We start from the raw sequence: 49,050 nt of genomic DNA, 5'->3' as shown, positions 1-49,050 counted from the left end.
TATTTTACCTGTTTATCTTGCACACTTTTCTTGATCGGACGATCGCATAACCAGGCCGTGTAACCTTTCTGCACTTATCCAGCAAGCCCTAATTAACGGGAGATTTGTGCTCCTTGAGTATCGATCCCGATCGCCCTTACATCAGCCTTCACCCCAAATTCCATCCAAGCAGCCGCCATTTCCCTCACAACCGCACCAGCATTAGTAGCATCCGTTAAAGCCAAAAGCGTCGGCCCCGCACCGCTAATTACCATTCCACAGGCCCCTGCATTCAGGGCTGCTTGTTGCACCGCTTCATATCCCTTAATCAGAGATTGCCGGTAAGGCTGGTGAATTTTGTCTTGCAGGGCGCACCGCAGCCAGTTTTCATTGCCTGTTTCCAAAGCCCGCAACAGCAAACCGAGGTGTGCGGCATTGAAAATCGCGTCAGCCCTGCTGTAATCTGCGGGCAAAACTCGGCGCGCTTCGGCTGTAGAAAGTTCAAAATCGGGGATGGCTACCACCGGGACAATATTCGGATGCCAGGGAATATCGCAAATTTCCCAGGAACCCCCCCCCTGCCCCCCCTTGCTAAGGGGGGGTGATGGTAGAATTTCCGCATCTAAATCTAAGGGTGATTGTTCTGTTAGCCCCGCTTCACGGAGGGGGAATCCTTCTCTTAGCCCCCCTTTAGTAAGGGGGGGTTGGGGGGGTGGATTGCTAGCAGCGAGGCGACATCCTCCGAGTAAAGCGGGGACAACGTTGTCGGGATGGCCTTCAAGTTCGATCGCCAACTGCATCACTTCCACCTGACTCAAAGGCGCACCGGCTAATTGATTTGCACCGACTAACCCGCCGACAATAGCTGTAGCCGAGCTCCCCAAGCCTCTAGCCAGCGGCACTTGCATATCTATATGTATCGCTACAGGCGGCGGCGATTGTTGGAGGCGATCGTATAACTTGAGAAAAGCTTGATAAGCGAGATTGCTGTCGTCTGTCTTGACTTTGGCGGCTTCTTGGCCTGTAACGGTAATTTTTAGTTTCTCGGTTGCTGAGGGTTCGAGTCGGGAGAATTGGAAGCGGTTGTAGAGGCTTAAAGCGGCACCGATGCAGTCGAATCCTGGGCCTAGGTTGGCGGTTGTGGCGGGTACGGTAACGGTGACGGTGGAGATTACGGACATTTTTTGAATAGTTAATTTGGAGTGTTTAACCGCAGATGGACGCGGATGAAGGCAGATCGAAGGTATTATACTATGTTTTCAAAAGCACTCTATTCTTGCAGACTTTCAAGATGCTGTATGGCATCTTGATAATCGTTGGTATTGCCATCTTTTTGATAGAGTTCGGCGGATTTTTGATAATCGGCGATCGCCCCCGGTTTGTCTTCTAAGAATTCGCGGACTCTGGCGCGGTTGTAGTAGGCGTCGCCGTAGTTGGGGTTAATTTCAATGGCGCGATCGAAATCTGCTTTAGCCGTTGGGTAGTCTTTGAGGTTGCGGCCGTGGATGATGCCGCGTTTATTGTAAGCTTTGGCGTAGTTGGGGTTGAGGCGGATGGCTTCGGTGTAATCGGCAATCGCCCCTTGAATGTCTCCTGCCTCTGATTTGGCTAAAGCACTATTGAATAAATCTTCAGCAGGATTTTGAACAATCGTTTTTTGAGCTATTAATATTGCTGAGGATTTAGCAGATACAGCAGAAAATATATTACCAAAGATAGTAAAAATTACTAGAGTAGCAATTAAATTGTAAAATGATGATTTCATAATTTAGGCAAAAATTAGAGCGACAGAACAACTAAAACCGGGCAACAAAGGCGAAGTTAGTTCATCATTGCTCAACAGCGTAGCAATCAGCCTTAAACTTGCTTGTTCCCTGCGATAAACTTCTATTTGCTGCAACCGCCAATTCACAATCCAGTATTCCTGTACTCCTCGTACCGAATAGAGTCTGAGTTTCAAATCTCTATCCCGTCTTTCATTGTCTGCACCGGGGGACAATACTTCAACAACTAACTCAGGTGCGGCGGTTAAATGGCCGGCTTCGTCTAGCAAGATAGCCAAGCGTTCATTGCTGGCCCAAACTAGATCCGGAATGACGTTATCAGCGTCCGTGAAAATGATACCTGGATTGATTCCTGCTCGTCCTAAATTAGTCTCTCGCGACCAAGTATTAAGTTCTTGGTAGAGGTTGCCTATAGCTTGTTGATGACCCCAATGCGGTGCTCTAGTCACAAATAACTCTCCATCAATAATTTCGTAACGATCGCCGTTATCGGGCAATAGTTCTAAATCGGCGGTAGTCCAGCGTACTTTATCAGATATTGTCTGGTTCATACAAGCACTCTTGATAGGTGATACAAACATTCTAAACGATCGAGCTTCTACACGATCCACGGCTTGAAACAATCGGGCTACACTGACTCTCGCTTTTTGCAGGCGAGACTCATAATATTGAAACCCGCCTGGGTGCGGGTTTCGTTTTTGTAGACGCGATTTAGCATCGCCAAATTGTCCGATCGCCCAATTTAAAATTATTTAAAATTTCAAATCGCGCCATTACTTCAAAATAGTTTTAGAAGCAATCCGAGTTTTCTTGCGATCGGCTTCACTCAATTGTTCGCCAGACTGCAAACGAGTAGCAGAGGTTTGCAGCACAGTTGCGGCACTTTTATCGCCCATTTGTAGAGCAGTTTTAGCAGCAGTTTGCAGCATCGTCGCCGCGCCGGCTCGATCGCCCTGTTGCAATCTAGTTTCTGCGAGTTGAGTTTGGCGGTATTTAGCCAAAGCTAAAATGTGCTGCTGCACAGTCGGGTTAAGTGCTGGCTGATAAACTTTCAGGACATTAGCAGAAATTGCAACTGGATCGGAAAGCAAACTTTGACCGACAGTCGGATCGTCGTAGCGAATTTGCAATTGCCCGATCGCCTGTGTACCTTCGGGCAACTGTCCAATATAAATATTAGCCAAAACTACTCGCTCTATATCCTTCATTAAATCTCCCAGGCGCACCATAAAACGATCGCCCTCTTGCTGTACTGGCAATTCGATCGTATCCGGGGCAACTTGGGCGATCGGTTTGAGTTCGGCTAACCGTACTTTTGGCATCAGTGAAAATAGCAAATAAGCATTAGTCAAACCTACACCTTGGATGCGAGTAAATAGTTTGCTAAACTCGTCAACCGCATCTTCGGGACGCTGAATGTGAGCCAGAGCACCGCCGCCGGCGTCAGCAATCTTTTCCAAAATATCCTGGTTCCAGTTATCGCCAAATCCCAGAGAATTTAAAGTCATGTTGTAGTCGGCAGCCAATTTAGCCAACTTCAAACAGCGGCTGTCGTCGCCGTGTTCGTTTTCGCCGTCAGTCAGCAGAAACGCCTGAGATATAGCTTCTTTTTTGCCTTTGCCCAACTCTTCAATACCTAACTTAATCCCCTCATCAATTGCTGTGCCGCCGGCCGAGCGCAATTGCTCAATTTGCCGTTTAATGCTAGCGGGATCTCCCACAATTTGATTGGGCACGAGGACTTTGGCTTTATGGTCGAAAGCCACCGCGCAAAAGCGATCCCCGGGCTTCAACCTGTCGAGCAACCGTCCGGCAGCTTGTTTGACGGTTTCCAAGGGGCGTCCGCCCATCGAACCGCTGTGGTCGAGAATCAGGCACAGGTTTAAGGGTACGCTGGAGTCGATCGAGCTTACCGTCGCAGACACCGAAATCGCTAGCTGGCGCTGCGTTGAGGGCGCGGCAGCGTCAAGGTTAGGGTCGTTTAAAACCGGGAGCAAACTAACTTTCATGCGGGATACCTAAAGATTGCGTTACTATTTCTTTAAGAATAGCTCCATCAGTTCAGGCAACATTTCGGTTATATGAACACACCAATTAAAGCTGTGCAATCGCCATACTACGGGGAAGGGAACTCTCGGACGCCACCTCCCGATTTGCCATCCCTGTTGCTGAAGGAGCGGATCGTTTATCTGGGTATGCCTCTAGTGCCTGCGGTAACAGAACTGATTATCGCTGAACTGTTGTTCTTGCAGTACGAAGACCCTGAGAAGCCGATCAAAATCTACATCAACTCAACCGGCACTTCTGGTTACAGTGGCGAACCCGTCGGCTTTGAAACAGAAGCCTTCGCTATCTGCGATACGATCAGGTACATTAAGCCGCCCGTACACACTATTTGCCTCGGTTCGGCAATGGGGATGTCTGCGATGCTGTTAGCGGCTGGTACAAAAGGCTTTCGAGCGAGTTTGCCCCACGCTTCTATTGTGTTGCACCAACCCAAGGCTTACACGCGGGGTCAAGCAAGCGACATTCAAATTCGGGCTAAGGAAGTGCTGGCAAATAAAGCAACGATGCTTGATATTTTTGCAACCTGTACTGGCCAACCGATCGAAAAGATTACTAAAGATATGGATCGGTTGCTGTACATGACGCCTTATGAAGCTAAAGAATACGGTTTGATCGATCGCGTTCTTGAAAGTTCGGAAGAATTGCCGAAACCGCTGCCGGCTGGAGTCATCTAACTGGGAATGGGGAATGGGGAATGGGGAATGGGGAATGAGTAAGAATTAAGGGTTAATGGCTAGTAGTTTCTACCCTGATTAGTTATTCAATAGTCTTTTTATGACTAAACAATTCCCAATTACCGATTCCCAATTACCGATACCCGATGCCCGATGCCCGATGCCCAATTGCCCGATCACCAATTATCAACTAAACGGAGTTCCGAATTATGCCTATAGGTGTGCCAAAAGTTCCCTACAAAATGCCGGGTGGTTATGATACTCAGTGGATTAATATCTACGATCGCCTCTACCGGGAACGGATTATTTTCTTGGGCAGGGACATTGACGATGAAATTGCCAATCAAATCATCGCTGTGATGCTCTATCTCGATTCGGAAGATTCAGGTAAGGATATTATTTTGTACATCAATTCCCCAGGCGGAATGGTGTCGGCAGGCATGGCTATTTTTGATACCATGCAGCACATTAAATCGGACGTGGTGACGATTTGTGTGGGCTTGGCTGCTTCGATGGGTTCTTTCCTGTTAGCTGCCGGTGCGAAGGGGAAACGGTTAGCTTTGCCTCACTCGCGAATCATGATTCACCAGCCTTCTGGGGGCACGCGGGGACAAGCAACGGATATTCAGATTGAGGCGAAAGAGATTCTGCGGCTGCGCCACGAACTCAATAATATCTATGCTAAGAATACTGGCAAGCCGATCGAGAAAATCGAGAAGGACATGGATCGCGACTATTTCATGTCCGCTGAGGAAGCCAAGGAATACGGCTTGATTGACAGAGTGATCGAAGATCGTCCCTAAGTTATTTTTTCGCGACCGTAGTGCGGGCAACCCTCGCACTACCACCTAGTTCGCAGTAAATTTTGGCAGAATCTTTACATTTAAGGATTCTGCCATATTTAATGGTATTATCAACGCTCATTCATGCTAAATGGATATTGCAGATTATTACCGACAGTTAGGACTGAGGTCTGGTGCCAGTTTATCGCAAGTTAAGGCCTCTTATCGGCAGTTAGCGAGACAGTATCACCCCGATGTGAATCCGGGGAACGAACAGGCTAAGAATAAGTTTATTGCTATTACTGAGGCTTATAAGTTCTTGGTGAATATTGCCCCCCACCATGTTGCGGAGTCGAAAGTTGCCAATTCAACTGTGCCGCCTATTTGGACACCGCCGGAACGGGAGGTGAAAGCTCAACCGCAGGCAGTTAAAGTGACTCGAAAAGAGGCTGCGGTTCAATCTGATGCGGATCTGTCGGCGGTAGAACAAAAGTTAAAGCAAGATGCTTATTTTGAGTTGCAGCAGTTGCTGAAATATCAGAGGTTCCCGCGGGCGATCGCCTTGATTGAGGGTTTGGCCCAGCGGGTTCCCGAAGATTTGGAGGTGCGTCAGTGGCAGGCGATCGCCTATCAGCGCTGGGGACGGCATTTGATCGGAGAAAAGCAGGTTGATAAGGCTAGAATTTATTTGAAAAAGGCTGTGAAAACTGACCCTCACAATCGGGCTTTGTGGGCGGAAGTTGAGCGGGATTTTCGCAAGTTGGAACAGATTTATTGAAGCGATGTTGCGTCCCCCTTTTTCAGGGGGTCTGCGTCGTGAATTTTTAATTTTTCTAAAATAACTTTGGTATTTTCAGGTCGGTTTTCCGGTAGCGGTTCGATTAATTCGTCGATCGAGTCTAGGAGTAACGGGTCAATATCTACAGCTTGGTTCCTCCAATTAATTTTACCAGTTTTTCCATTAACGGGAAAATCGATCGGCTGTATGCCTGTTAATAAATGTACAAAAGTACGCCCCAGGGCAAAAAAGTCCGATCGCACGCCTGCTTTACCTAGAAGTTGTTCCGGTGCGGCGTATCCAGCAGAACCTATGGGTGCGGTATCTCTCTCTGCTTCTGTGGCGGCGCCGAAGTCAATTAATCTCAATTTCCCATTGGCTTCAAGCATCAGGTTGGATGGCTTAATATCCCGATGTACTAAATGATATTTGTGGATTTCCTGCAAAATATGAAGCATTTGTTGCAGCCAATCAAGAGCGAGCTTTTGAGAAACGTACTGGTTTCTAGTTAAGAATTCTGCCAAGTTTTCTCCGCTAATTTTTTCCATTACCAAACAAGACAATTTCTGGGAGTTATTGGGCAGTGGTATCTGGAAATAACCGTCAGGTTCGACTTGGGGAACACGGCCTTTTCCGGCCAGCCAAATCAAGGCTCGCGCTTCTTGCTGGAACAAGCGAAGTAAATCGGGATTGTGGGTGTGTTTCAAGACTTTTAAAACTTTTACAGTCCCCCATTCGTTTTCCCCTGTTCCCAAATCTTCAACTTCAAAGATGTCAGTGGGGCGTGCGGGATTGGGCGATCGCACTGATTTAATGATTCGGTAGCGATCGGCAATTAACAAATCCGTGCCGCAAGCCTGACAATTTTGAGCAGCAGCAGGATTTTCGCGTTGTTCGCATTGAGGGTTGATGCAGTAAATCATCGGCCTTGATATGTCCACAACTGACGGATTTAACAAATTGATTCAATTATTAGCATAAAACCCAGCAGTTCTGACCTTACTACTGGGTTTATATTTACCGCCCATTTGCGCACGCTATCACATTTAAGTCAAGGATTTAAGATTAATAGCATCGCGCTCTACCGATTGAGCTACCCCCCTGCGTTTGGTAGAGGGGGCTGGAGTTGAACCAGCAACATCGATGATGTGATTTTCCTGACATTCGTTTTAGCGATCGGCGGAGAATGCTGAGTTTAGAGTAATAACTTGCTGTTGAATTTGTACGAAATGGTGCCTCTGCCAATTGGGCTACCCCCCTATTTTGGGTAGAAGGGACAGGAGTCGAACCTGTACTGTCACATTTGTACGGTTTAAGTTGAAGGTTGAGATTGAACTTGTACTCTGTTTATATCTTAAACCATAACTATTAAAAAAGCAAGCAATTAGCGGAAAATAAACTGAAAAATTCGATCCCCCACTCTCTGTTCCTCCACTTCTGAATTGTTAGCTTCTTCGCGAGCGAACATAACAGCTTGCTGCAAGATTTCCACCCTTTGCAGCAACTCATTGATCCGCCGCGCTGGCAAAGCTCCAGAAAACTTGACAGTCCGCCAATAGCCGATCGTAATATCTTCGTAATAAACATCGACTTGCGCCGGATGGTGTTCGGTAGCTTCAGCTTTAACGTGATTGCGCGGAGTTTTAAAAGTCTTGAGAGTTTGCACCGGTTCTGTTGCCCAGCAGTCGGCCGAAGCATCGAAGTTCCAAGTCTCCGAAGCATCTAAAACTGGAAGTTTTTTGATGAATGCTTGCAAATCTGCTAACTGCTTTTCAATGAATAGCAAATAGCTGACGGGAACTTGGCTCAAAAGCACGTTTCCGTCTACAGTTACGTCAGCGCGAGCGCTACAATTTGTCCAATCTTTGGTTGCGGTTACGTCGAAGAGTTTGGTCAAAACTTCAGTTGTTTTGCGGATAATCTCTTCGGCTTTGACTTCAACTTTTTTGGACTCGGGCGGCAGTTGTTCGCCTTCTTCGTCTTTGGGACGGTAAGTGCGGGAGATTCCAGAAAGCACAGCGGGCTTCTGGAGCGCTTTTTGAGCTTCTGCTAGTTCTTGGGCGGAGCGGCTTTTGATGCCTTTTTCGATCGCAATAATCTGATTTAAGCGTGGCATTGTTCGATTTTATTGACGCTGAACTCACATCAAGTCCGGTTGATTTTGATAATCAAATTGTTTGTCCTGTGGCTTTTAGGTCTTTGAGGACTTCAGTCCTCAGTACAAACCTCAGGATCGTTCTTTAACCAGACTTGCTCAAGTTGTAGTATTACATAATTCAATATAAATTACAAGCTTTTTTTTGTAGGCGCGGTGCCAAGAGATCCCGCCGCTACCCGTGCCCAGCAATTTATCTCGCAAAAAATCGGCAAAATCTCTAGCGTCGCTGCCAAAGTGTAGCAAATATCACTCTCTGTTGGGGCTGCAACTACCTCTTGAGATAGATGCGGAAATACCTCCCAGGGCGCGTTGTCATATCGGGAAATATTTCTTAACATATAGATAACAAAGGGAATCCGAGGAGACACCAAAAATCCTTAAGCCCTTGGGGTGCCCCCGTTAATCAGATTCTTAGCAAACAAGGGCTAAATCAATGAACCAGCAAAACTCCGAAGTTTTAGCATTTTTGCCCATGCTCCAAAAAGGCATTTGGCTGTTTGGGATTCTCTCTTGGATATTCGGGCTGACAGATAGAAGTATTGCACTATTATCTGACGGATATTTGTCGGCGATCGATATTGTCCAGCTATTTACAGCTTCATTCTTCTTCCTTAGTTGGCTGTTTTTAAGCCCCTTTTTGGGTTTTAACTCCCAGAGGCAGCCGAAGGGTGAAGCATCTTCCTAGTTTTTAATTGGTAATGTTAGTTTCTCGATCGCTCTTTGTTTCTTCTGGGGCAAAGCGGGCCGGCCAAATGCGATCGCAGAAAAACAAAGTTCCCGCCGTCACGCACAGCGGAATCGCCAACAGATTCAACAGGGGAATGCTCACCAAACCCAAACAAACCACACCAAAACTCCCGCTGGCCGGCAAACTCGCCCAAATTATCTTCAATTTCTCCTGAAAAGGTCGTCTCCGCCTCTCCAAAGGTGCATCTAAAAAGTCCAAACAGACAATAGTCGCGCCCAAAGCTACGCCACCCAAACTGCTAAGAATAGAGCCGACGCCAGGGATAAAATGCAGCAGCAGCAGCGGTATGCCGACGCTCAACAAAATTTGTAGTTTTCGCAGTTCAAAGGCGATCGCCCTTTGAATATCCCCAAAACTACTCGCCAGATTCATTGGTTCTTCTGCGGGCAATTGACCGTTCCGCAGAAGTTCCAATTGTTCGGAAAGTTTGCCGTACCAAGGCGAACCTAAAATCACGCCAAACTGCACTAACAAAAATCCAATTATCAGCAAAAGTCCTGACACTAGGAGTACGCGCAGCAGCCAGCCGAAAGCAACTGTTAACACGCCGAGAAAGCTCAGCCAAGCTGGAAAACTCGCAATTAGAGCATTAAATCGGACGGACAAATCGGTAACTAAAACATCTATCCCTGCCAAACTGGGAAATAGCAAGCTTAAATAAAGACCGATACCAATTATAAAATTTAGCACCACGGGAACTAATACATAAGTCCACAGCTTGGGAGTTTGCAAAATCAGCGTGAAAGCTCGCAAAGGATAGGTGAAACCTGCCAGGAGTCCAATTGGTGCGGTAATGGCGGCCTGAGCGGGGTTTGAATTTAGCTGTTTTGACATATTTTCTGCTTTTGAGGACTCGACTCTATTTTCTATTATCCACTTTCCATTATTATTGCTGATGAGGATTTATCGCAGGTAGCCCAACAGTGAAGCTTTTTATTTACCATACCCCGGAACTTACGCCAGCCGACAAAATGCCGGCTTGCGCGATCGCAGTTGATGTGCTGCGGGCGACTACGACAATGGCAACGGCCCTGAATAATGGGGCGGAAGCTGTCCAAGTTTTCAGCGACTTAGATAAGCTAATGGCCGAGAGCGAAAAATGGCCCGCAGACAAGCGGATTCGCGCTGGAGAGCGCGGCGGCGGCAAAGTTGACGGATTTGACATGGGGAATTCCCCCTTCGACTGCACGCCAGAAAAGGTGGCTGGGAAGCGAATTTTTATCAGCACAACTAACGGTACTCGGGCTCTGCAGCGAGTGCAAGCTGCTGCAACTGTGTTAACGGCGGCTTTGATTAACCGCAAATCTGTGGTGCAGTTTTTGTTAAATAAACAGCCGGAAACTATTTGGATTGTGGGTTCGGGTTGGGAAGGGAGTTATTCGTTGGAAGATACGGTTTGTGCTGGTGCGATCGCCCAAAGTCTCCTGGCAGAAAGCGGTATTCCTGCGAGCGATTTTGCTGGTAACGATGAAGTATTTGCTGCTATTGCTCTTTACCTGCACTGGCAAGATAGGTTGCACGAATTGTTGGAAAGAGCCAGTCACGGCCAGCGCCTCCTCGGTTTAGGTGTTATTGAAGATTTAAAATATTGCGCGCAAACGGATACTTTAGATGTGCTGCCGGTGCAGCGAGAACCGGGAGTTTTGGTTAAGTCGGATTTTAAAATTCCTCAAGCTAATTTCTGGGTGAAATCTTCGGAAAAAACGGCGAATTAAATTTTTTCTGGGAGTGGTGTATTGGTTGCGAGTCCAGGATTAGATGCACACTCTATTTGTAGGAATGATATAGAGGACACGGCAGTGCCGTGTCCCTACCGAAAATAATATTGTAGGGACACGGCACTGCCGTGTCCTAATTTTGGCTAATAATTCCGATGCTACCGGAAACGATATTAGTTAGCGAACGAGATTTTTTTTAAAGAAAGTAGAATTAAAGATATTGGGTAGGGCCATAACTAATGTTGTGTCCCTAGTGTATTGGAGGCAATTGAGAATTGTTGGATTCACCGCCGAACCGCTGAATTAAACACTCGGCAATTCTGGCTGCTGCACCGGGTTCTCCCATGCGGCGCCAGCCATTTTCTGCGATTAGCTGTAACCTGTCGGGGTCGCGGAGCAAAGACTGGACGGCAGCGGCAACTTCGGCGGGATGTTTGACTAAAATTAATGACGGGCCTAACAGGCGACTTTGAGCTTCTGCAAAAGCGGGAGTAAATTGCGGGCCGTTTCCGGGAATGGCGATCGCGGGTTTTCCTAAACCTACAAATTGTTCTGTAGCCGTTCCGGCCATTGCTATTGCTAAATCGGCTTCGTACAAACAATCGTTAAAACTTTGTTGAGTTAAAATCATCGTGGCGTTTCTCTGCACAAATGTCAAGGGCAATAGCAAATTAGGAGATTCTTTATGAATTTCTTGAGCGCTAGAAACAGGAGGTCGCAAAATACTTCCTTCTCGCCGCTGCGTTCTAATTTCGCCGTCTTGTCGCCAGCCGAAAAATTCTAAACTCGGTCGCAAAGCTTCTAGATTTAACTCAGGGGAAATGGCTCCAAAAAATAACAATTTGCGATCGGCAAACAGCGACAAAATTCCGGCCACAGCCTCTACTATTAGCAGCCAATTAGCATAGGCTTCCGGCGCTCTAGAACCGGGGAGTAAGGTGATGACGAGCGATCGCTCCATTTCCCGAAACTCTGCGTCAGGGCCGTAAAAACCGGCTGGATTTTCCGGTTCGAGTCCGTCCATCATTGGGTTTCCGAGATTGTAAGCCGGAATTCCCAGCTTTTGTAAAGTCTCGGCGGTTAGCGCGTCCCTGGCAAAAACAGCCCGACAGCGCGATCGAGTCATCAACCAGCGCTCCCAAGGCAAATAAACCGAGCGCGGCGACCAACCCCACCCAGCAAAGGCGCGGGATTTGCGGCCCAAAGGCCCGTCCTCGTCGCGCAAATAATACTCGGACTTTGCCGTACCGACAAAGGCATAGGGCGCGCCGCTGAGCCAAGCAAACAGCAGCGGTACAATATCCCCGCAGGCTAAAATAACGCCGTCTTGATTCCCAGACTGTTGTTGCGTCCGCACCCAAGCGCGGATGGCTTTAAACTGAGCTACGGTCAACTGAATCAGACCGCCTTTGACATCGCGCAAAAATTCCCTTCCGTCCATGTAAATAAAGCCGCCCGAAGGCATCCGCTGCACCGGGCCGATGATGCGGGCGTTTTCTAGTTGAGCGAAAGCTTGCCCTTCGCCCACTAGCGGAAACACGGCTAATTCTGGGGGATGCGGGTGCTGTTGCAGTTCCCACAAGATGCGAAGGGCGATCGCGTCTTCTCCGTGGCCGTTACTGAGGCAAAGTAATTTCAATCCCAACTCTCTCAAAAACTCTATTGTCAAAAAATAGCCTGAAAACCCTGGGACTTCAGTCTAGGGATGAAAGGCAACTTTACACTTTAGTTTACCAGAAATTTGTTGTTTAAAATAGTACAAAACACGGTAATATCGAACCCGATCCGCCGCTGCTCAAAATCTCTGCTGTACCCAAATATATCTGGCATTTAACAGCAGTTGCTCGGACTCTAAGAGGGCAACTTCTGAAGCGGCAAAACAACTTGTTTAATGTTGGGACTTACGATCGCCTGCACTGACAATTAATTGCCCGATCGACAATTGCTCTATCTCCGCCTAAATAACGCAGCGGTAAGCTGCTGCGCATCTAGATCCAGCCCAGGCGCATCTAAATTTTACAGTCAAGTTTGATGACATTCTTGTGGGGTGTCCCGCCCGCCCAAAAATACAATTTAGATGCCCAACAGCTTATCTGTTAAAGGCAAGCTCTAAACCGTGATAGTCCTACTCTTTTCCCTCGATATATTGCTTTAAAATATTCCGAATTTGTTTGAGCTGAAATCCCTTAGCAAGTTGGCGCAGCTTCGAGACAAACGGCACTAATTTTGGGTCTAAACTTTCCAGCTTAGCACTCTCCTCAAAAATTTCTTCAATGTCGCCCATAGCTGCGAGTTTCAAAATTTTTGCTACCGACTCAGAAGCCGCAGGTAACAGAGAAGAATAAGCAGGCAAATCAGATGCTGGTGACAAACTGGGAGTTTTACGTTTTTTGCTTTCCGAAGATTTTTCGTAAATCCATTCTAGTCCCAAGTGCACCCGTAACTGTTCCAAAAAGTGATTTGCTTCGATCGGCTTGGGAAGAAAATCATTGCACCCTGCGAGGATGCTCTCTTGCTGTGTCGCCTCGAAAACGCTAGCTGACATAGCGATTAACACGACATCTTTTAATTCTGGCAACTGCCGCAGTCTCCTTGCAGTTTCTAACCCATCTATTACAGGCATTCCCAAGTCCATAAAAATCACATCCGGTTGAAATTCAACTAATTTACAGAGGCATTCGTGACCGTTTTCGACCTCTAAAACTTCAAATCCCAAACGCCCCAGTAGCCTGCACAATAAATTGCGATTTAGTTGATTGTCGTCCGCGATTAGCACTTTCCGCTTGTTGCCGAAAAAACCCACAACCCAGCGTTTTTCCCGTAAAGGAGACACCTCCAAGTACCGTTTAGCTGCGGGCAACTCTAAATCTATCCAAAAAGTGCTGCCTTTTCCCAAAGTGCTGTTGACGCGAATTTCGCTACCCATTAGTTTCGCTAATTTCTGGCTGATCGAGAGTCCGAGACCCGTACCTTCAACAAAGGTATTGCCTCCTACTTGGTGGAAGGGCAAAAATATTTCTTCTAACTTGCTTCGGTCTATTCCAGTACCGGTATCCTCGACTTGAAAGCGGATTTTTAAAGCGTGTTTGGCTGCGATCGCATTGTGGGCGAAGCGCATATAATTTTCTTTCAGTTCCGAACTCAAAATCGATAATTCATAATTTTCGCCTTGCCCTCGACTCCAGGCTCCTGTGCCGACATAGCCGACTTTAAAAGTCACACCGCCGCTGTTAGTAAACTTAACGGCATTGCTGAGTAAATTTATGAGGATTTGGCGCAATCTTTTTTGATCGACACGGACGGAGCTAGGCAGGGGAGATACTTGTTCGTAATTGAAGGAAATTTGTTTTTGCGATGCCCGCATCTGAAAGAGATCGGCAATGTTTTTCGTGAATTTTTGAAAATTTAACTCTTCCGGGTAGAGTTCCATTTTTCTAGCTTCGATTTTGGAAAGGTCTAAAACATCATCGATTAACATCAGCAGGTGTTGACCGCACTGTTGAATATTGCTGAGACTTTCTTGCTGATCTGAGCTTAAGTCTTTGTCGGTTTTCAAGATTTGAGCGTAACCTAAAACGCCGTTTAAAGGCGTGCGAAGTTCGTGGCTCATGTTGGCTAGAAATTCGCTTTTGGCACGGTTGGCGCTTTCTGCGGCTTCTTTGGCTTGTTGGAGGGCCGATTCTGCAAGTTTGCGATCGGCAATTTCGGTTTGTGCTTGTTCAAATAGCGTCGATTGCTGGATCGCGATCGCCAATTGCACGCACAATTGCCGGAGGGATTCTATTTCTGAGGCATCCCAGGGACGAGGGCCTCTGCAATCCTGGGCGATCAGCAGTCCCCAGAGCTGATTTTCGGCGGTAGGTTGGGCTTGGGAAATGCTTTCTCGTGCTTTTAAAATCGGCACTATTAAGTTAGCTTTTACTTCAAATCCTTCGAGAAACTTCATGTGGCATTCCGTCAAATTTTCCCGGTAAATATCTTCCATAGATCTAATACAGCCTTGCTGATAAATATCAACAAATTTCTCTTTAAAACAGCCATCAATATTGTTAAAGTTTAGCAGCGAAATTCTATCTTTTGCCACGGATTCCACAACGACAAAGCCGCTCCAGTCGGGATTAAAACGGTAAATAACTGTGCGGTCTGTTTGCAAAAATTGCCGCACTTGTTCGACAGCACTTGTCAGGACTTCTTCTAAATTGAGGGAGGAGCGAATGCGATCGAGCATGGCAACTACCAGCCGTTCTCGCCTTAATTGGTGCAGCAGCGCCATCTCAGCTTGTTTGCGATCGGTGATGTCGGTAATTACTCCCACTAGCCCGATTAAATTGCCAGTTTCATCTTTAATGCAGTCGGCACGAAATAAAGTCGTTACCACTTCGTTGCTTTTAGTTTTGATTTGGAGTTCGCCTTGCCAAGATTTGCCTTTACGGACTGTTTTAAACATTTCTACCAGCACTTGACTTCGGGGGTAAAGTGCCGTTGCTCCGCCTGCTGTGTTCAGTTCTTCTGCTGTGTAGCCGTACCGCTGAACAAAGGCTTGATTGTGGTAGATCGATCGCCCTGTCAAGTCAGCAATGCCGATCGCGTCGCTGGTACTTTCTACGGCTTGAGTAACTCGCAGCAAATCTAATTCTGCTTGTTTGCGATCGGTAATATCAGTAATAGTGCCGATATAGCCTTTAATTTCCTGCTTGTCTCCGATTTCGGCAATTGCCTGACCGATCACCCAGATTACCCGACCGTCTGGACGCTGAAAGCGGTATTCGGATTTAAAAGGAAATTTCTCAATAATTGCTCGATACCATTCATTTTTTACCCGCTCCGTATCATCGGAATATATGGCATCCATCCAGCCAGTTTCTGCTGCTAATTCTGCGTTTAATCCCGTGATTTCACTCCACCGCTGATTGACATAAAGGCAATTTCCCGAGGGGTCGGTGTGGAATATACAAACTGGCGATGCTTCTGCTAAAGTTTGGTAGCGGCGCTGGCTAGCTCGCAGTGCTGATTCTACCTGCTTTCTATTAGTGATATCGCGGACTATCGAAATTATCTCGCCGCCTGCAAGCATTGTCAGCGACAATTCTTGAGGGAACTTAGTACCGTCGCGGCGCTGGCCGCTCGCTTCTATATTGCAGTACCCTTTTTGCAGGAGCATCGGCATTATTTGTAGTTCAAAAAATATATTTTCTGCTTTGCTGTAGAGCATTTTCCATTTCTTCCCATACAGTTGGCTAGTGCTAGCCAAGCCGTACATTTTTAGATAAGCGTCGTTTGAATAAATACATTCTTTATTATTATTAAAAATGGCGATACCGTCATAAGCAGCGGCCATTGCTACTGCTTGTCGCTGGAGTTTGGACTCGGCTTGTTTGCGATAGGTAATGTCGTGACCGACTGAGTAGATTAAACCTTCTTCACTAAATGGCGATGACGTCCACAGCAGGCATTTGTAAGAACCATCTTTGCAAAGATAGCGGTTTTCAAAAGAGATACTGGAAGTACCGGCTATTAGTTTTACCCCTTCGGCTGCGGTAGCTTTTCGATCGTCTGGATGCACAAATTCGATCATCGGCTTGGCAAAAAGTTCAGCACTACTGTAGCCTAAAACCGTTGACCAAGCAGGGTTTAATCGTTTAAAATATCCGTCGAAACCGATAATGCAAAGCAAGTCTAAGGAAATGGTAAAAAAGCGATCGCGCTCTGTTTGTGCCTGCTTTAATTCAGTGATATCCATCACTAAACCGTCCCAGAGAATATCGCCTTCGCTCCCAGATTTTGCCTCATTATTGAGCTTTTCCGGTCTCGCCGCTCCTTGCAGCCACTTAACTTTTCCCGATTGCAGGGTATGTCGCCACTGCTGCTGCCAAGGTTCCAGGGTAGCGGCTGAAACTTCGATCGATGCTTCTAAATCTAAGATATCGTCTGCATGAATTCCGCTGAAAATTATTTCTGCATTTTGCTCTATTACTTCTGGCTCTAATCCGTACATTTCGCGACTACTTGAAGATACGTAGGGAAAAGACCTTTCTCCAGTTGCTGAGATTCGGAATTGATAAATTATTCCTGGCATATTAGCTACCAATTTTTGAAATCGAGCTTCGCTTTGTTTCAGGGCTCTTTGCTGCCGTCTCTCTTCGGTAATATCTCTAATTGTCCCTACTATTACTTTACTGCCGTCTGCTATTTTAAAAACGCTTTTTTTGGTAGAGATGATGTGTTCTTTCCCGGCGGTGTCTGTGAATTTTTCTTCAGTTTCCAAGCAGACCCCCGTTCTCAATACTTCTTCATCTTTTGTCCAAAAAACATCAGCTTCTGATTTTGGGAAAAAGTCATAATCTGATTTGCCGATCAGTTCTTGCCGCGATTTACCGATCAACTGACAAAAAGCATCATTTAATATCATCCAGCGGTGTTGCTCGTCTTTGACAAAAATTGGGTCTGGCGTAGCATTTATGGTGTGGTTTAAAAATTCTTCTGACGCTTTCATTTTGGCTTCGTAGCGGTAGCGATCGCTCACGTCCAACACTACTTCGATCATCCGGTCTATCGACCCGTCCTGGCGGCGGATGCAGCGCAGGGAAACTCGCGTGTGAACTATTTCGCCGTCTTTTTTGAGCCACCTTTTGTCTAAGATGTAACCGTCGATCGTACCTGCTAACATCTGAGAAATTTTTTCCAAATTGGCATCTAAATCCTCTGGATGAGTCAACTCCAGCCAATTCTTTTGCACGAGTTCGTCGCGCTCGTAGCCCAGCAAATTGCACAGCGCATCGTTAACTTCTATCCAGTTGCAATTTTGAGAGATTTCGCGGTCAATAATTGGAGCGATGATGGCAATTCCGATCAGGGAATTTTCCACCACCGATCGATATTTTTCTTCGCTCTTTCGCAAAGCATCTTGACTGTTCTGGCGTTCTATGGCGTAACGGATCGATCGAATTAACAGTTCGCTGTCAATTTTTCTTTTGACTAAATAATCCTGTACCCCGACCGAAATCAACCGCAGGGCAAGCTCTTCGTCGTTTTGGGCGGTCAGAACTACGATCGGCACATTTAGCCCGTACTCTTGTACCCGAGCCACCGTCTCGATTCCGATACTGTCTGGCAGTGAAAGGTCTAATAAAATTATGTCAAAAGTTTCTTGATTCAATCGCTGCTGCGCTTCGCTGAGGCGCTCTACTTTCGTCAGTAGTATACGCTGCACGCCACCAATTTCCGACAGCAAATCTTCAATAAGCTCAGCTTCCTGAGGGTGGTCTTCTACTAACAGAACTTTTAAGCAGACAGGAGCCACAGCTAAGTTAAAAACTGCTTTCATAATAGTTATTAATCAATAAAAATGTAAAACTAACTTGGGTTTTATCTTTTATTTCCGGGGCAATGATTTAATTGCACCTACATATACATCTGCGGTCATTTAGCGGTGTGAGCGCTAGCAAGAAAAATTGTGTTTAATACTTATAATTATATCACGCACTAACTCGACTGTCAACGCGAAACATTTTTTATTTTAACTTGCCATTTATACCACTTAAACAAAAAAAGAATGCACCTGTAGGTAACATCCCAACACAGATAGTCACAATCATTCCCAATTATTTAATTCTTTAATCTCAAATATAAAATAGTATTAAATTTTACCTTTTACTTTCTAGCTTCTGCCTTTAAATATAGGATTTAATTCAGCTTCCGCTGCCTTCTAGCTTCTACCTCTTGCAGAAAGGATGTCTCGATTAAGCGAGAGTAAAGTGAAAAGTTGAACCTCTATCCGGTTCCGAATCCACCCAAATACATCCGCCGTGACGTTCCACAATCTTTTGACAAATTGCTAAACCAATACCTGTTCCAGAATATTCTCTTTGAGTGTGCAAGCGCTGGAAAATTTGAAAGATGCGTTCTTGATGCTGCGTCGCAATCCCAATTCCATTATCCGAGACAGAAAATAACCAGTCTTTCTCCTGTTTGCAAGCCGTAATATGAACCACAGGCGGTGCATCGTGGCGATATTTAATCGCATTGCTGACTAAATTTTGAAAAAGCTGTACGAGCTGAGAAATATCCCCCATTACCGCTGGTAATTCATTGTAGGTTACAACTGCTTGAGTCTGGCGGATCGCCCCTTGCAGGTTTGCGAGTGCTTGCTCGACTGCGTGATTGCAATTTGTCAGTTGAAAAGGTTTCTGACTCCGGCCAACTCGCGAATATTCGAGCAAATCGTCAATTAAAGTTTGCATTCTCGTGCAGCCTTGAACGATATTGCCGATAAACTTACTAGCTTGGCTGTCGAGTTGGTTTTTGTAGCGTTTTTCTAAAAGTTGAGCGTAACTGGCAATGGTTGCTAAAGGCGCTTGCAAGTCGTGAGAAGCCACATAAGCAAATTGTTCTAGTTCGGCATTTGAACGCGCCAATTCTTGGTTAGATTTTAAGAGAGCCGATTCGGCGTGCTGGCGGTTCGATATCTCTTGTTGGAGGAGCAAATTTTGCTCTTGCAGGGTTTGTTCAACGGCGCGACGGGTGCTGATTTCTTGTTGCAGGATTTGGTTTTTTTCGTGAATAGTTTTTTCAACAGCTAAGCGGCTAATGATTTCTTCTTGAAGCAGCACATTTTGTTCTTTTAGCTGCTTTTGTAAATTCCGCAGGCTGAGGTGACTTTCGATGCGGGCGAGCACTTCTTCAAACTGAAATGGCTTGCTGATATAGTCAACAGCTCCCACAGCAAATGCGTTTACTTTGTCAAATACTTCATCTTTAGCGCTGATAAAAATTACCGGAATTTCGCGAGTTTTCGGTTCTAATTTCAAGTGCTGACAGACTTCGTAGCCGTTCATTTCCGGCATCATTATGTCGAGCAAAATCAAATCTGGTGGATTAGAATTGCAGGCTCTCAGAGCCATTTTTCCGTTAATCACGCAGCGGGGGGTGTATCCTCTCTGATTCAACATCGTAGACAACAGACGCAGGTTTTCTGCTGTATCGTCTACTACTAAAATGTTTCCTAACGGCGTCCTTGGTTGCTGATTCTTCATTGATTATTTCCCTGATCCTGTTTTATTCACAAAATATGTTTGCAGCTATGTTATTTAGGACTTACGGAAAACACCCGGTTGATAGTAAGAATATTGGGGAAACAAAACGAGTAATCGGCTCATAAATCGGGTGTTTAACCGTTTGTGTACAAGCAAGTCTTGTTATTGTTTGTTTACCAATCCTCAAATCCCCAGCAGCAGAGTCAGAGCATTATTGTTCCAAGTCCATCCTTTATCTAAAACTTTAAATCCCGCGACTTTGCACATAGATTCTAAAGCAGAAGCTGTAGGCAGCCACCACCACGGGCCAAAGTCGTTGATCTCAAAAACTGCTTTCTGAATTAATCCTAAAATGGGTGCACCGTCGGTGTGCTGCTGCCAGTAAGCTGTTAAGATAGCTCGTTCTGCTTCGCCTACAGCGGGAATGAATATTACTCCAGAAGCTGGAATTTCGTAGCGTCCCCGCTCGTTTTCTATAATTTCTTGAGTAATAGCTGAAGTTAAGATTAAATACTCCCCTGTTATTTGATGCAAACTCGTTAAAAGTTGCAAAGGATGAGGGTGATGGTACAAAACTCCTGCACAGTGAACTACATCGTAAGGCTCGCCAATTTCTGCAAGTTGAATCTGAGTTATATCTCGATTGATACAATTATAATTAACAATATTTAAACTTGTCATCCGATCGTGAAAATCTTGCCACCAGTGGATGGATGCCGGCATGGCATCAATCATTGTCAGAGAAACTGCACCGTATTTGCTAGCTACAGATACTTTTTCGTTGACAGTTCCCCACAAGCCGCCGACTTCTGCAAAAGTCTTGCCTTTGGCGACTCGGGCAATGTAGCGATCGCGAATATCATTAGCCTCTAACTCTAATAATAGACTGCGATCGCCACTTTGATGCTTTATCTCTAAAAGTTCCGCTAATTTACCAGATATTGCGGGATCTTTTGGCCGAATTTCTAAGGCCATCAAGTACAAAACTGTCGCTGCGTCAAGCCGATCGCTCTCGGCAAACTTTTGAGCTATTTTGCAGTAAAATTCAGGAGCGTGCAGCGGTTGCAATTCGTGGTGATAGTAGCTGCTTGCTGCGTCTAAATCTGCCGGAGTTCTTTTGATGAGAGCATCGCCTAACTTGGTGTAAATTTTGGGGAACTCAGGCTCAATTTGTAGCGCACAAAGGTAAGCGGAGACAGCCTCGTTCCACTCGTGCAGCTCAGTCAAAGCCTCGCCTAAATTGTAATAAGACCAAGAAAGATTGGGGTTTAGTTCAATCGCGCGCTTGTAGGCGACAGACGCTGCTTTCCACTGCTGGGTTTTTAACAGCGCTTCTCCTAAATTGTGGTAAGTCCAAGAAAAGTTTGGATTGAGTTCGATCGCCCGCTGGTAGGCGCTGATTGCTGGCAACCAATCCTGAAGTTTAACTAAAGTTAAAGCTAAATTATAATGAGACCAAAAAAAATCTGAATCAATTGCGATCGCCCTTTGGTATGCCACCGCAGCTTCCGACCATTTTTGTAATTGAAAAAAAGCATCTCCCAACTTATGGAATGCTCCCGAAGAATTAGGGTCTAAGTCAATTGCTTGCTGGTAAGCAGCGGCGGATTCCGACCATTTTTTTAATTGACCGCAAGCTTCCCCGATGCTGTAGTAAGACCAAGAAAAATCCGGGTTAATTTCAACAGCCGTGCGGTACGCAACGATGGCTTCTTGCCATTGGGCTAGCTTGAGCAGCACACTACCTAAATTGTAGTAAGACCAAAAAGAATTGGGATTTAACTCAATACTTTCCCGGTAGGCAGCCTCCGCTTCGCGCCAGAGTTCCTTGGCTTGCAAAACATTGCCTAATTTGTAATGAAACTCCGAAATATCCGGCTGGAGTTGAATAGCTTTGCGGTAATGAATAATCGCTTCGTCCCACTCTTTTAGCTCGCTAGCAGCTTCGGCTAATTGGCAGTAAGCTTCGCAAAAACTAGGGTTTAAATAAATCGTGCGGTGGTAACAAGTCCGCGCTTTTTCTGGCTTATTTTGCGCCAATAAAGTATTGCCTAAATCGAGGTATTCTTCGGCTATTTCTATCGGTTCCACCATGAGTGCTTGATACCAACAGTCTGCTGCTTCTTCAGCTTGACCGACTTTGGTAAATATCCGGCTCAAATTTCGGTAAAATCCTGCAAAGTCCGGTTGGAGGGAGATGGCTTTTTGGTAACAGACGATCGCCTCTTGCCACTGTTCCAATGTAGCGCAGAGAGTGCCGAGGTTAGCAAAAACTTCGGCAAAATCTGGTTGCAGGGCGATCGCAACTTTATACCAATACCTTGCGTCTTCTAGTTTACCCTGAGCTTGCAGCGCCTTCCCCAAGGTCTTGCAAGTCTCGGCGGAATTGGGGTGAGATGCCAAAACTTGCTGGCAAAGTGCGATCGCCTCATCCAACTTCCCTAAAGCTAAATATATTTCTGCCTGTTGTTGATAATCAACCGCTGCTGTTTCTGAATTCACTTCTTACGTTCCTGTTGAGTAATAATTCCATGTATGATTGTATGGTACAACTTGTCAAAGTTCAAATTCAAGTAAATACATCTGCCGAACGGCAAATAGTGCTAAATGTCAGCGACATTAATATAAACTAGACAGTAAGGTTAACAGCGAGCTCAATAATGTCAACATTCAATCGAACACCGCTAATCAGCGTAATTATACCTGCATATAATAGCGATCGCTACATCGTGCAAGCGGTGGAAAGCGCGCTGGGTCAAACTTTTACTAATTTGGAAATTATCGTTGTAAACGACGGTTCTCAAGATGAGACGCATCAAGTATTGCAGCCTTATATTGACAGAATTCGCTACATTTATCAGGAAAATCAAGGAGCAGCAATAGCTCGCAATCGAGCTTGCCAGCTAGCCAAAGGCGAGTTTTTAGCTTTTTTAGATGCTGATGACTATTTCCTACCAGAAAAACTAGAGAAACAGATAGCTTGCTTTGAGGCCGATCCGGCATTAGATATGGTGCAAACAGGTTGGTTCATGGTCGATGAAACCGGGCGAGAGATTTCTGCTGTCAAGCCTTGGCAGCAATCACAAAAATTAGATTTAAAAAGCTTTATTATATATAAATGCGTGCGACCGAGTGCGATGATGCTGCGCCGAAAGTGGTGGGAAAAATTGGGTGGTTTCGATTCTCAGCTTCCGCCGACCGAAGATTTAGACTTTGCCTTGCGTTTAGCTTTAAAGGGGTGCAAAGCAGTTTGGTTAGAAGAGATACTTACCTGTTATCGCCAGCACGATACCAATCTCATGTCAAGCGGTTTTCCGCTAATGAAGAATACAGAAATTCTGATGGAAAAATTCTTTGCTAGACCTGATGTGCCTCACTCAATCCGCCAGTTAAAAAACCAGGAACGCTATCAATGCTTGGTGTGGATGGCATGGCGGATGTATCGCGGCGGTCATCTAGCAGAGATGGCGGAATGTTTGGAAAAGTCATTGCAATATACCCCTTTTTCGCCCACGGAAACTGTGTTAAATTGGCTGCAAACTTTTCAGAGCGTTTCTGAAGAATACGGTGACAATTTTGATGCTTATTCACTGAGTCAGTTAGGGGAATGGCAAGATATAATTTTGGGGGTTATGACGCATCAGCCCCAATCCCAAGAGAGTGCTGTTTTCACACCTCCCAAAGCACGTGAAGCGAAGCTATCCCGTAGGAAATCGCACATTTTACTCTACAACGCCGACGATCCGGGCGTGGGAGGATTAGCGCAGTACAACCATGCCATTCTCTGTCAGTTAGCCTTGTTGGGCTATCAAGTCACTTGCGTGCAAACTAAACATTCTAGCCCGTTGGTTGAACGAGAACGAGAGTTAGGTATAGAGCACTTGTGGCTGGATTTTAGCAGCCATAGAGATTTAGCGCGGGTGTTAAGAAATACTGAGGATGCACAAGAGATTTTTTCTACTAATAAACCCGATCTGATTATTTTTAGCGATGGCTGGCCCTATTCCAATTTTGCAGCTAAACAGGTAGTTATTCAGATGGGAATACCATACATGATGGTAATCGGGTTAGTTATGCCAGCTCACGCAAATTTTGCCTACGGGGATGTAGTGCCTTATCGAGAGGGAGTGCTGTATCAGTGCCTGCAAGCTAGAGCGGTGATTGTTGGCGCACAAGAACATTTGAATTTATTGTGCGATGACTTTGATTTACCCAAAGATAAGGGGCAAGTGATTTACTTGGGGCGCTCTCCTGAATATTTTGCACCTCCTAATGCTTCGGCTCGCCAACGCCTGCGGCAAGAGTTAGAAATTCCTGAAGATGCCATTGTCTGTTTCACATCTGCTCGATTGGCACCGGTTAAAGGGCATCAATATCAGATCGAAGCAATCAAGCAGTTGAAACAATCTCCGGTGTGGTCTAAACTGTATTTTGTATGGGCAGGGAATGGTGAGGGAAGCTATTGCGATGTAGAAAGAGAATTGAGGGAAGCTATTAGAGAGTTAGGAGTGAGCGATCGCGTGAAATTGATCGGACAGCGCTGGGATATCTTAGATTTACTGGATGCTAGCGACATATTCATTTTGACATCTCTCGGCGATGCAGCACCTTCTTTTTCAGTCATGGAAGCGATGGCTAAAGGATTGCCCGTAGTTGCTTCGGCAGCGGGCGGCATTCCAGAAGGGCTCGGCGATACTGGGAAGTTGTTGCCCGATCCGAATACCGATCCGGAGGGAACAGCGAGGGAATTGGCGGAAACTGTAGAAGCTTGGGCGATAAATCCAGAATTGCGCAGCCAAATTGGCAAAGCTTGCAAGCAGCGAGCCGAGAAAATGTTCAAAGAGGAGCGGATGCTCGCACAGTCTGTTGAGGCGATCGAAAAAGCTTTACTTTCCGACGATCTCGAAACAGATCAATTTGTTACTCAACAACAGGTGCAGGGGTGGATGGCGAAGGTAGAAAGCCGGGTGCGCTACAACTTTTTAGTGTGGAAGGCGTGGCACGCTTACTGCCAAGAAGATCTCATCGGGATGCAGCAGTGGCTTCAAGAATCTTTAAAGTGTACGCCTTTTTTGAGTACAGAAACGCTGCTTAACTGGGTAGAATGTTTTGGAAATTTTTCGTCATTAAAAGGGCATCGATTGGATACATATTCTCTGACTAACTCAGCAGAATGGAAACACTTAGTCGAGGGCATACAGGGTTTTGAACCTGTATTTTGTCTATCCTAAAAACACCAGATTGAAATTTTCAATTGAGGTTGATGTCAGCAGTAGATCTGCAAATATCAGTACAATTGTATTTTGCTAGCCCAACAGCGATTAAAAATCTGTGTATCCGCGTTTAAATCCGTGTTAGGTTCCCCAACCCTTCGTTATCATCTAGCAAACTCATGTCAATGGCAAATTCGATACCGCAAGTCAGCGTAATTATACCTGCATATAATGGCGATCGCTACATCGCACAAGCTGTAGAAAGCGTTTTGAGTCAAACCTATACAAACTGGGAAATTATCGTTGTAGACGACGGTTCTAGCGATCGCACCCATCAAGTATTGCAGCCTTATACGGACAGAATTCGCTACTTTTATCAAGAAAATCAAGGAGTAGCAGCCGCTCGCAACCGAGGAATTCAGGAATCCCAAGGTGAATTAATTGCTTTTTTAGATCAAGATGACTTCTTTTTGCCAGATAAGTTGGCAGCACAAGTAGCGCTGTTTCGCTCCTCAGATTCATTAGGAATTGTCAATAGCGGCTGGCGTTTAGTTAACGAGCAAGGAAAGACAATTTCTGATATCAAATGTTGGGAATATTTACCCAAATTAGACTTGGAAGCATGGATAGTACAGATGCCCGTACTTCCCAGCGCTATGATGTTTTCACGAAAGTGGCTAGAACTTGTAGGGGGATTTAACTCTGAGTTTGATTCTGTAGATGATGCGGATTTAATATTACGTTTAGCTCTCTTAGGCTGCGAAGCTGCTTGGCTACCACAAATCACAGTCTGTTATCGCCAGCATGACAAAAATGTGTCAATTCAAAAATCTCTCAAACAAGCAAATCTGTTTATTAAATTAAAACAGAATTTATTCAGCCAACCCGATTTGCCACAGCACATCCGCGAGTTAGAAAATCCTGCTTTCTACGAAGCACTGACATGGATGGCATGGCACTTGTACTATACTGGCTATCCGGTGGCAGCGGTTGAGTATTACCAAAAATCTTTCCCTTATACTCCTTACTCTGCTATAAAAACCGTAATAGATTGGATAAATCGTCTGGGTGCTATTGCTAAAGCTTACGGATTTCCCCTAACTATGCAATCTTTAAGAAACTTACCAGAATGGCAACAGTTAATGTCTAACATACTTCCCAAAAAAGCATTACGAGTCAGCGTAATTATCCCGACATACAACTGCGAACGCTACATTGTTAGAGCCGTAGAAAGTGCGATCGACCAAACTTACCCAGGCTGGGAAATTATTGTCGTAGATGACGGCTCTACCGACAACACTCGCCAAATTTTAGAGCCTTACTGCGATGTAATTCAGTACGTTTATCAAGAAAATCAAGGCTCAGCAATAGCTCGGAATCGCGGCTGCGAACTAGCCAAAGGCGAATTTTTAGCTTTTCTCGACAGCGCCGACTTCTTCCTAGCCGAAAAACTAGAAAAACAAATTGCTCGCTTTGACGCTGACCCCAGATTAGATTTGGTGCAGACAGGTTGGCTTATAGTTGATAAAAAGGACGAAAGCATCTATGGAGTAATGCCTTGGGAAGAAGCACCCAAGTTAGATTTAGAAACCTTAGTTTTGAACAAATCAGTGCGTCCCAGCGCCATGATGCTGCGGCGAGAGTGGTGGGAACGCTTGGGGGGTTTTGAACCTCGTTTTGCGCCACTTGAAGATTTAGATTTTGTCTTACGTTTAGCTTTAAAAGGCGGCAAGTCAGTTTGGTTAGAAGAGATATTAACCTGCTACCGCCAGCACGACAGCAATTTCATATCCGGCGGCTCCAAAGTAATGAAAAATATGGAAATTGTGATGGAGCAATTTTTCGCGCGGCTAGACTTACCTCAGCACATCCGCGACTTGAAACGCGAGGAACGTTACAAGTGTTTAGTATGGATAGCGTGGCGGATGTACCGCGATGGATGTTTGGCAGAGATGGTCGAGTGTTTGGAGAAGTCTCTTCATTACACTCCTTTTAGAGGTACGGAAACAGTTTTTAAATGGTTGGAAAATTTTAGCTATTATTCGCAAAAAAATGGAGACATCTTTGATGTTTATGCCTTAACTAATTTAAAAGAATGGCAAGACATCGTAGTATTAGCCGTTAACAATTCTTATCAATTCCAACCTGAACATAGTTCGATTAGTCAACCGCAAAAACCCCGCGTTCTCCTGTACGCAGAAGACCACGGAGTGGGAGGTTTAGCTCAGTTCAATCACTCGCTGATGTGTAAATTAGTAGCCGACGGCTACCAAGTTATTAGCGTTCAAACTAAAGCTTCAAACCCTTTAATTGTCGAACAAAAAAAGTTAGGCATAGAACATATTTGGCTGGAGTTTGACACGATCAAAGAGTTTTTGCGAGTTACTTACAATTTAGGGGATGCTGAAAAAATTTACGCGCAGGCTCAACCGAATTTAATTGTATTTAGTGACGGCTCACCGATGGCCAATTTTGCGGCAAAACAAGTTGCGATTAAGCAGAACATACCGTACATAGTTACTCTCGGTTATATTGGTCGCAATTATGAAACTTTCGATCGGGGCGATCAAATTCCCTATTTTGATGCAGTCTCCTATCAGTACGATTTAGCCAAAGCAGTAGTAGCAGTTTCACAGGAAAATTTCAACTTGTTCAAACGAATTTTTAAAGTGCCTCTAAAACGAGGGAAAGTTATTTATTATGGCAGGCCGAACAGTTATTTTGAACCCCCAAATCTTTCAACCCGCCAACGCCTGCGCCAAGAAGAAGGAATCCCCGAAGAAGCTGTCGTTTGTTTCACGGCGGCGAGACTGACTCCAATTAAAGGATATCAGTATCAATTGCAGGCGATCGCCCAACTGAAAAATCGTCCAGTTTGGCCGCAGCTATACTTTGTGTGGGCAGGTCCCGGTTCTACCACTCACGACGATATGGAGTCTGAATTGAGAGCAACTGCGAGCCAATTAGGAGTCACCGAACAGGTTAAATTCCTAGGTCAGCGATGGGATATTGCCGATTGGTTAGACGCCAGCGACATCTTTATTTTATCTTCCGAAGCAGAGGGAATGCCGCTAGCAGTGATGGAAGCAATGGCGAAAGGATTACCCGTAATTGCCACAGCAGTCAGCGGCATTCCCGAAGAGTTGGGAGATACTGGAAAGTTGATAGCCGATCCTAAAATTGACCCGCAAAAAACAGCACAAGACTTAGCTACAACAGTAGAACTATGGGCGGAAAATCCCGAATTGCGGAGGCTGGCAGGACAAGCTTGCAAACTGCGGGCTGAAGAATTATTCAAAGAAGAACGGATGCTTTTGGAATACGCAGAGGTTATCGAACAAGCCTTATCCGCTAGCAGCAATCAACAAGAAAAATCATCTATCGCCCCCAAAGTCCAAAAGCAGATCCTGCAAGTTGACAGTATGCTCAATTACTACTATTTAGTATGGAAGGCATGGGAAGCTTGCGAACGCGGGGATGTGCCCGGGATGGTAGAGAATTTGCAGTCATCTTGGAAATGTACGCCACTGTTGACAACCGAAACCATCTTGAGCTGGATCGCAAGTTTTGCTGTGTTCTCTTCACAAAAAGGGGTTAAACTCGATACTTACTCGCTAATTCATTCCGAAGCGTGGCAACAATTGATAGAATCAATACAGGGTTTTGAAGTTGCCTTGTCTGTTGGTTAGGACTTTGGATGACAGAATGCGATTTCGCATCGGAATGGCATTCTTAACATCAAAAGAATAACACCGATATATCCGATTTATGTAAGGGCGGTGCGGTTCGCCCAACTTTCACGTCGAAGCCCCCGTGTCCGCCCTTATTGGTTTCTAAATGCCCTAACAGTTTTAGTTAAAAACTCACCCCATACAATATGCAATTCACCTTCAAGTTCAAACCTATTAATAAACTGCTGCCAATTTGCTTAGCGGCGGTAACTGTCCTGTTAATAACATATTTGGGACAGCAACCAACTGTTGCCCAACTGCGATCGAACGTAACAGTAGATTTTGGAGTACCAGCCACCGGAACAATTTCCATGAGTGGTATGCTGCACGGAATAGACCCCAGCCAGCCGCCGGATAACTCAATCAAACCCTTGCAGCCGAAACTTTGGCGGGTCGGGAGACTCGATATTTACGATCGCGTCATCGCCAACGGAGCTGAGTTTCAACTGGTAGTCAGCGACTTGTGGGGCTACGGTAGCAATCCCAAAGGCTGGCCCTATCAAAATTACCCCGCGTGGGAAGCCTTCATCCGACAGTTAGCCCAGCAAAATAAAGGCAAGAAAATTATTTGGGATATCTGGAACGAACCCGATTTAAAAAATCCGTTTTGGAAGGGAAGCCAAGAACAATTCTTTGAAACTTACAAAAGGGCTTACAAAATTTTGCGGGAAGAATTGGGGCCGTCAGCTATGATTGGCGGGCCGAGTATCAGCAGTTACAACAAAGAATATCTCGCTGACTTTTTGGATTTCTGCAAAGCGAACAAACTGGAAGTAAATTTTTTAGCTTGGCACGAACTCAACGATAGCAAGATTTTATTTGTGGACGATCATGTCATTGATGCTAAACGCAATTTTCAGCAAAGTCCTTCTTACAAAGAACTGAAGTTGCAAAAAATTTACGTCAACGAGATTGTCGGGGAATTAGCGCAGTATCAGCCGGGGGAAATTTTAGGTTATTTCTATCAGTTGGAATACGCAAAAGCCGACGGTGCTTGCAGAGCTTGTTGGAATACAGCAGGAGCTAGAAAAGTTAGCAATTGCTTCAACAATACGCTGACTGGGATGGTCACGCCTAATACTTTTGAGCCGAGAGCAGCTTGGTGGACTTACAAAGCTTATGCCGACGGAGTTAATTCGCGGGTGCTGAGTCGGTCAGATAACGATCGCCTTGTCGCTTTAGCCAGCAAGTCAAATCCAGAAGGTAAAGCACAGATACTTTTAGGTTATTTCGACCGCAATTATTCCTTAGCAACAACGGTAACATTAAACCTCGGAAATTTGGAGCAGCTAGGTATTCAAAAAGGTCAGAAAATCACTCTAAAGTTAGAAAAAATTCCCAACAATCAAGAAGGGTCGGTGCAGAAGCTTGTCACGGTTAAAGAAGAAAACTTGTCGGTGGGTAGCGGCAGCTTGGCTTATGTTATCCCTAATTTCAACGTCCACGAAGGCTACTTATTGACTGTTAGCAAGTGATATAGTTTTTGGTTGCACCGGAATTATATATAGGACACGGCAGTGCCGTGTCCTTACCGCAATTAATTGTAGGGACACGGCAGTGCCGTGTCCTTACAAATATATAGCCGTGTTCATACAAATATATAGAATTTAGCTGGGATTTTTCAAAGATTCTTGCACGGCTTCCAACCATTCTCTGACGGTTTGATTTTCTGAATTAGGGTCGTAGTAACACCCTAATTCATCGAGGATGAATGTTTCTAAATCGGCTGGGGCGATCGGCATTTTTAGCAGTTTGTCGAGTTCTTGCGATGCAGCTTCAACACTTGCGCGCGATTCGCTATTGCGGTAATCTTCAACTACATCACTGGGACTGTTAGCTTCTAGCGGCCAGTCTTGGTGAAAGTAGGAACTGAAAAATTGGGTTAAATGAGGAAATTGATTTATCATTCGGGATAGGCTGTGAGAATAAAGTATCCGGGAGGTAATTTGGCGCTGCGCTGGAGGACGATTTTCAGGCGAGATGCTGAAGTTGCTTTGGATGCGCGGCGACGCAGAGTAATGCCAATTCTTCTGTTGGCGTTGTAGTCGATCGTATAACGATTACCTCGACTTTTCACCCAAGAGTCGATCGCATTTTGATTTCTGTTCATTGCTTCTCCAATGGCCGCTTCGGCGACGGAACGGTCAGTAAAGGAAGATGCGGCAGAAATTCTCGTTTCGCTTGCGAGTCGCTGTGCTAGTTGTGCTTCTGTTTTCCCAACGTGTCTCTCTAAAGTGTGCCCTCCTGCTGATTCGTGAAAGTCTAATCCACCGCCCGGTATGTTGGGAACAAAAGCTACGGTGGCTTGTGGTATGGTTGAGATTTCCGGTGCAACAACCGTGGCGTAAACACCAGGTATTGCCGATTGGAATAATATAATTATTGAGGCGATCGCACAGAGGATACCTAAAAACTTTTTTAGGCTATCGAGTTGATTTTTCATTGCTGTTGAATCTCTTTCTTAGATTTAGTATAAATGATTGCTGTTTTTTTTGTCTCTTTTAGAATCTACCATTCGTAAGTTATAAATTGGGCGCAGCATTCAAATATACGGTGCGCACCGAACACCCTACGATTATTTATAAGAGTTCGTGATTTTTGTGGTTTACAAAGCTTTACTGATTATGAGAAAATATTAATAATTCTTTGAAAAAATCACTAATGATTGATGATAAATTAATTTATCATCTTTAAAACTGTGAAAAAATGCAAGTAGTTATCCTAGCCGGCGGTCTCGGTACTCGTCTCAGAGAAGAAACAGAATTTCGTCCCAAACCCTTAGTTGATGTGGGGGGGCATCCAATTATTTGGCACATCATGAAAATCTATGCCCACTACGGTTTCCAAAACTTTATTGTGTGCTTGGGCTATCGCGGCAACATGATTAAAGAATATTTCCTCAATTATGAAGCCATGAACAATGACTTTACTATCTGCTTAGGCCGCAAAAATACCATCACTTATCACGAGGAACATCTCGAACAAGATTTTAATGTTACTCTGGCTGAAACTGGCGCGGCAAGCCTGACGGGAGGGCGGGTAAAACGGATAGAAAAATATATCGATCGCGATAATTTCATGGTGACATACGGTGATGGAGTAGCTGATGTCAATATTGACGCCTTAGTCGATTTTCACAAGTCTCACGGTAAGCTGGCAACAGTCACTACATTTCGCCCGATCTCTCGCTTTGGAATTTTGGATGTAGACAGCGATAGCCGGGTAGTACAATTTTCTGAGAAACCTCAAATCGACGGCTGGATTAGTGTTGGATATATGATATTTAACCGCCGGGTATTTGAGTATTTGGGGGGAGATGATTGTATTTTAGAACAAGAGCCGATGCAGCGTTTGGCCGCAGAGGGACAGTTGATGGCTTACCGTCATGAGGGCTTCTTCTTTGCGATGGATACTTATCGAGAATACAAGTATTTAAACGAACTTTGGGATGAAGGGAAGGCTCCTTGGAAAGTTTGGAAATGAGTTATTTTTGGGGCGGGATATTCTGCCCGCCCCACAGAAGTTTGAATAAAATCACTCTAAAATAACCTCATAAGTTTGGTGATTTGTAGATTTTTACTGAGGACTCCTACAACTCGTAAAAAATGGTTTATCTACCTATTGGTAAGCAATAAAAGTTGCCGAAATAATAGTTAAAATTAATATAAAATAATTATATAAAATGGATTGCCAAGATATTCTTAACAGCACAGAAATTTACCTACAAAAGTGTGTTGCACCCCAGGCGGAAATTATCGACAGCGACTCGGATGCGCTGAAAACAGCAGTTGCTGGATTGGAAGATCGATCGCTCTTAGCATTGCGAGTTCCCCAAAAATGGGGCGGGGCTGAAATTGCACCGGAGATTTTTTACCAATATCAGGAATTGACGGCTCGATATTCCGGCGCTTTGTCTTTCCTGCAAACTCAGCACCACAGCGCAACTGCCATGCTTGCCAACAGCGACAATGAAATGCTAAAAAGCAGATACTTGCCGGCGATCGCCCAAAAAGAGTTACGCTTGGGTGTTGGGTTTTCGCATTTGAGGCGATCGGGCCATCCTGCCGTCACCGCCACTCTCGCAAAAGATGGCTATTTACTGTCAGGAAAAGTTCCTTGGGTAACAGGTTTTGGATTGTTTCAAAAGTTTATTGTAGCTGCGGTACTTCCTGACGAGCGCGCTGTTTTCGGTTTGCTACCTTTTGTTAATATTGAACGCGAAAATAGTAAAATAACATTCAGCGACATCATGCAGTTAATCGCCATGAACTCGACTAATACTGTGACAGCAACTCTCGATCATTGGTTGCTGCACGAATCGGAAATAATTTCGGTTAAACCTGTCGGGTGGATTTCGGAAAACGACAGCAAAAATATACTAAATTCTGTTCCGGGTACTTTTGGCTGTATTCGAGCGGGATTGGATGTAATTGCAGCAGCGGCGGCTGCTAAAAATTCACCTTTTATAGCGGCGGCTTGTCAAAAACTAGAGCAAAAGCTCGATCGGCTAAAAGAGAATTTCCAACAATCTCAACATAGCTCGAAAGCAGAACAATTAGCGCTGCGAGCTCAAGCCATTGACTTAGCGGTGCGCTGCGGGCACGCTGCGGTTGCAGTTTCTAGCGGTGCTGCTAACGGTATTGTGCACCCGGCCGGGAGAGTTTATCGAGAAGCTTTGGTATATACTGTTTCCGGGCAAACAAAGGATGTGATGGCAGCAACGCTCGATCGACTAAGCGAATTTTAGATTTTAGATTTTAGATTGAGAGCGCAGAAGGTCAAGAACTCAACTGTGTTTAATAAATAATAAATATATTTAACCTGATGACAAACAACTTTAAGTCAAATAACTTAAAAACGATCGCCTACAGCAAAATTGTAGACTTAAGCCATTCAATCCACCCAAATAGTCCCATATGGCCGGGCGATCCGGCGACAGAATTTGAAACAGTATCTCAAATAGAAAAACACGGCTATTTCCTGCGAAAATTCTCAATGGGAGAACACAGCGGCACTCACATCAACGCACCCAACAGCTTTTATGCAGGAGCCGCGAGCATTGATAGTTATGCGCCGCAGTCGCTAGTTTCCCCTGCAATTGCGATCGACATCCGTGAGCAAAGTCTTGCCAATCCCGATTACACTTTAACAATTGATGATATATTGACTTGGGAACGGCAGCACAAACTTATAGAACCGGGAAATGTAGTTTTATTGTATACTGGCTGGCAAGAAAAATGGGATGACGAGCGAGCATTTTTCAACCGAGACGATCGCGGAATTTGCCACTTTCCCGGATTTGGCAAAGCAGCCACTCAATTTTTGCTAGAAGAACGCTCGATCGCCGGAGTGGGAACCGACACTCACGGAGTAGATACCGGGCGAGATGAAAGTTTTGCCGTTAATAAACTGGTATTGGAAAAGCAGCTAATAGTTCTGGAAAATCTGACTAATCTCGACTTTTTACCTAACGCTGAAATCACTTTAGTTATCGGAATATTGCGCCTTTTGGGAGGTTCGGGCTCGCCTGTGTCGGTGTTAGCTTTTGTTGCTTGATGCGGTAAAATAGGAGTGAGAAAAGTGTAGCAAAAATAATAAGATTAATGACAGAACTGCCCAAGGATCTCAACGAGGCGATCGCCCAATCCCGCATTGCAACCGCCGCCGCCCTCTCGGACGGCAAAACTCTACTGCAAGTCGAATTAGTATTTCCAGAAATCGCCCTGCAAGCACAGTCTATCACCCTACAATTCCTCCCAGAATTTGAGGAAATCTACCCCGGAGTCAAAGTCTTTTTTCCCGACACCGGTGCTGCCGCCCTCGCGCGCCGCGACTGGGGAGAAACACCGTTTAAAATCACTGATTTGGGCAGCAGCCGCACGGCTGTTGAAGAGAAAATAGCACCGGAAGACGAACTGTTCCTGCTGGTGAACCCGGCGGCTGTAGAAGTGGCCCAAGTCGAAAAACTCTACATAGCTGCGGCCGGTCGCCCAGTTATTTTACTCAATCCGCGCCTCGAAGATGTTGCCACCATAGGTATAGGCTATGCGGGCCGCCAACTGCGCGATCGATTCCTCAGCAAAATCGAATCCTGCTACTACATCAGACCCCTAGACACTGCGGCTTTATTCCGCTGCTACCCCCAATCCTGGCAAGTCTGGCTGGAAACAAACGACGAATACGAACTAATTTCTGAAACCGCCCAAAAACCTGTGGGAGACGATTTAGAGCGGATTTTAGCCGCTTATCTCCCAAGCGCCGATCCTGACTCCACCACACCTGCAAAACCTGTAAAAAAGAAAGGTTTTTTGGCAGAGCTCCAGACATTCCTCAAAGCTTTGACTCAGTGACAGCAGTTAAAGCTCGATCGTATTGTAGGGTGCGTCAGCTAGGATTATTTTCGACTTAATCGATCGGCTAATCGCTGACGCACCCTACAGCCTGCAATAACTCAAAGCTTTGGCTCAGTAACAGCAGTTGCAGAAGCACAACTAACAGCTTGCCTGTGTTTCTCTCACTAGCTACGCAAACAGATACTGGCGATCTTTACACGACATTTATACAAAGCAGTATAATGGGTGACACCCCTCCACCGTAAAAGAGGGGAGGCAAATAGCAGCAAAATCAGATGCTATAAGCTAGAGATTTGGCTTTTGATTCAGGGAAGCGGATAAACACAATGGAGCACCGGCGCATTGTTATCGGGGACGTACACGGGCATTACGACGGCTTAATGACCCTGCTAGAGGCACTTGCCCCCGGCTCGGACGATCGCGTCTATTTTTTGGGAGACTTAATCGATCGCGGCCCCAAAAGCGCTCAGGTATTAGATTTTGTCCAGCAAAGCCCCTACCAAACTCTGTTGGGCAACCACGAACAACTGATGCTGGAGGCTTTGTCGGGGGTGCCGATGGATATGCGAGCGTGGCAATCTTGGCTGTACAGCGGCGGCGATGCGACAGTAGCGAGCTACAGAGATACAGGGATGATGCCGTACAAACACTTAGAGTGGCTGCGATCGCTCCCCACCCACCTCGACTTAGGGGACATCTGGCTGGTTCACGCCGGCGTTGACCCCCATCTGCCCATTGACAAGCAGTCGATCGAACAACTCTGTTGGATTCGCAGAGAATTTCACACCATGTCGAAACCCTATTTTCCCAATAAATTAATTATCACCGGTCACACGATCACCTTTACCTTTGAGGGTGTCAGGCCAGGCGAATTAGTCAGGGGCGAAGGGTGGTTGGATATTGACACGGGTGCTTATCATCAGAAAAGTGGCTGGCTGACAGGATTTGACCTCAGCTACCGCAGAGTTTATCAAGTAAATGTCTTTAACAATCAAGTCCGAATTTTGCCGTTTGACGAAGTTGTCAGACAATTGAAGCCGAAGCAGATTGCACCCCCGGAACCTGCGATCGATCCTGTTGTTCAACAGCAGTATTAAATCAATGTGTAGTTGTAGGGTGCGTCAGTTTAAGTTCGATCGATTAAATCCAAATTGACCCGATCGCTGACGCGCCCTACGAACTATATTGATGTTTTAACGAACCGCGAAGACGCGAAGATGATCGAGTAAGATCGGTCATCCCAATCTAAAATCTCAAATCGGAAATTGTATGACCTTTTGCTACGAACCCAAAAGCCTGCGGATTTCTAACCTGTAATCCTCATTATTCAAACCTTCACCGCTAGCGAGCTCCGGGTCTATCGCCTGCGAGATAGCAGCAATGCGATCGGCAGTAGCCGGGTGAGTGCTCAAAATGCTAGGAGGAGAAGGCTTGTTGAGCAACTTTTTCATAAAATCAACCATCCCAGATTGAGCGTAGCCCGCTCGCCCCATAGTTTGCAATCCCAACTGATCGGCTTCATACTCAGCTTGGCGGCTGTGGGGGCGCCGCAAAGCCAACTCCACCCCAATCTGAACCGCCTGAGATCGATCGAGCCCAGTCGCCGAAGCTACACCAGAAGCGATCGCCATTTGACGCATTTGTTGAATTGCGTGGCGAGCACTAATGTGAGCGATTTCGTGGGCGATCACACTTGCCAATTCGGCCTCATTGTCCGCCGCCGCCATCAAACCTTTATTCACATAAACAAAACCGCCCATTGTTGCAAAAGCATTAATATTGTCGTCATCAATCACTTGAAAAGTATAAGGAATATTCGGGCGAGTGCTTTCCTCGGCGAGTCGCTGACCGATGCGGTTGATATATAGTGTAGTGGCGCGATCGCGGTCAATATTAAACTCGCTGTTCGCCAACTGCTGATTAATTTGTCGGCCAATAGTCACCTCTTGGCTATCGGACATATTCGACAATTGGATAACTTGAATGCCCCGAAAAATCAGTTCAGGCAAAGAAAATGCTTGAGTCTGTTCCGGGGAAATCACCCAGATACCCGCAGCCACAATCAGCGACAGTAACAGATAAATCCCCCGGCCGCAGGTACGCCGGCAAGTCAACCAAAAACTTTTTAACATGATTGATACGTGGCAGAAGTTACGTAAAATTTTAGGAAAAACTCGAAAAGTCACTAAATAGGCAGACGCAATTTGACGCTGCTTAGTTGCTATTCTAGCTTTTTGCAAATTTTTAACTGCGCCGCCAGCCTCCGGGCGATCGACCACTGCCCAACCAACCGCCCTCAACTGCCTTTTGCCTTCTGCTTTAAGTGCCCAAGTCATGCGGATTTTGGGCGATCGTTGTGGTAATATCTTTTAGCTTCAGGACTTACGCATCAATAACGTATGTCATTGCGAGCCATAGCCAAGCAATCACAGCATCTGTTTTTCATCGATGTCTGGGTAAGTCCTGAGCTTGTAAACATACTCCTGTCGCTATCAGTTAATTAAGCGATTTATGAAAATTTTGGATTCTCAAGGCCGACTGTTCGGCAAACTCAGCATCCTAGACGTAGGTGCCGCTCTGATCGTACTGCTCGTTGCAGTCGGAATCTTCTTCTTTCCCGGCACTTCTGGCGGTTCCGTCGCCCAAGTCGGCACCAGTGTCAAACCTGTAGAGATTGATGCAATTGCGATCGGTCTCAAAGGGACAAACGTTCAAGATTTGTTCAAAGCAGGCGATAAAATCAATGTGGTGATCCGCAATCAACCCTCCGGTCAGATTACCATCAAATCTGTCAAAACTCTCACCAGAACCCTCGCAGTTCCTCAGCCCAACGGCACTCTGAAAGCTCTCCCCGATCCCAGAGAAGAAGAAGCCTTCAGCAAAAATATGATGTTTACCTTAGAGGGAAAAGGTCAACTTACTGAAAATGGCCCGGTTTTAGGTAATACGAAAGTCAAAATTGGCACTACGCTAGAGCTTGAAGGCAACAAGTACATTTTCAACGCCAGCGTCATCGACGTGCGAGTCAAAGAATAGTCAGTCGATTTTAGATTTTAGATTTTAGATTTTAGATTTACTTCACAGATGAATCTGGGATCTCAAACTTTGGTCTAAAATTTTGGGATAAACCCTCAGTCGATTTTAGATTTTAGATTTTAGATTTTAGATTTACTTCACAGATGAATCTGGGATCTCAAACTTCGGTCTAAAATTTTGGGATAGACCCTCAGTCGATTTTAGATTTTAGATTTACTTCACAGATGAATCTGGGATCTCAAACTTTGGTCTAAAATTTTGGGATAAACCCTCAATAGCGTCGGGGGCTTGTGCCTGTTTTTGGGCGGGAGAATTGGGAATTAGGGATTGGCGATTGGGAATTGGGAATTAATCTTCCTTCTTCCCTCTGACTTCTTCCTTCTTGCCTCGAACGTCGAACCTCCATCCGTTAAATCCCGTACATTTCTCGTTGCCGAACCTGCATCCTTTAAATCCGTTACATAATCCGTTGCCGAACTTCTTCAGCCTTCCGAAAGCAATTTTAAATATTGCCGAATTAAGCCAATAGTCACAGCGGGAATTTCTAACTGCGGAGTCAAACCTACGTTTTCCAGAGATTGAAAAACTTTGATTGCTTCGGGGTTGAGGTTGGCTAACCGCTGGCCGATCTCGGGTCCGGTAAACTGCGATTTTTCTCCCCAAATAATCGCTGTCGGTGTTGTTAGCTGAGTGATGTACAGCGACAAATCAAAGCACAAATCTCCCCGCACAAAAGACAGGGCGGCATATTCTGCATTTGGTTCCAAAGCAGATTCGAGGTAAGCGTCTACAATTTCTTGGTAAACGCGACGGGAATCGGAAAATTGGCGCTGTTCTAGGAAGCTGCGGATGCCGCCGTCTGTGGCGATTCCCGTACTGTAGAGCAATTTGTCTAAAATTGGTGTGTTGACTAGCTTAGCGAAGAAACTGCTGCCGTAATCTTGTCCGAAGTCCGACAAACCGCTGGGTATCGTCAAAATTAGGGATTTGAAAAGATCCGGCCGCGCGATCGCAGCTCGAATCGCGATCGCCCCCGTCAGGGAAGAAGCGATCGCATCTGTCGGACTGTCACAAGTTTTTTCGATAAATTCGATCAAAGTTGTGATATAATCTTCAACTTGATAATTTCTCGCCGGATGTTCCGATCGCCCCCAACCGATTAAATCAGGTGCTAAAACTCGATATTCGGCCGCAAAAGCCGGATAAACTTTCGACCATTCGTAGGCACTCGACCCGCCCCCAAAACCGTGAAAAAATACTAAATTCGGTTTATTTTCCGAAGTTGAGGTCGGCAACCCGATCCAAGGCATTTTTTCAGCCGTGTAGTAAACCATTCTGCCGAGAGAAGTAACTATCGATCGCTGACCGAAGCCGAGGGGTACAAGCATAAATAAACCTCTATCACTGTTATATTTTAGATTTTTGTCCGCCGCCCCGTCTTTGTTTGAAAAAATGGCAAAGCTGGTGGCGTTTTTGTAAAGATTGAGTAATGATTTAAATCTATTTTAGTACAGGTGAAGCGTGAAACTACAGACAGCAAGTAAGTTTTGCGATTTGGGCAATTCGGCGGTGTAGTTATCCTCACCCTTGCAAACTACCGCCGATCGGAGATAATAGCAAAATGATGGGTAAGACCCCTCAAGGCAATAGAGTCTGTTCGCCAACCCGGAAAGCAGGCGCTCGGAAAGCAGGAGTATTAGAACTGGCTTTCAGGCAGGCGGAAGGTTAGCCGACGCTCGCCAATCACGAATAATTAATCACGATATTTTGCGGAGCAGTGGCTTTTGAGGTCGAAAGTCTTTGTTGGAGGGGGGCGATCGGGTTTCGATTCCTAATTGCAGGTTTAGCAATCACGGGCCTCGCCGTTATCACTTCCAAAACAGAAGAAACAACTAATCTCAGGGAGGTCTACAAAAAATGCAACTGCTCAGGAAACGGGATCGCGAGGGTTTTATGGTTGATGCGAAAAGTCTTCAATCTGACGGGTTTGCAGAATTTGATACAGCCTATCGAAGCATGGATTTAAACGGCAAAAAGTCTGTAGTCGCCACTCCAGAACGCTCAGGCGCAGGGTCAGAGGTGCGATCGCGCGCCACCACTGTACCGGCGATCGTCCGCCTAGCTTTAGAAGATTTGAAATGCTTTGAAGTAGTAGAGCACCAGTTTGCACATTGGGGGGTTACTTTTACCAATGCCGTCGCCATCCAACCTTCAAACCCAGCATTTTTCACTGGTTCTGGGACAACAGTGTTAATGGGAGCCCCAAAAAGCGGACTGATAGAAGTAACTTTTAAGCATCCAGTTCGCTGGGTGTCAGGACTTGTTACCAGTTCGCGGCGAACTGTTTTATCTGCTTGCGACATCGAAGGCAACCCAATTGTTCAGGATGAAATGCCGGCGCCCAATCTGGCCGGGTCTAATTCTCCGATCGCTCCTAGCGCTCCCCTGCGCGTAAAAGCTCCGAATATTCATCGAATTACTTTTTACGCTTTTGACGGTCAACTAGTAGTCGATGACTTGATTTTTGGATTTTAGAGCAAAGCCATAAGTAGCGTCCCAAGTCTGCAAACCTTCGAGAAGGGCATTGCGGACTAAAGCTTCTGGTTCCCGACTCAGCATCAGGCGAAAGCACTCGGCAGCGCGGGAACGGGCGATCGAACTTTTGACAGAGCTCCCAGGGCCAAACCCACCCTTATTCACCAAATCGGTCATTTGTCGCACTGCAATCAAACGCTTCACGGGGTCAGGATCGGTCAAATCTGCCAGGATGCGATCGAGCGCCACTTCATCTTTTGAGGCGCCCAGACTCAGCGCTTGCCGCAGCAACAGCCCTGCAATCGCGATCGTGCCCAAGTTCTGCAAAATCAGGCTCAAAGCCATCCAGTGGCTCTCGGAGTCCGCCCAAATCGCCAAACTCATGTAAGCGCCTAAGGTTGCAATCCCGCCGGTGCCCACGGCTAAAACAAATCGGCGGTTCGGGCCCTCCCAAAATTGCTCGGCTTTCGATCGCAGCAATTGCCAGTCCCACGCCTGCCCTCGGTAAACAACCATCATCGCTGCTATCCCCAGGCCCGTGGAAAACAGTAACTGACTGTTCCACCACCCCCAAACTGCTGCCAGGGTGACAACTGCCAGCCAACCTTTCGATCGAGTCAAACCCTCTAGCAGCCACTTGAGAAAGGTAGTAGAAACCACAGGCGAGCGATTCCGGGAAGTTTTGCCATCTACCCTCCGGCGCTTTGTTGCCGCAGTCTGGCCTGTCGCTACTGGGGTTCCCGGCGGGCGATCGTCCGAACTAAATTCCCTCAAAGCTCGGGCTTCAGTCATTTCTAAGGACAGCTCTCTCGACGGGAGCCGATCGAGTTCCAAAGTGCGATCGGACACTTTCACTGGCGATCGATTCAGCTTGGTTGTAGTTTTTTTAACTTGATCCATACTGACTTTTTTGACAAATAACTTAAACTTATATCTGTTTCAATAAACTCTGCAACTGTCAGCCTGTTTCAAACCATTCCATAATCAGTCTTTACCGATCTAAAATCTAAAATGGTACGATCCAGGCTTTTTTACCACTGATTTAGATTCTCGGAAACCAAGAGTCTTAGACTCTATAATACCAGAAATTTAAACTCGTGGTGAGTGCGGCAACTTGGTAGAATTCCGATAAATCATTACCAAAGATAGAGTAATTGCAGATTGTTGAGAAAAGCACAACAGTTCAACAACGAATAATCTTTCTGAATCACTCTTGAGGCCCAAGGGCGATCGGAGTTGGGCTGAGGGCAAAAAACCGAAAAATTTTTAATTTCAGAAAATAGGGCTATTTTGGGTGATTGAATTCGTCCGCCGAGAAATGCGCGAGGAAAATTTAGGTTTTTGCCCGCAGCCCCGAACGATCGCTGTCCCCGGCTGTCAAATGATGCTCGGTTCACAGCTTGACCCCGCCCAAAAACGGATACAAGTTTCCGACACTCGCGGTGCAGAAGCAAAAATTTTAGACTCTCGTTCAAGTTCTCAGATTCATCTGTGGAGTAAATCTCAAATCTCAAATCGTTCGACTGATCGCGACTCGACGGCTCGACTCGGCTGAGCGCTCGCCGAAGTCTAAAATTAAAAATCGACTGAGGGTTAGCTGGACGGACAGCAGTCTCCGGGCAGGCAGAGAATCCAGACAGTATTGTTTGATAATTAATAGCAGGAGCATTCCTAAACTGCTAAGATTTTGGAATTAATGGGAGTTGAGTTAATTAAATCGGCTTCTTGTTAAAAGGAGTCCCCGATCCTCATAGGTAGGGGTTCGGTGGCGGGAGCATATCAAGTCCGGTAAATTAACCGTAATTATTTTAGGGGCCGTCCCGTCACGCCCGATCGGCAATATCAGCCAGATATCGGCGTCAACCCGCCCCGGCGTCTGGATATTATGGTCGATCGACCCGATTAGATAGCAGGAAGGGCATCATCCGGGTTCAAACCCGTGAAGCAGCAGCGCCAACAATCTACCGCGCGATCCTGTTCGGCAAGTGCGGAGGCTGGAAAAACAGCGGCTTTTGACCAAACTCAGGCACAACTTCTGCCCCAAACTGTGTCTGCGGAGGTTAGGCTAGTGAAGAGAAGAAAAGAAAACTTACGATCGAGACTTGATTAGTCTACCTTGTAATTTCTTGCTCAGTTGTCAAGCCCAACAGTTTTGCATTCTCTGGCAAGCGAGACTCTTGGCACTTCCAAACAAGTGCGTTTCTCGACCGTCAAAGAGCTTGGGTTTGATGGTAAAGCCCCTACCAGTATGTAAACACCTTACCGATGGCTCGCCGGAACAATCTTGCAGGAAAACCCATATCTAGTATGCAAAATCAATTCACGGTTCACTTCTGGGGCGTTAGAGGTAGCATAGCCTCTCCTGGGGCTGAAACAGTACGTTACGGGGGTAACACGCCCTGTATAGAAATGCGAGTGGGTGAAAGTCGCCTAATTTTCGATGGCGGTACAGGATTGCGGGTTTTGGGACAAACTCTCCTGTCCCAGATGCCCGTAGAAGCTCATATGTTTTTTACTCACTCTCACTGGGATCACATTCAAGGATTCCCATTTTTTGTCCCAGCTTTTATTAAGGGCAATTGTTTTCATATCTATGGGGCAGTTGCTCCTTCTCCTAATAACGCTACTATCCAGCAGCGGCTCCACGACCAAATGCTCCACCCGAATTTTCCGGTGCCCCTGCAAATTATGGGGGCAGACCTGAAATTTAACGATATAGAAGTGGGCCAACCGCTGGAAATCGGAGATATTAAGGTGGAAACTGCTTTGTTGAACCATCCCGGGGAAGCTGTAGGCTACCGCGTAAACTGGCGGGGGTATTCGGCTGCTTACGTGACTGATACCGAACATTTGCCCGACCGTTTGGACGAAAATGTGGTGTATTTGGCCCGCGATGCTGAGGTGCTGATCTACGACGCTACTTATACCGATGAGGAGTATTATTCGGAGAAGAGCAGCAAGGTCGGCTGGGGACATTCGACTTGGCAGGAAGCGGTGAAGGTGGCAAAGGCTGCTAATGTCAAAAAGTTGGTGATTTTTCACCACGACCCGCTGCACAATGACGAGTTTTTAGACAGGGTGGGAGAACAAGTGGCTCAAAGGTTCCCCAACAGTTTGATGGCGCGGGAAGGTTTGTCGTTACAGTTGCTGCCTCCGGATCGCGATTTGTCTGAAGAGTCGGTGCAAGCGCCTAAAGTGCCTGTCTGATGGATTTGAGATTGCCAGATGGTTCTGAAATCTTGAGGTCGGAAATCTCAAATTTAAGTTATGGCTGACCTCAAAGACGCATACAAGCCTCCGACTGCTGTTGTGGAAAACCAAAAAGTTGAGACCAAAGTTCAATCTCCCAGATTGCATCTGTGGAGTCAATCTAAAATCTAAAATCTAAAATCTAAAATCGACTGGCGATCGCAATCTGGCTAAGTATGTCAAAATATTAAGCGTGTGGGTAACTTCTTCTTGTACGGCTGTTCTGACTCCAACTTCTGTTGCCTTGGGAAACTTTGACGGTTTGCACCTAGGGCATCGACAAGTCGTGCAGCCAATAATTTTAAATCGATCTGCTGGGCAAAATTCTGCGACGGTTTCTGAGACGGGGCAAAACTGGCGCTCAAACGCTGGCAGAGATAAAAATTTGGACAGCGAACCTCCGGCGACCTGCGAGAATGACTCAGCAGCACCGCTCGATCGAGCCGACAAGCACCATAATTTCGAGGGTTTGATAGGCCCCAGGGCAGAGGGCAACAGCCTCTCTGGTCGCGATGATGATGGGGTCGATCGACTTTACAGCACTGTGGTGACCTTCGATCCCCACCCGCAAGAATTTTTTACGGGTCAACCGAAAAAACTGCTGACGCCTCTGGCAGAAAAGGTAGAATTGCTCGCAGCAATGGGCGTTGAGCAACTTGTGCTGCTGCCGTTCGATCGAGAATTGGCTGCTTTGACTGCTTGTGAGTTTGTCGAGGAAATTCTGGTGCGACAACTAAAAGCGAGTCGAATTAGTGTGGGGGTTGATTTTCGGTTTGGACGGGGACGCGCTGGGACGGCTGTGGGTTTGCAGTCGATCGCCTCGGGTTACGGTATTGATGTTGCTCTTGTACCCCTGCACAATTGCGGTGAGGGCGATCGGATCAGCAGTTCTGCAATCCGCGAAGGTCTGGCATCCGGCGACCTCACAAGAGCGAATCAGTTGCTGGGGCGACCTTACAGTTTAGTCGGGACTGTGGTTGGCGGACAGCGGCTGGGCAGGACGATCGGATTTCCTACGGCTAATCTCGAACTGCCGCCGGAAAAATTTTTGCCGCGTTTTGGCGTGTACGCGGTGCGGGTCTCGCTGAAGCATGGATGGGAAAAGATGAAAGGGGAAAGTTCTTCCTATCAGCGGGAAAATCCCAAATCTCTAATTCCCGACCATGCATCAAATTTATCTTTTGTCAATGGGGTGATGAATGTTGGTTGCCGCCCGACTGTAGACGGTCTGCAACCCACTGTGGAAGTTCACCTGTTAGATTGGTCTGGGGATTTGTACGGTAAAACCTTGAGCGCGAGTTTGGTAGAGTTTTTGCGGCCCGAACAAAAATTCGCTTCTCTGGATGCTCTCAAAACTCAAATTCAGGCAGATTGCGATATTGCTAGAAGCCTCTTAACTGCTAAAGTCTAATAATTATGTGATCTAGAACGGGCGATCGGTTTTAAAAATGGTGCAAGATGAGTCAGACTAAATTCTAGTTGGACAAATCGGAAGTCCGCAAGGCAAAGACTTAAGATTTGAGCAATTTGATGTTCGATCAACAATTAGCAATTAGCAATTAGCAATCAGGGATATGAGACAACATATTGAGCGGCTCAAACAAAATCTAGGCAAGACTATTGTTGGCAAAGCTGATGCTATTCGCTTGGTGCTGGTAGCCGTGCTTTCGGGTGGGCACGCGCTGCTGGAAGATGTGCCGGGTGTGGGAAAAACTCTGCTGGCGAAGTCTTTGGCGCGATCGATCGATGGGAAATTTCAGCGGATTCAGTGCACTCCCGATTTGTTACCGACGGATATCACCGGTACTAATATTTGGAATCCGCGCAGCGGAGAGTTTGAGTTTTTGCCCGGGCCAGTTTTTGCTAATGTTTTGCTTGCCGATGAAATCAATCGGGCGACGCCGCGAACTCAGTCAGCTTTGCTGGAGGTGATGGAAGAAAAGCAGGTGACGGTAGATGGAGTTTCTCGGAATGTTCCCGCGCCGTTTTTTGTGATTGCGACTCAGAACCCGATCGAATATCAAGGCACTTTTCCGCTGCCGGAAGCGCAAATGGATCGGTTTACTTTGTCTTTGACTTTGGGCTATCCCGCTGCGTTAGAAGAGTTGCAAATGTTGGAACGGCTTTCTGATAGTTTTGCTGTTGAAGATTTGCAGCCTTGTATTTCTTTGGAAGAAGTGCAGGAATTGCGCCGTTTGTGCGCTGCTGTGAAGGTGGAAGGCTCTTTGAAACAGTATATTGTAGATTTGGTGCGATCGACCCGGGAAGATGAGGAGATTACTCTGGGGGTGAGTCCCCGGGGTGCGGTGGCTTTGCACCGGGCGTCCCAGGCTTTGGCGTTTATGGAGGGCCGGGATTATGGGACTCCTGATGATGTGAAATATTTGGCACCGCACGTACTGTCTCACCGATTGATTCCGGCGGGGGGAAGGAGGGCTAAGGCGATTGTTGACAAGTTGTTGCGGTCTGTTCCTATTCCTTAAAAAGTTTGTAAGTAGGTTGCTTTAATTAAAGGAACAGGCAAGATGCCTGTTCCACAAACAATTAATTTTCCTGTGGGGTGGGCAGAATATCCCGCCCTTGAAAGACTTATTAATAATGGTGCAAAATGTCAGTTAATCAATAGGTTTTGCACCATTCTCAAGCACTCTCAAACAGCGCCACTAATTTCTTTGCCTCTAAATCAACATTGTGTTGTTGAGCAACCCGTTGTGCTCCTGTTTTCCCCATTTGTTCTAGTTTTTCTACAGGTGCTTCCAATACCGCGCGCATCGCTACCGCTAATGCTTCTGCGGAACCGGGAGGAACTAACCAACCGCAAACACCGGGTTCTACGAGCTCCGGGATGCCAGCAACATAAGTGCTAATTACGGGCCGATTGAGAGCGAGGGCTTCCATAATTACGACGGGCAAACCTTCAGCAAAACTCGGCAATACCATTGCCCGCGAAGCTAAAATTTCTTGCTGAACTCGATCGCCACTGGCCCAGCCGGTAATTTCTATATGATTTTGCAGGCCGAGTTGCAGAATCTGCTGTTCAATATCCGATCGCAGCGGCCCGTCTCCTACGAGTACCAACTTAAACTCTAAGCCTTGAACTGCTAGCAAGTTAGCAGCTTCTAGCAATAACAAATGCCCTTTTTGTTCGCTGAGCCGGCCAATGCAAGCTAAGCGGGGTGCTGCGGGTATGGGGACGTAGGGTGCAGCTAAAAATGCAGCATCTACGCCGCAGTGTATAACGTGAATTTTTGACCAAAAAGTGCGATCGCACCACCGAAAAAGCTGACTTTTACCGAAGGAACTAACCGCTGCTACAAAGGTCGATCGTTTAATTTTTTCGTCTAAGGAAAGAAGTGTGGCTTTATCAAATTCTTCAGGGCCGTGAACGGTGAAACTGTAAGTCGGGCCGCCAAGCACGCGGCACAGCATAGCGACTGTTGTCGAATTTGTCCCGAAGTGAGCGTGAACGTGTGCTGTACCCGATTCTGCAAACCAATTTAAAAGAATGCAAGCTTCTGCTAAATAAGCTAGATGCAGCAAAATCCCCCGTTCCGAGTGCCAGCCAACTTTGAACATTAACCGCACAGCTTCGATGAATCGAATCGGTCTAGTTGCGGCAACGCGCAGCAAAGCCGACGCTAACCCCTTTACACCAACTCCTAAAATTACTTTAGTCAATTCTTGCTCTAGTTTGTCGGCCCCATCAACGAGTTCTGACTCGCAGGATCGGATCGAAAAACGTGCGACTTTCATGCCGCAATTTTCAACGGCTAGCACTTCTCTGCGGACAAAGCTGTGGCTGACTTTGGGATATTGGTTGACTAAATAAGCGATGTTCATGAACGGGGAGAAAATTTTATGGTAAAACTTAAGATAATTTTAGCCTCGAATTGATAAAAGTCAAGTCATTCGCTTTTAGATTAGAGACTGTATATTTGCTCACTCTTGATAAATCTGTACAAGAGGATTAACAGTTTAAACTGTGATATTTATTCTTTATATTACACTTTGAACACGCTCCATCTCGGCAGTTTTGTTATTCAGATAATTTTACTTTTCTGATGCTGCTATCTTCCTTAAGGTCTAAAATTTCAACCTTAACCATTTGTTTTTCAGAAAGGGATTGTGCTTTTTTCGGTTTTTTTTCAGTTAGCCTGATAGTTCCCAGAATTTCATATGTCACCTTGTTTCCTTTTACAGCAGTAACTTTGGCTTCGACAATTTGACCGATTGCAAACTCATGACTGCCGATCGCCTTAGCAATTTCAACTTGTCTCGCTGACTCTACAACTGGGGTGACAACTTCTCCAATAGGCCCCGCTTCTTTGTAGTAACGCATCAAACGAGATGCCCAACCTAAAATTTGCAGCAAAGTGCTAGCATCCCCTTGAAATCCTTTGAGACAATCGCTACAAGCTTTGTCGATGCTGCGGTAATAATCTGTGGTTTTGCTACTGTGTCCGATTTGTCTGCCATTACCGACTAGGGTTTTAAGATACTTGAAAAACCTGGAATTGGCATCAGCTTGATTTTGATTAACTGCATTGCGGAGATAGGCGATCGCCTTTCCCAATTCATTTACATCGGTTTGTTCTTTAACTAAAGTTTGAGCGATCGCGTGGGCAATTCCCCACTGGTTTTCTGTCAAAGATTCGGTCACTAATTCAGTATTAGACATCTTTAATACATTCCTGTTGGAGGTTCGCGTTCGGTCGGATATTTCAACACTTCAGCTAGTTGTTGCAATTGAGTTGCTTGCACTAAGCTAGAATGAGCAGCTTGAATATTTTTTTGCATAAATTGTTGCAATTTTGTGCCAGTCATGCTGTCAGATTCAGGAGGATTGTAGGAGGAATAGCGATCGCGCAAATCTCCCTTGTTCTGCAACACCCTTGCCGCTGTGACTTCCACAGTCATTGTTCCCATGCCGATCGGCTTCCCGCCGCCTACCTTGAGGGCGATCGGATACTTTGGATCTTGGCCCAACACAATCAAAAGCGTTCCTAACTCTGCTGCTGTTAAGTTTTTGAATTGTATCTGTGTTTTGAAAGTATACTCTTTAGCCGCTTGCTGAACGGTAATTCCTCGATCTTGACCTTTGTCGATAGCCCGAATTGTGTGATATAGCAATCCTAAATCATTATCAAGACTATGATACAATTATATGCAATACTTGATTGTGACAATAAAAAATGAATAACTTACAACTGCAA

38 protein-coding genes are annotated in these 49,050 nt (G+C 45.9%); 19 read left to right on the top strand and 19 right to left on the bottom strand.

Going from position 1 to position 49,050, the window contains the following annotated elements; translation table 11 throughout:
• Nucleotides 1-92: 92 nt before the first annotated feature.
• The 4 genes from thrB to E5S67_RS14540 all read right to left on the bottom strand — a co-directional run bounded on the left by thrB (nucleotide 93) and on the right by E5S67_RS14540 (nucleotide 3,772).
• Nucleotides 93-1,160 (bottom strand): homoserine kinase, encoded by a 1,068-nt coding sequence (gene thrB, locus E5S67_RS14555; protein ID WP_172188338.1) that lies wholly within the window; start codon nucleotides 1,158-1,160, stop codon nucleotides 93-95.
• An 89-nt stretch (nucleotides 1,161-1,249) separates the two neighbouring features.
• Nucleotides 1,250-1,744, bottom strand: coding sequence for a tetratricopeptide repeat protein (locus E5S67_RS14550; protein ID WP_172188336.1), 495 nt, complete (start codon nucleotides 1,742-1,744; stop codon nucleotides 1,250-1,252).
• Between the two features lie 3 nt (nucleotides 1,745-1,747).
• On the bottom strand, nucleotides 1,748-2,314 hold the full coding sequence (locus E5S67_RS14545) for a Uma2 family endonuclease (RefSeq protein ID WP_172188334.1): 567 nt from the start codon (nucleotides 2,312-2,314) through the stop codon (nucleotides 1,748-1,750).
• Nucleotides 2,315-2,536: 222 nt separating this feature from the next.
• The gene (locus tag E5S67_RS14540; RefSeq protein WP_172188332.1) at nucleotides 2,537-3,772 is read right to left on the bottom strand and encodes a vWA domain-containing protein; all 1,236 of its coding nucleotides are present in this window, start codon (nucleotides 3,770-3,772) and stop codon (nucleotides 2,537-2,539) included.
• 72 nt (nucleotides 3,773-3,844) lie between these two features.
• Here E5S67_RS14540 and E5S67_RS14535 point away from each other — a divergent pair, with 72 nt between their 5' ends.
• The 3 genes from E5S67_RS14535 (at nucleotide 3,845) to E5S67_RS14525 (ending at nucleotide 6,064) form a co-directional block, all read left to right on the top strand.
• Entirely contained in the window at nucleotides 3,845-4,504 is a 660-nt protein-coding gene (locus tag E5S67_RS14535; RefSeq protein ID WP_172188330.1) for an ATP-dependent Clp protease proteolytic subunit, read from the top strand.
• Between the two features lie 209 nt (nucleotides 4,505-4,713).
• Nucleotides 4,714-5,307, top strand: a complete 594-nt coding sequence (locus E5S67_RS14530; RefSeq protein WP_172188328.1) for an ATP-dependent Clp protease proteolytic subunit — start codon at nucleotides 4,714-4,716, stop codon at nucleotides 5,305-5,307.
• A gap of 130 nt (nucleotides 5,308-5,437) precedes the next feature.
• Nucleotides 5,438-6,064, top strand: coding sequence for a J domain-containing protein (locus E5S67_RS14525; protein WP_172188326.1), 627 nt, complete (start codon nucleotides 5,438-5,440; stop codon nucleotides 6,062-6,064).
• Here E5S67_RS14525 and E5S67_RS14520 read toward each other — a convergent pair.
• Nucleotides 6,058-7,005: a protein kinase domain-containing protein gene (locus E5S67_RS14520; RefSeq protein ID WP_339382871.1), complete on the bottom strand. Its 948-nt coding sequence runs from the start codon at nucleotides 7,003-7,005 to the stop codon at nucleotides 6,058-6,060. The genes E5S67_RS14525 and E5S67_RS14520 overlap by 7 nt on opposite strands.
• Nucleotides 7,006-7,448: 443 nt before the next feature.
• On the bottom strand, nucleotides 7,449-8,180 hold the full coding sequence (locus E5S67_RS14515; RefSeq protein ID WP_172188324.1) for a DUF7873 family protein: 732 nt from the start codon (nucleotides 8,178-8,180) through the stop codon (nucleotides 7,449-7,451).
• Between the two features lie 475 nt (nucleotides 8,181-8,655).
• Between E5S67_RS14515 and E5S67_RS14510 the strand changes: the two genes are divergently transcribed.
• Nucleotides 8,656-8,907 (top strand): hypothetical protein, encoded by a 252-nt coding sequence (locus tag E5S67_RS14510; protein ID WP_172188322.1) that lies wholly within the window; start codon nucleotides 8,656-8,658, stop codon nucleotides 8,905-8,907.
• 3 nt (nucleotides 8,908-8,910) lie between these two features.
• On the opposite strand, the gene E5S67_RS14505 is transcribed toward E5S67_RS14510, so the two are convergent.
• Entirely contained in the window at nucleotides 8,911-9,804 is an 894-nt protein-coding gene (locus tag E5S67_RS14505) for an EI24 domain-containing protein (protein ID WP_172188320.1), read from the bottom strand.
• An 89-nt stretch (nucleotides 9,805-9,893) separates the two neighbouring features.
• Between E5S67_RS14505 and E5S67_RS14500 the strand changes: the two genes are divergently transcribed.
• Nucleotides 9,894-10,685 carry a 2-phosphosulfolactate phosphatase family protein gene (locus tag E5S67_RS14500; RefSeq protein WP_172188318.1) on the top strand — a complete coding sequence of 264 codons (792 nt, stop codon included), beginning with the start codon at nucleotides 9,894-9,896 and terminating at the stop codon, nucleotides 10,683-10,685.
• 253 nt (nucleotides 10,686-10,938) lie between these two features.
• Here the strand turns inward: E5S67_RS14500 and E5S67_RS14495 are convergent, their stop codons facing one another.
• The 4 genes from E5S67_RS14495 to E5S67_RS14480 form a co-directional block, all read right to left on the bottom strand.
• Nucleotides 10,939-12,357: a lipid-A-disaccharide synthase-related protein gene (locus E5S67_RS14495; RefSeq protein ID WP_246276792.1), complete on the bottom strand. Its 1,419-nt coding sequence runs from the start codon at nucleotides 12,355-12,357 to the stop codon at nucleotides 10,939-10,941.
• 456 nt (nucleotides 12,358-12,813) lie between these two features.
• Nucleotides 12,814-18,012 carry a PAS domain S-box protein gene (locus E5S67_RS14490; RefSeq protein WP_172188316.1) on the bottom strand — a complete coding sequence of 1,733 codons (5,199 nt, stop codon included), beginning with the start codon at nucleotides 18,010-18,012 and terminating at the stop codon, nucleotides 12,814-12,816.
• Between the two features lie 415 nt (nucleotides 18,013-18,427).
• On the bottom strand, nucleotides 18,428-19,720 hold the full coding sequence (locus tag E5S67_RS14485; RefSeq protein WP_172188314.1) for an ATP-binding protein: 1,293 nt from the start codon (nucleotides 19,718-19,720) through the stop codon (nucleotides 18,428-18,430).
• A 183-nt stretch (nucleotides 19,721-19,903) separates the two neighbouring features.
• On the bottom strand, nucleotides 19,904-22,222 hold the full coding sequence (locus tag E5S67_RS14480; protein ID WP_172188312.1) for a tetratricopeptide repeat protein: 2,319 nt from the start codon (nucleotides 22,220-22,222) through the stop codon (nucleotides 19,904-19,906).
• Nucleotides 22,223-22,380: 158 nt separating this feature from the next.
• Here E5S67_RS14480 and E5S67_RS14475 point away from each other — a divergent pair, with 158 nt between their 5' ends.
• From E5S67_RS14475 to E5S67_RS14465, 3 genes are all read left to right on the top strand, one after another.
• Nucleotides 22,381-24,951, top strand: a complete 2,571-nt coding sequence (locus E5S67_RS14475) for a glycosyltransferase (protein WP_172188310.1) — start codon at nucleotides 22,381-22,383, stop codon at nucleotides 24,949-24,951.
• Nucleotides 24,952-25,112: 161 nt separating this feature from the next.
• Nucleotides 25,113-28,622, top strand: a complete 3,510-nt coding sequence (locus E5S67_RS14470; RefSeq protein WP_172188308.1) for a glycosyltransferase — start codon at nucleotides 25,113-25,115, stop codon at nucleotides 28,620-28,622.
• 188 nt (nucleotides 28,623-28,810) lie between these two features.
• The gene (locus E5S67_RS14465; RefSeq protein WP_172188306.1) at nucleotides 28,811-30,139 is read left to right on the top strand and encodes a GH39 family glycosyl hydrolase; all 1,329 of its coding nucleotides are present in this window, start codon (nucleotides 28,811-28,813) and stop codon (nucleotides 30,137-30,139) included.
• A gap of 132 nt (nucleotides 30,140-30,271) precedes the next feature.
• Here the strand turns inward: E5S67_RS14465 and E5S67_RS14460 are convergent, their stop codons facing one another.
• Both E5S67_RS14460 and E5S67_RS14455 read right to left on the bottom strand, forming a co-directional pair.
• Nucleotides 30,272-30,571 (bottom strand): contact-dependent growth inhibition system immunity protein, encoded by a 300-nt coding sequence (locus E5S67_RS14460; protein WP_172188304.1) that lies wholly within the window; start codon nucleotides 30,569-30,571, stop codon nucleotides 30,272-30,274.
• Nucleotides 30,568-31,107, bottom strand: a complete 540-nt coding sequence (locus E5S67_RS14455; RefSeq protein WP_172188302.1) for an RNase A-like domain-containing protein — start codon at nucleotides 31,105-31,107, stop codon at nucleotides 30,568-30,570. Before E5S67_RS14455 ends, E5S67_RS14460 begins: the two co-directional genes overlap by 4 nt.
• A gap of 263 nt (nucleotides 31,108-31,370) precedes the next feature.
• Between E5S67_RS14455 and rfbF the strand changes: the two genes are divergently transcribed.
• The 5 genes from rfbF (at nucleotide 31,371) to E5S67_RS14430 (ending at nucleotide 36,114) form a co-directional block, all read left to right on the top strand.
• Nucleotides 31,371-32,147 (top strand): glucose-1-phosphate cytidylyltransferase, encoded by a 777-nt coding sequence (rfbF, locus tag E5S67_RS14450; protein ID WP_172188300.1) that lies wholly within the window; start codon nucleotides 31,371-31,373, stop codon nucleotides 32,145-32,147.
• 199 nt (nucleotides 32,148-32,346) lie between these two features.
• Nucleotides 32,347-33,411 (top strand): acyl-CoA dehydrogenase family protein, encoded by a 1,065-nt coding sequence (locus E5S67_RS14445; RefSeq protein ID WP_172188298.1) that lies wholly within the window; start codon nucleotides 32,347-32,349, stop codon nucleotides 33,409-33,411.
• A gap of 77 nt (nucleotides 33,412-33,488) precedes the next feature.
• Entirely contained in the window at nucleotides 33,489-34,220 is a 732-nt protein-coding gene (locus tag E5S67_RS14440; protein ID WP_172188296.1) for a cyclase family protein, read from the top strand.
• 47 nt (nucleotides 34,221-34,267) lie between these two features.
• Complete coding sequence (locus E5S67_RS14435; RefSeq protein WP_172188294.1) at nucleotides 34,268-35,014, top strand: DUF1995 family protein; 747 nt, start codon at nucleotides 34,268-34,270, stop codon at nucleotides 35,012-35,014.
• Nucleotides 35,015-35,343: 329 nt separating this feature from the next.
• Nucleotides 35,344-36,114 carry a metallophosphoesterase family protein gene (locus E5S67_RS14430; RefSeq protein ID WP_172188292.1) on the top strand — a complete coding sequence of 257 codons (771 nt, stop codon included), beginning with the start codon at nucleotides 35,344-35,346 and terminating at the stop codon, nucleotides 36,112-36,114.
• 183 nt (nucleotides 36,115-36,297) lie between these two features.
• Here the strand turns inward: E5S67_RS14430 and E5S67_RS14425 are convergent, their stop codons facing one another.
• Nucleotides 36,298-37,149 (bottom strand): M48 family metallopeptidase, encoded by an 852-nt coding sequence (locus E5S67_RS14425; protein WP_172188342.1) that lies wholly within the window; start codon nucleotides 37,147-37,149, stop codon nucleotides 36,298-36,300.
• A 379-nt stretch (nucleotides 37,150-37,528) separates the two neighbouring features.
• Between E5S67_RS14425 and E5S67_RS14420 the strand changes: the two genes are divergently transcribed.
• A complete protein-coding gene (locus tag E5S67_RS14420; protein WP_172188290.1) occupies nucleotides 37,529-38,053 on the top strand; it encodes a DUF4330 domain-containing protein in 525 nt (174 codons plus the stop codon).
• 482 nt (nucleotides 38,054-38,535) lie between these two features.
• Here the strand turns inward: E5S67_RS14420 and E5S67_RS14415 are convergent, their stop codons facing one another.
• Entirely contained in the window at nucleotides 38,536-39,441 is a 906-nt protein-coding gene (locus E5S67_RS14415) for an alpha/beta fold hydrolase (RefSeq protein ID WP_172188288.1), read from the bottom strand.
• A gap of 529 nt (nucleotides 39,442-39,970) precedes the next feature.
• On the opposite strand from E5S67_RS14415, the gene E5S67_RS14410 reads away from it, so the two are divergent.
• Entirely contained in the window at nucleotides 39,971-40,588 is a 618-nt protein-coding gene (locus E5S67_RS14410; protein ID WP_172188286.1) for a hypothetical protein, read from the top strand.
• Here E5S67_RS14410 and E5S67_RS14405 read toward each other — a convergent pair.
• Complete coding sequence (locus E5S67_RS14405) at nucleotides 40,556-41,488, bottom strand: hypothetical protein (protein WP_172188284.1); 933 nt, start codon at nucleotides 41,486-41,488, stop codon at nucleotides 40,556-40,558. The two genes, E5S67_RS14410 and E5S67_RS14405, sit on opposite strands and share 33 nt — an antisense overlap.
• A 394-nt stretch (nucleotides 41,489-41,882) precedes the next feature.
• On the opposite strand from E5S67_RS14405, the gene E5S67_RS14400 reads away from it, so the two are divergent.
• The 4 genes from E5S67_RS14400 to E5S67_RS14385 all read left to right on the top strand — a co-directional run bounded on the left by E5S67_RS14400 (nucleotide 41,883) and on the right by E5S67_RS14385 (nucleotide 46,320).
• Nucleotides 41,883-42,143, top strand: coding sequence for a hypothetical protein (locus E5S67_RS14400; protein WP_172188282.1), 261 nt, complete (start codon nucleotides 41,883-41,885; stop codon nucleotides 42,141-42,143).
• 743 nt (nucleotides 42,144-42,886) lie between these two features.
• Nucleotides 42,887-43,795 (top strand): MBL fold metallo-hydrolase, encoded by a 909-nt coding sequence (locus E5S67_RS14395; RefSeq protein WP_172188340.1) that lies wholly within the window; start codon nucleotides 42,887-42,889, stop codon nucleotides 43,793-43,795.
• 235 nt (nucleotides 43,796-44,030) lie between these two features.
• Nucleotides 44,031-45,248: a bifunctional riboflavin kinase/FAD synthetase gene (locus E5S67_RS14390; protein ID WP_172188280.1), complete on the top strand. Its 1,218-nt coding sequence runs from the start codon at nucleotides 44,031-44,033 to the stop codon at nucleotides 45,246-45,248.
• Nucleotides 45,249-45,411: 163 nt separating this feature from the next.
• On the top strand, nucleotides 45,412-46,320 hold the full coding sequence (locus tag E5S67_RS14385; protein ID WP_172188278.1) for an AAA family ATPase: 909 nt from the start codon (nucleotides 45,412-45,414) through the stop codon (nucleotides 46,318-46,320).
• Nucleotides 46,321-46,477: 157 nt separating this feature from the next.
• On the opposite strand, the gene E5S67_RS14380 is transcribed toward E5S67_RS14385, so the two are convergent.
• From E5S67_RS14380 to E5S67_RS14370, 3 genes are all read right to left on the bottom strand, one after another.
• Nucleotides 46,478-47,677, bottom strand: a complete 1,200-nt coding sequence (locus E5S67_RS14380; protein WP_172188276.1) for a glycosyltransferase — start codon at nucleotides 47,675-47,677, stop codon at nucleotides 46,478-46,480.
• A 196-nt stretch (nucleotides 47,678-47,873) separates the two neighbouring features.
• Nucleotides 47,874-48,515: a hypothetical protein gene (locus tag E5S67_RS14375; RefSeq protein ID WP_172188275.1), complete on the bottom strand. Its 642-nt coding sequence runs from the start codon at nucleotides 48,513-48,515 to the stop codon at nucleotides 47,874-47,876.
• A 2-nt stretch (nucleotides 48,516-48,517) separates the two neighbouring features.
• Nucleotides 48,518-48,997, bottom strand: coding sequence for a hypothetical protein (locus E5S67_RS14370; RefSeq protein ID WP_246276790.1), 480 nt, complete (start codon nucleotides 48,995-48,997; stop codon nucleotides 48,518-48,520).
• Between the last annotated feature and the right edge of the window lie 53 nt (nucleotides 48,998-49,050).

It is taken from the genome of Microcoleus asticus IPMA8 (assembly GCF_013179805.1).
Lineage (GTDB): Bacteria > Cyanobacteriota > Cyanobacteriia > Cyanobacteriales > Microcoleaceae > Microcoleus > Microcoleus asticus.
Note: the sequence above shows the minus strand (reverse complement) of the source record. Positions and strands in the feature narration are given on the sequence as shown.

What these genes read in the sequence shown, in the direction of transcription:
- thrB (WP_172188338.1), bottom strand. Translation starts at nt 1,160, where the DNA reads ATGTCCGTAATCTCCACCGTCACCGTTACCGTACCCGCCACAACCGCC.
- E5S67_RS14550 (WP_172188336.1), bottom strand. Translation starts at nt 1,744, where the DNA reads ATGAAATCATCATTTTACAATTTAATTGCTACTCTAGTAATTTTTACT.
- E5S67_RS14545 (WP_172188334.1), bottom strand. Translation starts at nt 2,314, where the DNA reads ATGAACCAGACAATATCTGATAAAGTACGCTGGACTACCGCCGATTTA.
- E5S67_RS14540 (WP_172188332.1), bottom strand. Translation starts at nt 3,772, where the DNA reads ATGAAAGTTAGTTTGCTCCCGGTTTTAAACGACCCTAACCTTGACGCT.
- E5S67_RS14535 (WP_172188330.1), top strand. Translation starts at nt 3,845, where the DNA reads ATGAACACACCAATTAAAGCTGTGCAATCGCCATACTACGGGGAAGGG.
- E5S67_RS14530 (WP_172188328.1), top strand. Translation starts at nt 4,714, where the DNA reads ATGCCTATAGGTGTGCCAAAAGTTCCCTACAAAATGCCGGGTGGTTAT.
- E5S67_RS14525 (WP_172188326.1), top strand. Translation starts at nt 5,438, where the DNA reads ATGGATATTGCAGATTATTACCGACAGTTAGGACTGAGGTCTGGTGCC.
- E5S67_RS14515 (WP_172188324.1), bottom strand. Translation starts at nt 8,180, where the DNA reads ATGCCACGCTTAAATCAGATTATTGCGATCGAAAAAGGCATCAAAAGC.
- E5S67_RS14510 (WP_172188322.1), top strand. Translation starts at nt 8,656, where the DNA reads ATGAACCAGCAAAACTCCGAAGTTTTAGCATTTTTGCCCATGCTCCAA.
- E5S67_RS14505 (WP_172188320.1), bottom strand. Translation starts at nt 9,804, where the DNA reads ATGTCAAAACAGCTAAATTCAAACCCCGCTCAGGCCGCCATTACCGCA.
- E5S67_RS14490 (WP_172188316.1), bottom strand. Translation starts at nt 18,012, where the DNA reads ATGAAAGCAGTTTTTAACTTAGCTGTGGCTCCTGTCTGCTTAAAAGTT.
- E5S67_RS14485 (WP_172188314.1), bottom strand. Translation starts at nt 19,720, where the DNA reads ATGAAGAATCAGCAACCAAGGACGCCGTTAGGAAACATTTTAGTAGTA.
- E5S67_RS14475 (WP_172188310.1), top strand. Translation starts at nt 22,381, where the DNA reads ATGTCAACATTCAATCGAACACCGCTAATCAGCGTAATTATACCTGCA.
- E5S67_RS14470 (WP_172188308.1), top strand. Translation starts at nt 25,113, where the DNA reads ATGTCAATGGCAAATTCGATACCGCAAGTCAGCGTAATTATACCTGCA.
- E5S67_RS14465 (WP_172188306.1), top strand. Translation starts at nt 28,811, where the DNA reads ATGCAATTCACCTTCAAGTTCAAACCTATTAATAAACTGCTGCCAATT.
- E5S67_RS14460 (WP_172188304.1), bottom strand. Translation starts at nt 30,571, where the DNA reads ATGATAAATCAATTTCCTCATTTAACCCAATTTTTCAGTTCCTACTTT.
- E5S67_RS14455 (WP_172188302.1), bottom strand. Translation starts at nt 31,107, where the DNA reads ATGAAAAATCAACTCGATAGCCTAAAAAAGTTTTTAGGTATCCTCTGT.
- rfbF (WP_172188300.1), top strand. Translation starts at nt 31,371, where the DNA reads ATGCAAGTAGTTATCCTAGCCGGCGGTCTCGGTACTCGTCTCAGAGAA.
- E5S67_RS14445 (WP_172188298.1), top strand. Translation starts at nt 32,347, where the DNA reads ATGGATTGCCAAGATATTCTTAACAGCACAGAAATTTACCTACAAAAG.
- E5S67_RS14440 (WP_172188296.1), top strand. Translation starts at nt 33,489, where the DNA reads ATGACAAACAACTTTAAGTCAAATAACTTAAAAACGATCGCCTACAGC.
- E5S67_RS14435 (WP_172188294.1), top strand. Translation starts at nt 34,268, where the DNA reads ATGACAGAACTGCCCAAGGATCTCAACGAGGCGATCGCCCAATCCCGC.
- E5S67_RS14430 (WP_172188292.1), top strand. Translation starts at nt 35,344, where the DNA reads ATGGAGCACCGGCGCATTGTTATCGGGGACGTACACGGGCATTACGAC.
- E5S67_RS14425 (WP_172188342.1), bottom strand. Translation starts at nt 37,149, where the DNA reads ATGTTAAAAAGTTTTTGGTTGACTTGCCGGCGTACCTGCGGCCGGGGG.
- E5S67_RS14420 (WP_172188290.1), top strand. Translation starts at nt 37,529, where the DNA reads ATGAAAATTTTGGATTCTCAAGGCCGACTGTTCGGCAAACTCAGCATC.
- E5S67_RS14415 (WP_172188288.1), bottom strand. Translation starts at nt 39,441, where the DNA reads ATGCTTGTACCCCTCGGCTTCGGTCAGCGATCGATAGTTACTTCTCTC.
- E5S67_RS14410 (WP_172188286.1), top strand. Translation starts at nt 39,971, where the DNA reads ATGCAACTGCTCAGGAAACGGGATCGCGAGGGTTTTATGGTTGATGCG.
- E5S67_RS14405 (WP_172188284.1), bottom strand. Translation starts at nt 41,488, where the DNA reads ATGGATCAAGTTAAAAAAACTACAACCAAGCTGAATCGATCGCCAGTG.
- E5S67_RS14385 (WP_172188278.1), top strand. Translation starts at nt 45,412, where the DNA reads ATGAGACAACATATTGAGCGGCTCAAACAAAATCTAGGCAAGACTATT.
- E5S67_RS14380 (WP_172188276.1), bottom strand. Translation starts at nt 47,677, where the DNA reads ATGAACATCGCTTATTTAGTCAACCAATATCCCAAAGTCAGCCACAGC.
- E5S67_RS14375 (WP_172188275.1), bottom strand. Translation starts at nt 48,515, where the DNA reads ATGTCTAATACTGAATTAGTGACCGAATCTTTGACAGAAAACCAGTGG.